At 48.0% G+C, this 57,671-nt stretch carries 46 protein-coding genes (2 of these 46 cut by a window edge); 11 read left to right on the plus strand and 35 right to left on the minus strand.

The features are described from left to right. The 11 genes from ligA to ACUN27_RS37195 all read right to left on the minus strand — a co-directional run. Nucleotides 1-1,592, minus strand: partial view of an NAD-dependent DNA ligase LigA gene (gene ligA, locus ACUN27_RS37145; protein WP_445560575.1) — the 5' portion only. Its footprint begins 430 nt before the window's first position; 1,592 of the gene's 2,022 nt are visible here — the first part of the coding sequence; the start codon lies at nucleotides 1,590-1,592; the stop codon falls past the left edge of the window. 56 nt (nucleotides 1,593-1,648) lie between these two features. Further along, on the minus strand, nucleotides 1,649-4,003 hold the full coding sequence (gene pcrA / locus ACUN27_RS37150; protein WP_445560576.1) for a DNA helicase PcrA: 2,355 nt from the start codon (nucleotides 4,001-4,003) through the stop codon (nucleotides 1,649-1,651). A gap of 4 nt (nucleotides 4,004-4,007) precedes the next feature. Continuing rightward, entirely contained in the window at nucleotides 4,008-4,709 is a 702-nt protein-coding gene (locus tag ACUN27_RS37155) for a heptaprenylglyceryl phosphate synthase (protein WP_315955624.1), read from the minus strand. 180 nt (nucleotides 4,710-4,889) lie between these two features. Next, nucleotides 4,890-5,354 carry a DUF6130 family protein gene (locus ACUN27_RS37160; RefSeq protein WP_315955623.1) on the minus strand — a complete coding sequence of 155 codons (465 nt, stop codon included), beginning with the start codon at nucleotides 5,352-5,354 and terminating at the stop codon, nucleotides 4,890-4,892. Between the two features lie 169 nt (nucleotides 5,355-5,523). Continuing rightward, on the minus strand, nucleotides 5,524-6,252 hold the full coding sequence (locus ACUN27_RS37165; RefSeq protein ID WP_315955622.1) for a spore coat protein: 729 nt from the start codon (nucleotides 6,250-6,252) through the stop codon (nucleotides 5,524-5,526). 27 nt (nucleotides 6,253-6,279) lie between these two features. Next, the gene (locus tag ACUN27_RS37170; protein WP_127453252.1) at nucleotides 6,280-6,504 is read right to left on the minus strand and encodes a hypothetical protein; all 225 of its coding nucleotides are present in this window, start codon (nucleotides 6,502-6,504) and stop codon (nucleotides 6,280-6,282) included. Nucleotides 6,505-6,879: 375 nt separating this feature from the next. Beyond that, nucleotides 6,880-7,812 carry a DUF4340 domain-containing protein gene (locus ACUN27_RS37175; protein ID WP_315955621.1) on the minus strand — a complete coding sequence of 311 codons (933 nt, stop codon included), beginning with the start codon at nucleotides 7,810-7,812 and terminating at the stop codon, nucleotides 6,880-6,882. Further along, complete coding sequence (locus tag ACUN27_RS37180) at nucleotides 7,809-9,197, minus strand: GldG family protein (RefSeq protein ID WP_445560577.1); 1,389 nt, start codon at nucleotides 9,195-9,197, stop codon at nucleotides 7,809-7,811. Before ACUN27_RS37180 ends, ACUN27_RS37175 begins: the two co-directional genes overlap by 4 nt. 5 nt (nucleotides 9,198-9,202) lie before the next feature. Then, a complete protein-coding gene (locus tag ACUN27_RS37185; RefSeq protein ID WP_315955619.1) occupies nucleotides 9,203-9,919 on the minus strand; it encodes an ABC transporter permease subunit in 717 nt (238 codons plus the stop codon). Further along, nucleotides 9,912-10,946 carry an ABC transporter ATP-binding protein gene (locus tag ACUN27_RS37190; RefSeq protein WP_445560706.1) on the minus strand — a complete coding sequence of 345 codons (1,035 nt, stop codon included), beginning with the start codon at nucleotides 10,944-10,946 and terminating at the stop codon, nucleotides 9,912-9,914. The genes ACUN27_RS37185 and ACUN27_RS37190 overlap by 8 nt, the downstream gene beginning before the upstream one ends. A gap of 530 nt (nucleotides 10,947-11,476) precedes the next feature. Next, a complete protein-coding gene (locus ACUN27_RS37195; protein ID WP_315955618.1) occupies nucleotides 11,477-14,020 on the minus strand; it encodes a DUF3656 domain-containing U32 family peptidase in 2,544 nt (847 codons plus the stop codon). Between the two features lie 307 nt (nucleotides 14,021-14,327). Here ACUN27_RS37195 and ACUN27_RS37200 point away from each other — a divergent pair, with 307 nt between their 5' ends. The 6 genes from ACUN27_RS37200 to ACUN27_RS37225 all read left to right on the plus strand — a co-directional run bounded on the left by ACUN27_RS37200 (nucleotide 14,328) and on the right by ACUN27_RS37225 (nucleotide 22,349). After that, nucleotides 14,328-17,498 carry an FG-GAP repeat domain-containing protein gene (locus ACUN27_RS37200; protein WP_445560578.1) on the plus strand — a complete coding sequence of 1,057 codons (3,171 nt, stop codon included), beginning with the start codon at nucleotides 14,328-14,330 and terminating at the stop codon, nucleotides 17,496-17,498. Nucleotides 17,499-17,568: 70 nt separating this feature from the next. Further along, entirely contained in the window at nucleotides 17,569-17,826 is a 258-nt protein-coding gene (locus tag ACUN27_RS37205; protein WP_315955616.1) for an acyl carrier protein, read from the plus strand. 7 nt (nucleotides 17,827-17,833) lie between these two features. Next, nucleotides 17,834-19,033 (plus strand): hypothetical protein, encoded by a 1,200-nt coding sequence (locus ACUN27_RS37210; protein ID WP_445560579.1) that lies wholly within the window; start codon nucleotides 17,834-17,836, stop codon nucleotides 19,031-19,033. Between the two features lie 136 nt (nucleotides 19,034-19,169). Beyond that, nucleotides 19,170-20,060 carry a hypothetical protein gene (locus ACUN27_RS37215; protein ID WP_445560580.1) on the plus strand — a complete coding sequence of 297 codons (891 nt, stop codon included), beginning with the start codon at nucleotides 19,170-19,172 and terminating at the stop codon, nucleotides 20,058-20,060. 117 nt (nucleotides 20,061-20,177) lie between these two features. After that, nucleotides 20,178-21,332 carry an MBOAT family O-acyltransferase gene (locus ACUN27_RS37220; protein WP_445560581.1) on the plus strand — a complete coding sequence of 385 codons (1,155 nt, stop codon included), beginning with the start codon at nucleotides 20,178-20,180 and terminating at the stop codon, nucleotides 21,330-21,332. Nucleotides 21,333-21,380: 48 nt separating this feature from the next. Then, entirely contained in the window at nucleotides 21,381-22,349 is a 969-nt protein-coding gene (locus ACUN27_RS37225) for a sugar phosphate isomerase/epimerase family protein (protein WP_315955612.1), read from the plus strand. A 112-nt stretch (nucleotides 22,350-22,461) separates the two neighbouring features. Here the strand turns inward: ACUN27_RS37225 and ACUN27_RS37230 are convergent, their stop codons facing one another. The 4 genes from ACUN27_RS37230 to uvrB form a co-directional block, all read right to left on the minus strand. Next, entirely contained in the window at nucleotides 22,462-22,665 is a 204-nt protein-coding gene (locus ACUN27_RS37230) for a DUF2759 family protein (RefSeq protein ID WP_315955611.1), read from the minus strand. Between the two features lie 298 nt (nucleotides 22,666-22,963). Then, complete coding sequence (locus tag ACUN27_RS37235; RefSeq protein ID WP_315955610.1) at nucleotides 22,964-23,125, minus strand: hypothetical protein; 162 nt, start codon at nucleotides 23,123-23,125, stop codon at nucleotides 22,964-22,966. Between the two features lie 313 nt (nucleotides 23,126-23,438). Next, nucleotides 23,439-26,321, minus strand: a complete 2,883-nt coding sequence (gene uvrA, locus ACUN27_RS37240) for an excinuclease ABC subunit UvrA (RefSeq protein WP_315955609.1) — start codon at nucleotides 26,319-26,321, stop codon at nucleotides 23,439-23,441. Between the two features lie 37 nt (nucleotides 26,322-26,358). Next, on the minus strand, nucleotides 26,359-28,356 hold the full coding sequence (gene uvrB, locus ACUN27_RS37245) for an excinuclease ABC subunit UvrB (protein ID WP_315955608.1): 1,998 nt from the start codon (nucleotides 28,354-28,356) through the stop codon (nucleotides 26,359-26,361). A 294-nt stretch (nucleotides 28,357-28,650) separates the two neighbouring features. Here uvrB and ACUN27_RS37250 point away from each other — a divergent pair, with 294 nt between their 5' ends. Both ACUN27_RS37250 and ACUN27_RS37255 read left to right on the plus strand, forming a co-directional pair. Continuing rightward, entirely contained in the window at nucleotides 28,651-29,451 is an 801-nt protein-coding gene (locus ACUN27_RS37250; protein WP_315955607.1) for a flagellar motor protein, read from the plus strand. Beyond that, nucleotides 29,435-30,256 carry an OmpA/MotB family protein gene (locus tag ACUN27_RS37255; RefSeq protein WP_157318501.1) on the plus strand — a complete coding sequence of 274 codons (822 nt, stop codon included), beginning with the start codon at nucleotides 29,435-29,437 and terminating at the stop codon, nucleotides 30,254-30,256. Before ACUN27_RS37250 ends, ACUN27_RS37255 begins: the two co-directional genes overlap by 17 nt. Nucleotides 30,257-30,304: 48 nt before the next feature. Here the strand turns inward: ACUN27_RS37255 and ACUN27_RS37260 are convergent, their stop codons facing one another. From ACUN27_RS37260 to ftsE, 5 genes are all read right to left on the minus strand, one after another. Then, entirely contained in the window at nucleotides 30,305-31,588 is a 1,284-nt protein-coding gene (locus tag ACUN27_RS37260) for a PDZ domain-containing protein (RefSeq protein ID WP_315955606.1), read from the minus strand. Between the two features lie 126 nt (nucleotides 31,589-31,714). After that, nucleotides 31,715-33,178: a S41 family peptidase gene (locus tag ACUN27_RS37265; RefSeq protein ID WP_315955632.1), complete on the minus strand. Its 1,464-nt coding sequence runs from the start codon at nucleotides 33,176-33,178 to the stop codon at nucleotides 31,715-31,717. Nucleotides 33,179-33,269: 91 nt separating this feature from the next. Continuing rightward, a complete protein-coding gene (locus tag ACUN27_RS37270; protein WP_315955605.1) occupies nucleotides 33,270-34,460 on the minus strand; it encodes a murein hydrolase activator EnvC family protein in 1,191 nt (396 codons plus the stop codon). 280 nt (nucleotides 34,461-34,740) lie between these two features. Continuing rightward, nucleotides 34,741-35,658, minus strand: coding sequence for a permease-like cell division protein FtsX (gene ftsX / locus ACUN27_RS37275; RefSeq protein ID WP_315955604.1), 918 nt, complete (start codon nucleotides 35,656-35,658; stop codon nucleotides 34,741-34,743). Next, nucleotides 35,648-36,334, minus strand: coding sequence for a cell division ATP-binding protein FtsE (gene ftsE, locus ACUN27_RS37280; protein WP_127453284.1), 687 nt, complete (start codon nucleotides 36,332-36,334; stop codon nucleotides 35,648-35,650). The genes ftsX and ftsE overlap by 11 nt, the downstream gene beginning before the upstream one ends. A gap of 253 nt (nucleotides 36,335-36,587) precedes the next feature. On the opposite strand from ftsE, the gene ACUN27_RS37285 reads away from it, so the two are divergent. From ACUN27_RS37285 to ACUN27_RS37295, 3 genes are all read left to right on the plus strand, one after another. Next, the gene (locus ACUN27_RS37285) at nucleotides 36,588-38,030 is read left to right on the plus strand and encodes a VanW family protein (protein WP_315955603.1); all 1,443 of its coding nucleotides are present in this window, start codon (nucleotides 36,588-36,590) and stop codon (nucleotides 38,028-38,030) included. A 128-nt stretch (nucleotides 38,031-38,158) separates the two neighbouring features. Then, entirely contained in the window at nucleotides 38,159-38,962 is an 804-nt protein-coding gene (locus ACUN27_RS37290; protein WP_445560582.1) for an HAAS signaling domain-containing protein, read from the plus strand. Between the two features lie 3 nt (nucleotides 38,963-38,965). Further along, the gene (locus ACUN27_RS37295) at nucleotides 38,966-39,853 is read left to right on the plus strand and encodes a DUF4097 family beta strand repeat-containing protein (protein ID WP_315955601.1); all 888 of its coding nucleotides are present in this window, start codon (nucleotides 38,966-38,968) and stop codon (nucleotides 39,851-39,853) included. Nucleotides 39,854-39,920: 67 nt separating this feature from the next. On the opposite strand, the gene argH is transcribed toward ACUN27_RS37295, so the two are convergent. The 15 genes from argH to pseI form a co-directional block, all read right to left on the minus strand. Further along, nucleotides 39,921-41,336 carry an argininosuccinate lyase gene (gene argH, locus ACUN27_RS37300; protein ID WP_315955600.1) on the minus strand — a complete coding sequence of 472 codons (1,416 nt, stop codon included), beginning with the start codon at nucleotides 41,334-41,336 and terminating at the stop codon, nucleotides 39,921-39,923. 75 nt (nucleotides 41,337-41,411) lie between these two features. After that, nucleotides 41,412-42,650: an argininosuccinate synthase gene (locus ACUN27_RS37305; protein ID WP_326061704.1), complete on the minus strand. Its 1,239-nt coding sequence runs from the start codon at nucleotides 42,648-42,650 to the stop codon at nucleotides 41,412-41,414. A 34-nt stretch (nucleotides 42,651-42,684) separates the two neighbouring features. Then, on the minus strand, nucleotides 42,685-43,644 hold the full coding sequence (gene argF / locus ACUN27_RS37310; RefSeq protein ID WP_127453295.1) for an ornithine carbamoyltransferase: 960 nt from the start codon (nucleotides 43,642-43,644) through the stop codon (nucleotides 42,685-42,687). Between the two features lie 28 nt (nucleotides 43,645-43,672). Continuing rightward, a complete protein-coding gene (locus tag ACUN27_RS37315; protein ID WP_315955598.1) occupies nucleotides 43,673-44,869 on the minus strand; it encodes an acetylornithine transaminase in 1,197 nt (398 codons plus the stop codon). 21 nt (nucleotides 44,870-44,890) lie between these two features. Further along, nucleotides 44,891-45,661 (minus strand): acetylglutamate kinase, encoded by a 771-nt coding sequence (gene argB, locus ACUN27_RS37320; RefSeq protein WP_315955631.1) that lies wholly within the window; start codon nucleotides 45,659-45,661, stop codon nucleotides 44,891-44,893. Between the two features lie 38 nt (nucleotides 45,662-45,699). Then, complete coding sequence (gene argJ, locus ACUN27_RS37325) at nucleotides 45,700-46,926, minus strand: bifunctional glutamate N-acetyltransferase/amino-acid acetyltransferase ArgJ (RefSeq protein WP_315955597.1); 1,227 nt, start codon at nucleotides 46,924-46,926, stop codon at nucleotides 45,700-45,702. A gap of 26 nt (nucleotides 46,927-46,952) precedes the next feature. Beyond that, nucleotides 46,953-48,002 carry an N-acetyl-gamma-glutamyl-phosphate reductase gene (gene argC, locus ACUN27_RS37330; protein ID WP_315955596.1) on the minus strand — a complete coding sequence of 350 codons (1,050 nt, stop codon included), beginning with the start codon at nucleotides 48,000-48,002 and terminating at the stop codon, nucleotides 46,953-46,955. A gap of 463 nt (nucleotides 48,003-48,465) precedes the next feature. After that, a complete protein-coding gene (locus tag ACUN27_RS37335; protein ID WP_379173544.1) occupies nucleotides 48,466-49,338 on the minus strand; it encodes a YitT family protein in 873 nt (290 codons plus the stop codon). 100 nt (nucleotides 49,339-49,438) lie between these two features. Beyond that, nucleotides 49,439-50,558, minus strand: a protein-coding gene (gene prfB, locus ACUN27_RS37340; RefSeq protein WP_157318510.1) for a peptide chain release factor 2 whose coding sequence is annotated in 2 segments (ribosomal slippage) — nucleotides 49,439-50,485 and nucleotides 50,487-50,558 — 1,119 coding nt in all. Because the reading frame shifts where the segments join, the coding sequence is not laid out codon by codon here. A 56-nt stretch (nucleotides 50,559-50,614) separates the two neighbouring features. Next, complete coding sequence (gene secA / locus ACUN27_RS37345) at nucleotides 50,615-53,134, minus strand: preprotein translocase subunit SecA (RefSeq protein WP_315955630.1); 2,520 nt, start codon at nucleotides 53,132-53,134, stop codon at nucleotides 50,615-50,617. A gap of 253 nt (nucleotides 53,135-53,387) precedes the next feature. After that, the gene (hpf, locus tag ACUN27_RS37350; RefSeq protein WP_315955593.1) at nucleotides 53,388-53,942 is read right to left on the minus strand and encodes a ribosome hibernation-promoting factor, HPF/YfiA family; all 555 of its coding nucleotides are present in this window, start codon (nucleotides 53,940-53,942) and stop codon (nucleotides 53,388-53,390) included. Nucleotides 53,943-54,202: 260 nt separating this feature from the next. After that, nucleotides 54,203-54,400 (minus strand): cold shock domain-containing protein, encoded by a 198-nt coding sequence (locus ACUN27_RS37355; RefSeq protein WP_028556842.1) that lies wholly within the window; start codon nucleotides 54,398-54,400, stop codon nucleotides 54,203-54,205. 274 nt (nucleotides 54,401-54,674) lie between these two features. Next, the gene (gene pseC / locus ACUN27_RS37360) at nucleotides 54,675-55,883 is read right to left on the minus strand and encodes a UDP-4-amino-4,6-dideoxy-N-acetyl-beta-L-altrosamine transaminase (RefSeq protein WP_315955592.1); all 1,209 of its coding nucleotides are present in this window, start codon (nucleotides 55,881-55,883) and stop codon (nucleotides 54,675-54,677) included. 64 nt (nucleotides 55,884-55,947) lie between these two features. Further along, nucleotides 55,948-56,886: a dTDP-glucose 4,6-dehydratase gene (locus ACUN27_RS37365; protein ID WP_315955591.1), complete on the minus strand. Its 939-nt coding sequence runs from the start codon at nucleotides 56,884-56,886 to the stop codon at nucleotides 55,948-55,950. Nucleotides 56,887-56,924: 38 nt separating this feature from the next. Continuing rightward, nucleotides 56,925-57,671, minus strand: partial view of a pseudaminic acid synthase gene (gene pseI, locus ACUN27_RS37370; RefSeq protein ID WP_315955590.1) — the 3' portion only. Its footprint extends 312 nt past the window's final position; only the last 747 of its 1,059 coding nucleotides appear in the window; the start codon falls outside the window, past its right edge — the gene reads right to left on this strand; its stop codon occupies nucleotides 56,925-56,927.

Genomic DNA, 57,671 nt, shown 5'->3' on the forward strand with positions numbered 1-57,671 from the left:
TAATGATCGGCCAGCACTTTTGTTGTCGTTTTGCCGGAGTTGGGAATGCCTAATGCATACAGGAACGACGCGAGGTCGCGGGATTTACTTTTCTCCAAAGCGCCCAGTAAATTGTTGACCTTCTTCTCCCCGAACCGGTCAAGCTTCACCAGATCGTCGAACTTCAGCGTATAGAGATCGGCAGGATCGTTGACGCCAAGCTCTTGGTGCAACTGCGAAGCCGTCATCTCGCTGAAGAACTCTATGTCCATCGCATCGCGCGAAGCAAAATGCGACATACGTCCAACGAGCTGCGGGCTGCAGCCAAGCCGATTTAAGCAGAATAGATGCGCACCACGCATCTCCAGCTCGCTGCCGCAAGAAGGACAATGCGTCGGAGCGACAATTTCCTCACCATCATTCTCCTCGGTCACCTTACCGAGAATTTCGGGAATGACGTCATTGGAGCGACGAATGTAGACCAGGCTGCCTAAGGCGTGCTTGAGGTTCTTGCGCTCGATGTCGCCGACGTTATTCAACGTACAGTTCTGTACGGTAACGCCAGCGAGATCTACAGCTTCTACGCGAGCTAACGGCGTAATTTTGCCGGTGCGGCCTACTTCCCAAGATACGCTTTGTAGGATCGTTGTTGCTTCTTCGGCTTCAAACTTGTACGCGATAGCCCAACGAGGGAACTTTTCCGTATATCCAAGCACTTCCCGCGTGCGCATGTCCGTAAGCTTAACGACGCTACCATCGATGAGGAAGTCAAAACCTAAACGTTCTTCGGCGATCCGCTCCAGCTCTGCGCTTACTTCTTCGATCGTATTGAAATACCGTGTACGATTGCTGATTTTGAAATGGTTGTCCCGTAGGAACTGAACCATATCCGCATGGTTAGCAAATTGAATATTGTCCGAATAACCTACGTTATAGAAGAAAGCGTTCAGTTTACGCTCTGCGGTTACTTTGGGATTCAGGTTACGCAGTGCTCCTGCGGCTGCATTTCGAGCGTTTTTGAGCGGCTCTGCGGCCGTCTGATTGTATGCTTCAAGGACAGACAGGAACATCATGCCTTCACCCTGCACCTCAATCGTCCCTTGATCATAAGGAATCTCGAGCGGGATAGATTTAATCGTCTTGATCTGTGCTAAAATCCCTTCGCCTACGGTACCATTCCCACGCGTGGAGGCCTGTTTAAGCTGACCCGCTTCATAGGTAAGATTGAGTGTAAGCCCATCAAACTTTAATTCCACAACATAGGTAGGGTCTGGCAGAGGGGTTTCCGGGTTCTTGCTGTTATAGTCAGCGATCAGTTTAAGCACACGTGTATGCCAGGTTTGCAGATCCTCCGCATTTTGCGCTTTGTCCAAGCTCCAAAGACGGGCTAGATGGCGATGTGGTTCGAAACCCTTCAGGATATCGGCACCCACACGCTGGGTTGGGGAAGAAGGCAGGATGGTTCCTGTCTCCTTCTCCAGCGCTGTTAATCTATCATATAAAGCGTCCCACTCGGCATCCGAAATCGTCGGTTGATCGAGCGTGTAATAATTATGATTGTGCTTGTTAATTTCTTGGATGAGGGTTTTCATTGCCGCGATGGCATCTGTCATTACGGGCTCTTCCTCTCTAATGGGAAATGGGTAATCCAAGGTTGAAATGTACCGCCCTACACTTTGGTAATCGGGGCGAATTTCGCCAGCAGGCGCTTAAGGCCGTTAGGCGCGGGAAAAGCAATTTGCAGCTCGGTGTCGTCACCCGAGCCTTTTACGGACACAACGGTGCCGACGCCCCACTTGCCATGCGACACCTTGTCGCCGGCTTTGTAGTCCGACACCGCACCGCCCGCGGCAGGCTGCGGAGCCCGGAACGCAGGCGGCCTCACAGCCGCCGCAGGGCTTGGCGCAGCCGCGCCCGCACTTGGCCGTCCGAAGGAGGACGGCGTGCCCCAGGCAGACGAGCTGCCGGAACCGCGGCTCGTAGAGGCGGCGGCGGCGCTGCCGCCTCCGCTGCTTCCCCACGAGCTGGTGCGGCCACCTCGTGAGAAGCCTCCGCCGATGGAACCTCCCATCGAGACTTTCTCCAGGAGTTCCGGCGGAATCTCCTGCAGGAATCGCGATGGCGCGTTAGCGGCGGTGCGGCCAAAGAGCGTGCGCATGCGCGCGCACGTGAGGAACAACTCTTCCTCGGCGCGCGTGATGCCGACATAGGCCAAGCGGCGCTCCTCTTCAAGTTCTTCGTTGTCGGCAAAAGCCCGGCTGTGTGGGAACACGCCTTCTTCCATCCCGATGATGAAAACAACCGGGAACTCCAGACCTTTGGCGCTGTGCATCGTCATTAATACGACAGCGTCTTGTTCTTCCTCAGGTTGGTCCTTATCTAAGGTATCAATATCGGCGATAAGCGCCAAATCGGTCAAGAACGAAATGAGGGACTTGTCCTCGTTGCGTTTCTCAAAGTCCATCGTCACGGACAAGAACTCTTCAATATTTTCTAGACGAGCTTTGGATTCAATCGTATTCTCTCGCTGCATCTCCACGCGGTACTGGGATAACTCCAGCACTTTCTCGGTAAGTTCCGTCACGGATAAGTATTCAACCATTCGGTTCAGATTATCGATCATTTCACGGAAATCAGCCAACGCATGCTTTGCTTTGGCATTAATCTCCAGAACATCGATTTCCTCCAGCATGGCAAATAACGAAATCCCGCGGCGTCCCGCCATCTCTGCGACTTTATCCATCGTGGTGCCGCCGATTCCCCGCTTCGGAACGTTGACGATCCGATTCAAGCTAATATCATCGTTGGGATTGGAAATGAGTCGCAAGTAAGCCAAAATATCCTTGATCTCTTTACGATCATAGAACTTCACGCCGCCAACAATCGTATACGGAATGTCGGATTTAATGAGAATCTCCTCTATTACCCGTGATTGCGCGTTCGTCCGGTAGAGAATGGCATGATCGGCGAACTTTTTACCTTTGGATTTGTTTTTGTTAATTTCACTTGTTATGAAATAGCCTTCTTCATGCTCCGTGTCGGCTTGATATAGCTTAATGCCTGCGCCGCCTTCTTTGTCGGTCCACAAGTTTTTGGGCTTACGGCCCGTATTGTTGGCGATGACTTTATTGGCCGCGTTCAAAATATTCGAGGTTGAGCGATAATTTTGCTCTAATAGAATGGACGTGGCATCCGGGTAATCATTTTCAAAATTAAGGATATTCGTAATGTCGGCTCCGCGCCAACGGTAAATGGACTGGTCGCTGTCCCCTACAACGCAAATGCGCTTATGTTTGGCAGCAATCATTTGACACAGCATATACTGCGCCCTATTCGTATCTTGATACTCATCGACATGAATATATTGAAATTTGTTTTGGTAGTAATCCAGAACTTCTGGTACTTCTTTAAACAAATGAATGGTAGCCATGATCAGGTCATCGAAATCCAGGGAGTTGTTGCTTCTCAGCTTTTTTTGGTAAAGCGTATAAATTTTCGAGGTCAGTCCGTCGAAGTAGTCACCGATTTTATCTTCAAATTGTTTAGGAGAAATAAGTTCGTTTTTGGCTGTAGAGATCGCCGCTTGAAACGTCTTGGGTTCGTACTTCTTCGTATCGATGTTGAGTTCCTTGCAGCAGGTTTTGATCACGGAGAGCTGGTCGCCTGAATCCAGAATCGTAAAATTCGAAGTGAAACCGATTCGCGAAATATCTCTGCGCAGCATACGCACACACATGGAGTGAAACGTGGAAACCCAGATATCGTTCCCGCTCCCGCCAACCAGTTTGCCTACACGGTCCTGCATCTCACGTGCTGCTTTATTCGTAAAGGTTAACGCTAGAATGCTCCATGGCGCCGCTTTGCGTGTGCCGATCAGATAAGCGATCCGATGCGTGAGCACCCGCGTCTTCCCGCTTCCTGCGCCAGCCATAATCAAAAGTGGACCGTCAACCGCTTCAACCGCTTTGCGCTGCTGGGGATTCAACCTTTTAATCGCATCTAAGATATTGACTGTCTCGTTCATTAAGTTACCTTCCTGTTCTATCAAAATTCACGTTCACTGTCTGAAGCGCCTGCTCCAAATCACTATAGATGATGTTGCCTACGACAATGGTATCTGCCACTTCCGCCGCTTGCTGCGCTTTGGCCAAGCTGTCGATGCCGCCACCATAAAACAAACGGGCATTCTCCAGAACCTGCCGCGTCCTACGCACCAGCTCCATATCGCCGAAGACACCACTGTATTCCAAATATACAATTGGCATGTTAAATAACTTGTCCGCCATTCGCGCGTACGCCGCAACATCTTTGGCATCCAAGTTCGCACGAGCTTTCGTCAGCTTCGCCGCCGCAGCCTCGCTATTGAGAATCACATAACCTTCCGTTACAATCTCGTCCCAATTGAGCAGGGAACCATACTCCTTCAACGCCTCATGATGCTGCCCGACGATCCAATTCGGATCTTCCGCATTGAGCACCACAGGAATAAAATAGAGATCGAATCCGGGGACAATAGCCTCTTGGCTAGAAATTTCAAGTACACACGGCAATTCGTACTGGCGAATCCGGGCCATGAGGTCTACGGTATTATCAAACGTAACGCCCGTTGAACCTCCAACCATTATCGCATCCGTTCCCGACTGACAAATGCGGTCAAGTGCCTCATCGGATATATCACGATCAGGGTCCAGCTTAAAAACATGATTCCACTTCCGTATATCGACAATCAATTGTTTCCCTCCGATTAGGCGGCAATCCTGCCATACTATCAACAGTCTATGCTACCCATTCGGGTGTGTCAAATGACAAAAGACGGGCTATTTGCCCGTCTTTTCAAAGAATATGCTTGCAGCGTGTTCCGATCTTCACCCGAGCTTGTTTTCCGCCCGAATACGCACAAATGTTCCCACTTATTTCACTTCAATATTAAGAATTTTCTCGACATTCAGGTCTTTGTGGTCATTTTGCTGAAGTTCAAGGCGAATCTCGTGTTTACCAGCAGCCAAATTGTTCAGCGTTAACGGACCTGTTTTGCCGATCATCGCCTTCTGCTTGCCATCCACGTACAGATGCAGATGTCCTTGTCCCTGTACATTCGCTTTATCCATACTATCGGCTGATAGTTGGAAATTCGTTGTTTGGTACGTAATCGTTACATTTCTGCCATCCACTTTGGAAACTTGCGCATCAATGGCTGGTTTGGCGCCTGAAGCCACCGTTTTCGCACTACTTCCTGCTTGGCTGCCTGCCACCGTTGTCGCTACCTTGGGGCCTGCTCCGGTTGAACTAATGACTTCCTCTTTAGAACCGCATGCAGTTGTCACTGCTCCAAGTAACATTAAAGTCGCTGCGCCGTAAATCCACGTTTTTTTCATCAGCTCTACTCCCTTTTCCCATAAGTTTGGACATCCTTGTTCCTTATATATGTGTGACAAGCCGCTTCCATACCTTGATATTGAGAAAAGTGGGACAAAATCAAAAAAATAGTTGTGACACAGAAAAAACAAAGACGCCCTAAGCTTATCGCTGCGGACGTCTAATTGTTTAAAAGCTGTATTTGCTGCCCTCATGCTGTTTGTTCATGTAGGAGTTCTCGCCAGTTACATTGGAAGTTTGGCGGGAAGCGATGCTTGAATTCGCTGATTTGCCCGTCATGCCAGCATTCTCTGAGGCTCCATAAGCGGATGAGGCCCCGTAGCTTTGGGAGTAGCCATAGCTATTTTGACCGTAGCCTTGCCCTTGATTATTATGCACGGCGTTCGGATACTGGGACGTATTTATGATTGGTTGGATTGGCGCTTGATGTTGATGCAGGCTCGTGATTGGATTGTGCTGTTGGCTTTGCGCCTGCTGGTGCTGATTTTGGGAGTACTGCTGCTGTTGTTGCAGCTGCTGCGATGTCCCCATCGACTCCTGCTGTTGATAGCTCATCGTCGGTGCTTGGCTCAAGTTCTGATGCACGAAAGACTGCAGCTGGGCTGCTGTCTGGCTTTGTTTCTGCAACTCCTGTTGTATTTCCTGCTGTTCAGCCGGTTGAGCCTCGTAGTAACCGAGTTTTTGAATTTCTTGAAATAAAGTCGCATGACATTGAAGTGTCTTGGACAATAAAGTTTGAAAGGTCTGTTTAATTTGGGGATTAACGGCCTCTGTTACCGCTGTTGTGTACTCCCCAGCACTGCGTTTTAACTCGGATAGAACTAAGTTAGCAAGGTCCTGCTCTTGCAAAAGCACCTGGTGTTGCTGCTGTTGTTGGTAGGGATTTTGTTGATACATGCTTCTTGCACCTCCTCTGTATACGTGTTAGTGGGTCAAGCCTGATTGCTGCTGCAGCGTGTTGATGAGGATGCTGACGCTTTGGAGCCGTTCCTGGGAAAGCTGGGACATGGTTTGCTTCAATGATGGACTTTGGCTGCCAACAGAAGCGTGAACGCAAAGCTTTGCTAACAAATCTTCATTCTTCAACGTATCCGATAGGTACGAGAGCTCTTTGCCGGTAATGGTTTGGTTCCCTTGATTGTTGTACATGTGACTGTTACCCTCCTTTCCATTCCTTCTTTGTAGGTTTCCCAAAATCTGCCGTTTTATGTCATTTGGTAAAAAAATCCTCTCTCATAGCATTTACTGATGAAAACCAATGGGCAGAGATCATTCACTCCTAAAATGGATACGGCATTGCATGAATTCCAATGAAAGCACCCTAAAAAGGCAATAATTCTACTTTTCGTTGGATGAATTCCAATGAACCAGAGTAAGCTTAATGCTTTAATACCTAGATCAATCTATCGCGTTGGAATTCATCCAATGAAGGCAAACTTTTAACGGCCAAAACAGCCTTTTCGCTGGATTTCGTCCAATGAAAAAAAGCCCCCGCACAGCACGCAGCTGTCAGGGGCTTTCTTTCTATGAAGCAGGCTGTGCCGGCTTACCGGCATAAGCATCCGCTAATTTCTGTATGTCTGCAGCCGCAATCTGGAAGGACCATGTCCCGCCCTGCTTAGCCAGCCAGACTTGGTCTTGGCTTATTTTACCTTCATAAACTTCGGTAACGTCTTTGCCGTCTACAGACAAACCGAGCTCGATTTTGAGCTCGCCGCCTGCTGTTGGCTTCTGAGCGAGCGGCTGTGGCAGCTCCGCGCTATGCAGAAAGACCAGCTCATCCAGCAAAGGACTCGCATCCGCGCCTTTCAGCTCCTTATCGCCAAGCTTCCAGTTCGCCTCAGCAGCCACTTTGTCCTTGTCGGTTTTGGCAAGTGTCCAAGTCTGACCCTTCCATGTGACCTTCACCGACTGAACCTTGTCATTCTCGATCTTGAACGGGCTTGTTTCGGCAAAATCAACCGGAGCCTTGTTCAGCGATGACAACGATTGATCACTGACTTGGTAAACAACCGGGGAACCTTCCACCTGAACGTAGGAGAAACCTTCGATTGGAAGAGCGGTTCCGACCAGAAGCCCCTTTTTAGAGCCATCTTTCATCGTGACTTCATAAGTGCCAACAGGCTTATCTAAGCCATAATTGGCTAAATTGCTCGCTTGCTCTTCCACAACTTTGGTAGAAGTCACTAAACCGATGGCATCCAGCCACGAATCGACCTGATTCGTATTCATTGGCGCCGCAGCCGGTGTTTTCATCTCCCAGCCGCTGTCCGTACGGTTCAGATCAATCTGCTGCTCTTCGGTTTTCACCGCAAGGGACTGCACGTCTTCTTGTTTTAGCGTGAGAAGGGTTTTCGGTTCTTCTTTTTTCTCTTGAAAGAAGTCTTTGCTCGATGCGTACCAGAAACCGCCGATACAAATAACCACTAACAGAATCGTAGGAATAAACCGTTTCATCCTCTTCTCCTCCTCCACCAGATCAAGCCGCCAATGACTAAGAACAAGAGCGGTAAGAACACGATCGTGACTAAGAAAATCGTATTTGCCTGGCTAGGCGTAATCATCGCTTGCTGGAAGGCATCTCCTTGACGCGGACGAATCGTAATTTGATCCTTTTGTTCCTGCAGCCAACCGATGCTGTTCATTGCAAAATCTTTATTTCCTTGGTTCTGAATATCTTGATCCAATACGAACGTTGAACCACCAAGAATAACTGCTTTAGGCTTATTATCTTTGTTCGAAATCGCATAACCCAAATTCAGCGGGCCTTTGACATCCGTCGCATCCTGTTTGGTTTTGGATTGTGCCAGCAGGTTAATATCGGTTTCACCGTAAGCTTTGTCAGTCGTCTTCAGAAGCAGTGATTGCGTGTAATCCGGCGCACTTCCATCTGCATTCAAGCTCACTGCCAGCGACAGCATCGTAACGAGATTATTGCTGGAGAGCTTGTTGGTAATGTCGTGAGAACCGTAGTCCGGAATGATCGTCAACGGATCGTACAGCGACGTTTGTTTTGGTTCAATCGCAATTGCGTGTTGATCCTGGATACCATACGTTTTCATGATGGCATCGATATTTTTCCACTTGGTCGCCATATCTTTATCAAAGCCCAGCGCCATGTAGATTTTACCTTTATCCTTCAAATAAGCCTTAATCAGGTCAGCTTCTTTGTCGTTCAAATCGTTTTGCGGACCTAGCAGCATAAGCATCTGCGCGTCGTCAGGTATTTTACCCTCAACGTACAGATTGAGATCCTTCACCGTGTAATTGGCAGCTTCCAGACTGTTTCTCAAAATCGTCATCGCTGTCAGCGGATACTCTTGATGGCCGGAAAGCATGTACACCGTGTGTTTCTCCGTAGATGTTAAGCTTGTAATGGCTTGCGTGAACTTCTCTTCCCCGGAAAACGTGTACGATCCGTCCTGCTGACCCACGAACAACTCGTAGAAATTCACGTTCTGTTTCTTGGTACCCATTTCAAAAACGAGCGTGCCGCCTTGATCGACGCCATATTGCTTAGCCATAGACGGCTGTTTCAGCATATCGTATTCGTCATACGTGATTTTGCTGCTTTGCTTCTTGTACTCCTGGATCATATCCGTAACCTGACGCGTTACGAATTCATTGTTGTCGCCGCTATTTGTAAAAGCAATGACATGAACATCTTGATTTAGATTTTTAAGCGTGTTGACTGTTTGCTCCGAAAGCGTGAAATTTTTGTTTTTCGTCAAATCGACCTGAAAGCCTTTCAGCGAGTGAAGGAAAATGGTCAGAATGATGAAAATACCGATCACCGCGATGGATAAAACTGTCGCATTCGTTCCCCGTATCCACTTGTTCATCCCGCTCACCTCCAACGCTTTCTTTCAAGGACTTGTATGCTAAGAACGAGAAATACCGCTGTTAATGTGACGTAAAAGAGGATGTCTCCGCCATGCAGAACGCCTTTTTGCAGGTTCGTCAAATGGCTCGTCAATGAGAATTGACCGACATAATCTTTCATTTTGCCTGTCATGCTGGAGCTCACCCAATCAAGCAGCCACAGCAGCAGCAAAATCACAAAACCGGTAATACCCGCAACCATCTGGTTGTTAGACAGGCTCGACGCGAACAAACCGATAGCCATCATCGCGCATCCTATCAGGAACATGCTTAGATAGGACAGCCATAGTACCGGCTTATCCATCTGGCCGAAAGCCGACATGATGAGCGGATAAATCAAGGAAATCGCTACCAGTCCCACCTGCACGATAAAAGCGGATAAATATTTGCCCATCACAATTTCACCGATGCCTGCAGGCGATGTAAGCAGCAGCTCATCCGTGCCTTGACGGAATTCATCCGCGATAAGACGCATCGTCAATAAGGGGATGATAAACAGATAGATAAACGAGGTATTGCCTACCACGGAGCGCGCATCAACAATCGGCGGCTGACCGCTTACAAAATTGATATAGAAAAAGAAACTGGACAGCAGCACATAGAAAGCGAAGGCTACATAAGCAACTGGCGAAAAGAAATACATTTGCAGCTCTTTCGAGCAGATCGCCCAGATTTTACGCATCGTTGTCTTCCTCCTCTTCCGATTTGCTGTCCGCTTCGGCAGGCTCGTCCGTCGTCAGCTTGAGGAAGATATCCTCCAGGCTGAGGCTTTCGCGCTTCATCTCGAGAATCGGGTATCCTGCGCCAGCCAGGCGGAAGAACAGATCCTCACGGATATCGGAGCGATCCGCCGAAGTGACGAGCAGCTTCACAGACTCCTTGGCGGCAGGAGTTTCTTCAGCCGCAGGCTCTGCGGATGCTTCCTCTACCGGAGTTGGAGCATCAAGCTCCTTGACGTCAGCGACTGTATTCAGGCTGCGCAGCTCGGTCAAAATCCGCTCGCGAGGTCCCTTGACCTCGAGCGACACTTCAAACGTCTCGCCCATGGTGCGGCCGAGATGCTCAGGACGCTCGTCGAGTACGACGCGGCCTTGGTTAATAATGAGAACGCGGTTACAAATCGCGTTGATTTCCGGCAAAATGTGCGTGCTCAGCAGCACCGTGTGGTTCTCGCCCAGCTCATGAATCAGCTGGCGGATTTCGATGATCTGCTTCGGATCGAGACCTGACGTAGGCTCGTCCAGAATAAGCAGATCCGGTTGGTGCAGAATCGCTTGTGCAAGGCCCAAACGCTGTTTGTAACCTTTGGACAGCGAGCGAATAATCTGTTTCTCGCGACCTTGCAGGCCGAGCTTGTCGATCGCTTCGCCGACGCGCAGCTTCTGCTCCCGTGCCGGCACATCGCGAAGATTCGCGATAAAGCGCAGATACGATTGTACCGTCATTTCCGGATAAAGCGGCGGTGTCTCGGGCAAATAACCGATTTTACGGCGCGCTTTTTTCGGATTGTCCGCCATAGAGTGGCCGTCCACCAGGATTTGGCCGTGCGTCGGATTCAAGTAACCCGTGATCATGCGCATTGTCGTTGTTTTGCCAGCACCATTAGGCCCTAAAAAGCCGACGATTTCGCCGCGCTGCATCGAGAAGTCGATGTTATGTACGCCGCGATCATTTTCGTACAGCTTGCTGACTTGTTTGACCTCAAGCATCCAAGATCCCCCATTCATTCTTTCGTTCATAGTAACCATCATCACTATACCCGTGGAACAATAAACCAACCTTAAGCAAATCTGAAAAATACATTAAAAAGTTGTGTCTGAATTGTGAACAAAATTCGTCATTTAGACCTTAATTTCAGTCTAAACCAGCAAAAGTTAAGTTAAACACGGAGAATGAAATACTTCTGCGTCGGGGTAAGTGCATTAAGGGCGGAACTACAGTCTGCTATTTTTGCAAAATGAGACACGTTACTAGTGATGTCGAAATAGCGGAACCTGAGGGCACTATTTGTGTCCTCAGGGTTAATCCAGAGCTTTTCGGGAACTACAGGGCCTTATTTCTATGGATTTGGCGGAAAATCAGCCAAAATCATAGAAATAAGGGACCCCAGTTCCCCTTCGGCGCATATAGGGGGCGATTTCACAGAAATAGCGCCCTGTAGTTCCCTCAACACAAAACAGGCGTATCAAATAAAAAATAGACCATAAACGGCAAGCGTCTATGATCTATTATTCACAATTTATTTCACCAATTGACCGCGGGTTACACCCAACTGGTTGGTAGCTTTCAGTGAACGCCACACTTGCGTCCCGCTGATTTCACCGTTAATCGCGCGGCGGTACAAGCTCAGAATCTCATGCACCTTGTCCGGCGTCTCTTCAAGGAACTCCACACGGAAAGAGCGAATGCCCAAATCCATGAAATGGTTCAGATATTCAGCACCAGATTGATCCACCGCATTGTAAACCGTGTTGCGGCAGCCTTCATCCACACGAACGGGATGCGACATCCCGACCCGGTCCTGCAAGGAGACATGATGATCCTCACATGGACGACCACAGTTCGTGAAGTCTGTGCCTTCGCTCAAGAACGTACAGTATACGCAGTGCTCCGTATGGAACATCGGCATATGCTGATGGATGACAACTTCCAGCTTGGAAGTTTCAGCCCGGCGAAGCAGATCGACCATTTGTTGAATGTTCAAATCGTAAGAAGGCGTAACCTTCGACAAACCGGCTTCCAAGAACAGGGATGCTGTTTTGTGGTTCGCTACATTCAAGGAGAAATCGCCGATAAGCTGCGGCTTAGGCCCATTCGGATGCTCCAGCTGATGCTTCAAGAAGAAATAAGCGGCACCTGTATTCCGAATTAGCACGGCATCCGGGTTCAACTTCAAGATATTGTTAAAATAGCCCGTTTCCCCAGGCATATGAATTCTCGGCGTTGCCAAGGCAATCTTGCGCCCGGCCGCATGCACAGCTTCAACAGCCGCAGGGAACTGCTTAATAAATTCAAAATCAGCGTAAATCATTTGAACGTCGTCTTTTTCAAGCACGGCCTTCACTTGATCCAGGTTACGGCAAAGTGCTGTAAGGTGCACCCCGCTGCGATCCGCCAACGACAACGCAGGCACTTGCCCAGCAGCTTGACGCTCTGCAGCCGGCTGAGGCACGTCGTCATAAACGCCGATCTCACGCTTCATGTACGCACGCGGCTTCTGACGCTCGTCTTCCATGAGCTCTACCGCGCTGCGGCGCATAGCATTAAGCTCGCGCATCGGCACGATGAGCTCGCCGTTCAACTGAACATCCAGATCGCTAAGCGCATAGATCGTACCGCCAAGACGGCCAAACTGATCAGCGAACAGCTGCTCATCCATCGGTCTTTTCTCTGCACGAACAAGCGGAAGTTCGGATTGTACGAAGACGGTATGGCCGCCTTGCACATCGGTCCACCAGCTCTTCAGTGGCTCGCCTACAGCGCCGGTAATTTTGATGCTAACCGGGAATGTCCGGTAAGGCTTATCAGTCTCAAACGTCTGACGCAGACGTTTGTCCAAATGCGGATCGTTCGTCTTCCAGATCCGATCCCCCACATGCAAGCGGCTCAGATCCACATCATTGCGTCCCGCAATGATTTCAATTATGCCGCCTTCGGCTTCGCCTTCGATTTTCTCGCCTTTACGGCGCAAATCGTAGATGCGGCCGCCTTCTTCCTTCTTCGTCGGATCTCCGGCGTCGAATACAATCCCGTCTCCGCGCTTAATCGGCGCTTCAAGCTCACAAACCACACCGTCTCGCAAAATCTGCTTCACGCGACCAACGAACACCCCGCGGCTCTTCGGAAACGTACCGTCGACGAGCTGTTTATTGTTGGTTCCGTTCAAGAAACCAACGGTAAAACCACGCGAAAAGCTTTGCTGCAGCTCGCGAACTTCCTCTTTCGAAGGTCGGGCATCCTTGCCTTCGAAGTAACGGTCAATCGCGCTGCGATACTTGCTCACGACGTTAGCCACGTATTCAGGGGTTTTCAAACGCCCTTCAATTTTGAAGGAGCACACGCCCGCTTCGATCAACTCAGGCACAATTTCAATGGCCGCCAAATCTTTTGGCGACAGCAAATACGCCACGTCGCCCATTGGCTTTTGCACACCATCAATCATCAAATCATAAGGCAAGCGGCATGCTTGTGCGCACTCTCCGCGGTTAGCCGAACGGCCGCCCCACATTTCAGAGGTCAGACACTGGCCTGAGTAGGACACGCAAAGCGCGCCATGCACGAACACTTCCATCGGAAGTTTCGCTTGGTCTCCGATTTGTTTAATTTGTTTCAAATTATTTTCGCGTCCCAGAACGACCCGTTCAATATCAAAAGGCTTCGTAAATTCAACAGCTTCAGGCGATGTAATCGTCATCTGCGTGGAACCGTGAATCGGGAAATCCGGGGAGATTTCACGAATCATTTTCACAAGACCAAGATCTTGCACAATAACCGCGTCCACGCCAGCATCGACACAAGCTTCAATCAACTGCTTTGCCTCGCTCAGCTCTTCCTCAAATACTAGAATGTTAAAAGTCAGAAAGCCCTTAACGCCGTATAGATGAAGGAACGACATAATATCCGGCAGCTCGGCCATCGTGAAATTGTGCGCGCGCGCTCTAGCATTAAATTTCTCCACACCAAAAAACACGGCATCCGCCCCATTGGCAACAGCCGCTCTCAAACAATCCCAATCCCCCGCAGGGGCCAATAATTCTATATCTTCTCTGCGTATCGTACGCATGGCAGCAAATCCTTTCAATAATAGATCCTCAAGCGACCCTCAAAGTCTTCTCTTTAGTGTAACAGAAACGATAGGTAGGAATCTAGGGCACAACCATTTCCAAACCCGGTCAATATCCGACAGCCTCCGCAAATTCCCAAACCTTACCTGCATGCCGGGTAACCCTTTAAAAGTTAACAAACTTACCCATGAATGCTATAATGTCAAGGATAGTGACCTTTTTAGTAATTGAGGGATCCTTTTGGTTTTGTCGAAAATACGCATTTTAAAAATTGTTATCGGACTAGCCCTCGGTTTCCTATTGGTAGTGGACCTACTTCTATTTTTGCCAAAAATAGAGGAAACCAAGCTTCTCTACGCAACTAGTGGAGATTCGTATGATACGGCGGCTTATGGCAATTTTTCGCAGAGCTTGCAGGCTGGCATTTCCGTAAATAAGCAGAAGCTGGCAGCCCTATCCGTTAGAAAGCTGAAAACATACGATGCTATCTATCTCGACCCGGCGCTAGCCGAAGATCCCGCATGGACGGAGCAGACAGCAAAGCTCGTAAGTTATGTAAAGCAAGGCGGACATTTGCTAGTCGAAAATGGATTTGCCCCCCGCTTGCCACTTGATTTCATTGGAGCTTCAGAGCTTGTTAATTTGCAGAAAGTTTCGCTTACAGGTTTAGGAACGCCGCAATTGGCTGCAAATACGCCAAGCCTTAGCTATCCTAAGGTTTCTATGAATCTACAAGGCGTGCAGACAACCTTTCAATTGTTTACCGAAAGCTACCTCAAACATCATACGATAGAGGATCTTCCGGGTTTTCATATGGGGTATGGGTTCATTCCGTCTTCAGGACAGACCCTTGTCGCGATGAATGTGTCCGGCAAAGCTGTTTCACTGGCTATGGAGAATCGTGTAGGAAAAGGCACTGTGCTGATCTCTAGCAACTTCTTGCCTAACCGCTACTTTCCAACCGGTTACGACATGCAAAGCGGTGCTGACCTGAACCTGGGCTTCGCTCAACTGGCAGCCAAATATCAAGCCACTGGCAAATCAACGCCGGGGACGACTTACTTCAATAAAAGAGCTTTACCGATTGATCCATATTTCAACTTTGATTTCGCAGCGGCCAACATGCAGTATCGCAGTGAGCTGCTGTCGTATGTAGCCAAAGAGACGTTAGGTTACAGTGTTCGCAAAGTGCTCGGCCCTTATGGCAGACCCGCCATGGCCTTTCAGAATCACTTTGAGGCGATGCCGGCCATCCAGCACAAAGACGGCATCGCTTGGTCCGAGGAGCTCAAAAAGTATAACGAGATTCCCTCGTTCACCCTCGTGCGCAATGCCTTCTATTGGGGGCAGTGGCGCGAGAGCGTGACGGTGCAGCTCAATACCGGAACGAATGCGCAGCCGACGTTCATCGGGGAGCTGCCCGGCTCGGGCTACGCAAGCGGCCTGCACGTGATGTCAGCCGGCAAGCCGCTGCGGCAGGCGCTGTTCCCGCAATATCGCGATCTGTCGAGCGCGATTGAACTTCCCTACCGCGCGTACCCAGCCGCCGCGGATCTGAACGGCGACGGCCGCACCGACGTGCTAGCCGGCAGCTCGGATGGATTCGTGTACGTCTACACGAATCAAGGAGCCGATCCGGCGGCGTACGCGAGTGAGCCGCCGCCGGATGGCCTGGCGCTGCCGGACACGTTCGGCGCGCCGTCGAAGCTGATGCTGGAGTCCGGCGTGCCGCTCCAGCTCAGCCCTTACAGTGCCGTTCACGCCGCAGACGTGAACGGGGACGGCCGCCCGGACCTCGTCGTCTCTGACGAGTCCGGGGCCGTGTATGTGCTGCCGCAGCTCGCTAGCGGCAGGTTCGCGAAGCCCGCGGCCGTGCGCGCGGGCGGGAAAGCGCTGCAGCTGCCCGGAGGGGCTGCAGCGCCGTACGTCGCCGATATCGACGGCGACGGCAAGCTCGACCTCGTCCTAGGCGGAGCCGATGGACGAGTATGGCTCTACAAGGGCCGCAGCGCAGCGGCCCTTGATCTAGCGGCCGGCAGCGAGATTCTCACGCTGCCTAACAACGCCGCGTACGCTGCGCCTGCCGCACGCGACATGAACGGCGATGGCCGACTCGATCTCGTGGTCGGCAGCAGCGACGGGGACCTGCAAGTCTTTCTGCAAAGCGCCGCTGGCGCTTGGACGAATACGGGTCCCCTGGAAGGCACAACCTTAAACCAGGTCGGCAATCGCGCATTGGTTGCCGGACATAACTCGGTTCCGCTATGGCTGGATCTCAATCACGACGGCAAAGACGATCTCATCGTCGGAGGCATCGAATTCGGATCCCCAGTGGCAATTGATGATCCGCAGTTCCCGTATCAAGCCGAACTGAAGGAATTCATCCAATATGCTCGTGATAACCATCTAGACTTAGATCCGCACATCTTTGTGCACAATTTCAAAAGCGCCGAACAGGAGCAAGCGGAGCTTGCCCTTCATAAGCAAGCCTTCGCCAAGCTAGGCATTCCTTGGCTGCATCCCGGCACGAATCAGCACACATGGCGTATTAATAACGAAGATCATCAGCAAACACTGCGAAGCGAAGAACAGGACGGAATGTGGTATAATTTCGGCTTCCTGCCTTCCGAATCGCCCGTTATTTCCCGTCCTGAATCGATATGGTCGCTGCCTTTCCTGCTGCAAGACAAACAAGGCAGCACGGACCGTACCATGCTGATACATACACCGACGCCGGTACTGCGAACAGGCGACTATGCAACAACCGATGTGTTCGAATCAATGGTCAAGCTGGACATGCCGATTGATTATTTCGAGCACATCGAGTACCATTTTCCCGAACCAGCCAAAATCGCCGATTTGACGCAGTTCGCTGACTATTTTGACAAGCTTCGCACGAAGCATGATTATAACTTCATGACCGAGAAACAAATGGCCAAATCCTTCTTAACCGCTATGAAAAGCGAAGTTCGGATTAGCCAATCATGGGCCTTCTATTTATGGGACAGGCTCAAAGATCGTTTAGCGGGTGGCAGCCCACACTTCCATGCGACTCTGACACCGAATGCGAAGGCAGTGCCTAGCTTGGCTGAAGAGTACGCGGGAACGCTTGGAGTAGTCATAGAAAAAGGCGAGAAACTAGCCTTGTATTCCCTGCAAAGTGATTCAGATACCTATACGACGATTGACAACCGTTTCTATGTAGGATTGGCTGGGCCATCCGTCATCGGCATTGCGCCGACCAAAGAACGGCTGCATATTGTGCGTGCTAACGTACCTTTTTCCCTGACAGAGCAAGGAAATACCCGCAATTTAGAACTCAAGGCTGCGGGATTGCAGCAGGTGAAATTATTCAGTCCTACAGAGCTTGAATTCACTGGCGATGCCAAAATCGAGTATGACGCAGCAAACTATCTCTACACCATTACCCGATATGGGGATGTAACGACCCTTTCGTTCACAAGCAAAACAAAGTGACAATGCATTGCACTACAATCTACTTTTAAAAACAACCTTAAATTTCAATTAAACCAGGAGGCTTTCCATCATGTCTAATGAAGACTTACTAACGCAGCTTGAGCAGCATATTCGCGAGCGTTATGAAATTGCCGAGGACGATGACGATTTTGGCGTTGATGTTCATTTGTTCGATTATGGGTTTATCGATTCCATCGGGGCTACGGCACTGATCGCCCACATTGAGAAGACTTATAACATCCAAGTAACGAATCAAGATCTCATGCTGTACTCCATGAACACGGTAAGCGAAATTGCCGATTTTATTTCCAAGAAGACTGCGAGGTAACCCACTCATGTTGACATGTAAAATTTCTCTAGAAGGCTTAGCCGAAAGCCAGCACGGACAAGTCAAGTATGCTTCCGCCTTTGCCGATGAGCATATTCAGGATATCGCGCTTGTTGACGGCCACATCATCATCACGCACAACTCACCGAATGGCAATGAGGGAATTACAGAGAGAGTCGGACGTTTGATCGAACGTTTCTCCCATGGCGATTTCGGATTCAAAGAAAATATTTTATTCGAAAATAAAGTAGACACTCCTTATGAAGGCGATATTATCGCTGAATTAGTCGAGCGCAAAGCTATTAAGATTCTAGAGCCAGGTCTGTTCATTTTCCGTGAGCCTTTCTCCAGCTTGATGCGCTTCCTGGATTACTCATTCGTGACGAAAATTGCTAAACGATTTGAAGGCATGCAGGAGGAGCAATATCCTGCGGTTATTCATAGTCACACTTTGAACAAAACAAACCATTTCACGTCATTCCCGGAGCATATTCACTTCGTTACGCATTTACGCGAAGATTTGGATGTGATTGAATCGTTCTCCCAATCCATTCGTGATGCTGGCGGTTGGAAGCAAGATGAGCCGTTAGAGCTTGATCCTAACATGGTGAAGCCTAACTTCATGATGAATCCATCCACTTGCTACCATTGCTATGAGGGGTTAGAGAATGAGACGCTTGAGGGTGAAGGCATCGTGGTAACGGCAATTGCCAAGTGCCACCGCTTCGAGTCCAAAAACCACAGCGATTTCGGACGTTTGCTCGACTTCTCCATGCGCGAAATCATTTTCGTCGGCAAACCGGACTTCGTCAAAGAAAATCGCTTGAAATCGATTGAATATCTTAAAGAATTAGCCGTGGAATGGCATGTAGATTCCATGTTGGAAATTGCCAATGACCCTTTCTTCACGAATGATTTCCAAGTGAAGGCTTCCTTCCAACGCAATCAAGAAATGAAATACGAGCTGCGTCTGACGATTCCGCATGTGAAGAAGTCGATTGCCTGCTCTTCTGTCAATTTCCATAGCAATACCTTCGGTAATGCGTTTAATATTAAAATGGGCAAACGCAACGCGGTTACAGGCTGTGTAGGCTTCGGTATTGAGCGCTGGGCTTTCGCATTCTTGGCGCAATACGGATTAGATGAGCAGCAATGGCCGGCCGCTTTCCGCGAGCAGTACCACGCTTGGCAGGAAAAGGCTCTGTAAGGAACCGTTAGTCCCTTTTTATCACTTAATCGTCCTATTCTTCTATTCAAATTCTTACTTGGGCCCACACGCCGACCTTTGATCATTTGAAGTCAGCTGTGGGCCCCATCCTAATCCAAGATAATGAGTGATTCCGTTGAAAGCAGCCACATTTCTTAAAAAGAATAGTTTCATACTCGGCCTGCTGCTAGCGATCGTCGTTTCGGACCTTCTCATCTCCTGGTGGAACCCGATGGTTAGCTCGCGCCGTTTCTACAAAAACGACTTTACCAAAACACTCTACCACCACAGCTGGTCCCAATCGGGTCCGGTTTTCTTCGGTAATTCAGCTGTGACAGGGGCTTACATCGAAGAGAAATCCGATGCCCATTTGGTAGAGATGGGGCTCTCCTATGGGAAGATCACCGATCTTAAAGGGATCCTCGAGGATCATTTGTACCAGGTTCGTGATGAACTGGTGATCGGCATTGATGTTCATACGATGCTAGATCCCCTCGAAACCGATCCGACCTACCAATGGTTCAAACCATGGTATCAGCCCTATGTGTATACGTACCGTGACTATTTCCGTGATTCCGGCGAAGAATTCGTCCGTAATTTAAGAAAAGGAAGCTTAGCCTACGAGCCGCGTTGGATAGATAAAGAGCTGTATCCTGGCCGTAAGGACGATGCCTTCCTTCAGTCGAAGTGGACCGAGTATGACAAACGTTTTGGCGCTATGACCTTGAAAGACTTCCAAGACAATCTAGACGCCCTGCAGTGGGTCATACGCTATGCTAAGGAACAGCAGCTTCCTTTGCGAGTGATTTGGATGCCTTGGAACAAAGGATATGCCGATCCGCCTTACGTGGCTTCCTTGAAAGAAGCGGTAAACGGCCAATTGAAAAACGCCGGTGTACCTGTGTTGGATTTGATGCATACGTACGATCCCAAGTATTTTCATGATCTCGTACACTTAAACCGCGAAGAAGGCGCTCCGATATTTACGAAGGAGGTGGACACATGGTTAAAGTCCTTAGGAAAATAGCCGAAGTCCTCATCTATCTCGTGATGCTGTATCTGGTTTTCATTTATTTTACCGGTAAGGGCCTATTTATCTACGAGAAATTCTAATCAGCCTTTCCAAGCGAGGAGTTCTAAAGCTATGTTTTATATGCAAATGAACGCAATTATCGCTATGATAGGCATGGTTGCCGTTCTGATGCTCACCCGCAAGTGGGCCGACAACAAACGTATTCTAATGATCATTTTCAGTCTCTGCTTTTTACTGCTGTACAGTCAAAAGCTGCTTATTTTCTATGCTGCTTTTACTGTAATCAACTACGCTGGATTTGTGTATTTATGCCGCACGACCGTTTGGCGTAAAGCTACTTTTATCTTTGCGCTTGCCGCTAATATTATCGGCGTTTTTCTAGGTGTCCGGCTTTTCATCATGGGCATTTTTCACAACCCGCTGTTCGACGCCGTCATCTACCTGGGACTCATTTATAATGTCTTGAAAGTGATAGATGCTTATTATTTTGCTTATTTCTTTGGAAAAGACGGCCAAGTGCCTGCCATTGATTATGCGAATTATCTGCTGTTTGTCCCAACTTTTACTTCAGGGCCGATTTTGAAATTCAGAGATTTTATGGCCGATAGCAAAAAGCCGTACACGGTAGACGCCGCCCTCTTTGAAGACAGTGTTAAACGCATTATTCTGGGTTTGTTCAAAAAGATCGTGATCGTCACTTGGATGACCAGCGTCTTCGATCAAGTGCTGAAGCAGGACTTGCACACGCATCAGTCATTATTTCTGCTCGTATGGTTCTATGCACTCATTTACTTTGATTTCTCCGGCTATTCGGATATGGCCATCGGATTTGGGCGATTGATGGGCTATACGATGCCTGAAAACTTCAAACGGCCGCTGCTCTCGCCTTCCATGACCCAATTCTGGCGCAACTGGCACGCGACGCTGGGCGATTTTTTCCGTGATCATATCTTCATGTTCTTCTCGCGTACTGTGCCTTCCCGCTGGGTTGCCTCCAGCTTGTCCATTTTAATTATGGTCTTAATGGGCCTATGGCATGGCTTTACATGGCTTTACTTCTTCTATGGTCTCTATCACGGGATCATTCTTGCGATCGAGAATATTTTCAAAATTACAACGGTAAATAAAAAGAAAGTTTCTAAAACCTATTTTTATTTCCGCTGTTTCGTGACACAAGTCTTAGTGACGTTCTCCGTTATTATTTATAGCTCGAATTATGAGACGGTTCTGCGGATCTATAAAGGCTTGCTTCATTTTACGGGATGATAGTGTTATAATTTGTGTGGTTGTTTACCATTTATGGAGGTGTACCTAATGAAGTTAGGCGTTTTTATGGTTCTGTTTGGTGGAAAACCTTTAGAGGAAGCTCTTGATTATGTTGCTTCTAAGGGCTTAGAAGCTGTCGAAATTGGAACTGGGGGCTACCCTGGTAATGCGCACTGCAACCCAATTGAGCTGCTTGCTGATGCTGGGAAGTTAAAAGCTTTTAAACATGCGGTAGAATCCCGCGGTTTGACGATTAGTGCTTTGAGCGTTCACGGAAACCCGCTTCACCCGCAAAAACAAATTGCAAAAGAATTCCATGATGCTATTATACAAACGATTGATCTTGCTGAGCGCCTTGAAGTCCCTGTGGTTAACACGTTCTCAGGCTGCCCTGGTGACCACGAGGATGCCAAATATCCGAACTGGCCGGTAGCTCCATGGCCGAACGATTTCCAAGAAATTCTTGACTGGCAGTGGGGAAATAAAGTCATTCCTTACTGGACGGAAACAGGGAAATATGCTTCTGACCGCAATATCAAAATCGGTTTGGAACTGCACGGCGGCTTCTCCGTACATACACCGGCTACCCTTCTACGTCTGCGTGAAGCAGCAGGTGACGTGATTGGTGCCAACCTAGACCCGAGTCACATGTGGTGGCAAGGAATTGACCCTGTACAAGCCGTACAAATTCTTGGCCGCGCAGGAGCGATTCACCATTTCCACGCGAAAGACACATCCATGGATGTTAACAATGTCAACCGTTACGGCGTTACGGACATGCAGTCTTATGCAAACATGCTTGATCGTGCATGGCAGTTCCGCTCCGTTGGCTACGGTCATGACATGAAAGTATGGGCTGACATCATCAGCGCATTGCGTCTTGTCGGTTACGACTACGTCGTGAGCATTGAGCACGAAGACGGATTGATGTCCGTTGAAGAAGGCTTCTCCAAAGCTGTTCAAAACCTTCAGCAAGTTCTGATCAAAGAACCGCTTGGAGAAATGTGGTGGGTATAAGCGGCTAACCGCTTACTCTCTTCCTGACCATCAAAAAAGCCCGCAGGCACCGATGATCTTACGATCTTGGTCCTGTGGGCTTTTATCTTGTAAAGCATAGGTTAGCTCTGAATTACCAGCCTGTAATCATGACATAATCCATGAGGCCGAATACGAGCAAGGCAACTGCCGCGAATCCTAGGGCAAAGAAATTTTTCTTAGGGGAGATCAATTGTCTGATGAACGCAATGGCAATAATCACTGTGAAAATCAAAACGTAAATATCAAAGCTTGTATACGTACTTGTTGTTGCTGCTGCTGCTTCCGCGAATAACATGGTGAAACCCTCCTTCTAATAACTCGGTGCAAGGCACACGTCCTGCTATTTTAATTCTATGTTAGCTTGATTGGACACTAGATGCAAGTGATTAGGCGCATGTGTAACAAGTTTGTCACCTTTTGGTTAGATTAACCACCTGCTGCGGAAAATATTACACCTTTAAGGTTACAATGCCCTTCTTTTTCCCCCTTTATTACAGCTCGTGTTTACCCAGTATGGATTCAAAATCAAAGAACCCGAACGTCTCTGGAAGACACTCGGGCTTAGCTGACTATTTTATGTATAGAACTACTTCCTAGGCCATTAATCCATAGGCTGAGAGCGTTTCTTTATGTTCCTCGATTGGTGTTGTTGGCTGATCCTTCAGCCCTATTTCTTTTTCCTGCCAGTCTAAAAAGCGAAATGGATCTATTCCTAATGCAGAAACAATCTCCTGTATTTCTAACGTCGGTTTCATAGCAATCCTCCATGAAGTAATAGATTTGTATAGCTTATATCTCTCGATCCTGAATAGTCAGCTAGGAATATCGTGTTGCAACTACTATCTTAATTATAGGACTATTCACTTATTTTTTGATAGAGGGTTAAATTGTCGAATCCAATTAAGTCTTAACAAAAGCCATGTTAAATAAGTCGGAATTATGAATATTCTGACGAATAAGATCGGATCAGCCCCGTATGTAAAAGATTAACAAAATTGTGTTCGCGTTCTTCCCATGCAAAAAGGCCCCACGGCATTCATCCGTGAGGCCTCGCTGCGATTCGGCCCTTTAACCGACCGATTCTTCCAAAACTTCCAACCGCTTCGCATAGTTCTCCGAGCGTTCCCGATCCCTCTCGAGGATCGGTTTCAAGTACTGGCCGGTATAGGAACCGGCCACCTTCACAACATCTTCCGGCGTACCGGAAGCCACGATCTGACCACCTCGGCTGCCGCCTTCAGGGCCTAGATCGATGAGGTGGTCCGCCGTCTTGATCACATCGAGGTTATGCTCGATGACAAGTACGGTTTCACCGCTCTCTACGAGGCGGTGAAGCACCTTCAGCAGACGATCGATATCGTGGATGTGGAGCCCCGTTGTGGGCTCATCCAAGATATAGATCGTCTTGCCTGTGCTGCGGCGGTACAGCTCCGCCGCGAGCTTCACGCGCTGGGCTTCGCCCCCGGACAGCGTCGTTGCCGGCTGGCCAAGCGTCATGTAGCCCAGCCCCACATCTAGAAGTGTAGTCAGCTTACGATGAATCCGCGGCAAGTTCTTGAAGAACTCGCAGCCGTCCTCTATCGTCATCTCAAGCACTTCTGAAATGCTTTTGCCTTTATATTTCACTTCCATTGTCTCACGGTTGTATCGTTTGCCTTTGCACACTTCACAAGGCACGTAGACGTCTGGCAAGAAATGCATCTCAATCTTAATAATGCCATCTCCGCGGCAAGCCTCACAACGGCCGCCCTTCACGTTAAAGCTGAAGCGTCCTTTTTTGTAGCCACGCACCTTAGCTTCATTCGTATTCGCGTACACATCACGGATGTCATCAAATACACCCGTATAAGTCGCTGGATTCGAACGAGGTGTACGGCCAATCGGCGATTGGTCAATATCAATAACCTTGTCCACGTGCTCAAGTCCGATAATTTCTTTGTGTTCACCAGGACGAACTTTCGCTCCATTCAAATCACGCGCCAGCGTTTTGAATAGGATTTCGTTAATTAACGTACTTTTGCCGGAGCCGGATACGCCTGTTACGCAAGTGAACACGCCTAATGGTACTTTAGCCGAAACGTTGCGCAAGTTGTTCTCTTTGGCCCCTTTAACTTCGATCCACTTGCCATTCGGTTTGCGGCGCGCTGCCGGAATCGGAATGAACTTCTTGCCGCTAAGGTATTGACCAGTGAGCGAGTTCTCATCCGCCATGAGCTCTGTTGGCGTACCTTGGGCAATTACTTGCCCCCCGTGAATACCGGCACCAGGTCCGATGTCGATAATGTAGTCCGCTGCCATCATTGTATCTTCATCATGCTCAACGACGATCAGCGTGTTACCCAGGTTCCGCATATGCTCAAGCGTCTGAATCAGACGCGTGTTATCCCGCTGATGCAACCCAATGCTAGGCTCATCCAAAATATAAAGAACGCCCATTAAGCTGGAACCAATCTGCGTCGCGAGTCGAATCCGCTGCGCTTCTCCGCCTGATAACGTACCCGCTGCACGATGCATCGTTAAGTAATCAAGACCAACATTCACCAGGAATCCAAGACGCGCTCTGATTTCTTTGAGAATCAGGTTCGCGATAGTGAGCTCTTTCTCGTTCAGATCCAGCGTTTTGAACCATTCCTCTGCATCTCCAATGGAAAGGGAGGTCGCGTGAGCAATGTTCTTGCCGTTGATCGTCACGGCAAGTGTCTCGGGCTTCAGACGCTGCCCCTTGCACTTCGGACATGGCTTCGTGCTCATGTACGTCTGAATGTGCTCTCTGATGCCCTCAGAGAAAGTATCTTTGAATCTGCGTTCCAAGTTGCGGATAATCCCCTCAAATGGAACCAACGCCTCCTTGGTCGCTCCCATATCATTCTCGTAGCGGAAGCGGATCTTCTCCCCGCCTGTCCCATAAAGAATGACCTTCATTTGATCACTCGACAACTCGGATACAGGGACATTGCGAGGGATCGAATAGTGATCGCAAACTGCCGCAAGAAACTGCGGATAATAGTTGGACGTGCTGCCGGCCCAAGCTTCAAAAGCACCTTCTTCAATCGTCAGCTTCATATCAGGCACTAACAAATCAGGATCGACAATCATCTGGCTGCCGAGTCCGTCACATTCCGGGCAAGCACCGAAAGGCGAGTTAAAGGAGAACATCCTTGGCGCCAGTTCCTCCACGCTAAAACCGCACTCCGGACATGCCAGATTCTGACTAAACATCAGCTCTTCTTTGTCGATAATATCAACAATAACTCGACCATTCGCGAGCTTAAGCGCTGTTTCCAAAGAGTCAGCAAGACGTGTTTGCACATCCTCTTTGATCACAATGCGGTCAACTACAACATCAATTGTGTGCTTTTTGTTCTTGTCGAGTTCGATCTTCTCGGAGAGATCGATCGTCTCTCCGTTCACGCGTACCCTTACAAAACCTTGTTTCTGTACGTCGGTAAAAAGTTTCGTATGTTCGCCTTTGCGTCCTGAAACAAGGGGAGCCAGAATCTGAAGTTTGGTGCGCTCCGGATACTCCATGATTCGGTCTACCATTTGCTCCACGGTTTGCGATGTAATTTCAATGCCATGTGTTGGACAATGCGGACGTCCGATACGCGCAAACAGTAACCGCAAGTAGTCATAAATCTCCGTTACGGTCCCCACTGTGGAGCGCGGATTTCGGCTTGTCGTCTTCTGATCAATAGAAATAGCCGGTGATAGTCCATCAATGGAATCTACGTCCGGCTTATCCATATTGCCTAGAAATTGTCTGGCATAGGCAGACAATGACTCAACATATCTGCGCTGACCCTCGGCATAAATCGTATCAAAGGCTAACGACGATTTGCCCGAGCCGCTTAAGCCTGTTAGAACTACGAACTTATCACGTGGAATCGTGACATCGATATTTTTTAGATTATGAGCTCTGGCTCCTTTAATGACGATTTGATCTCTAGACACGGGTAACCTTCCTCTCCTATGTGAAACTGAAGCCCATTTAGGCTTCAGCTTTCATTTCCATAATAGCGTCACGCAGCTGTGCCGCCCGTTCGAACTGTAAATTCTTCGCAGCTTCTTTCATTTCGCCTTCCAAACGTTCGATCAAAGAAGCGCGGTCTTTCTTCGACATCTTCGCACCCTTCACATCGGTCAAGTAATCCGCTTTCTGTTCAGCTACCTTCGTAGCTTCAATAACATCACGAATTTTCTTGGCTATCGTTTGTGGTGTGATTCCCATCTTCTCATTATGAGCTTCCTGAATGCTGCGGCGGCGACTCGTCTCACGAATGGCTTTCTCCATGGAGTCCGTAATCTTATCTCCATACATGATAACCCGGCCATCGGCATTACGCGCTGCGCGTCCAATGGTTTGAATCATCGAGCGTTCCGACCGCAGGAATCCCTCTTTGTCCGCATCCAGAATGGCGACAAGAGATACCTCTGGCAAATCAAGTCCTTCCCTGAGCAAGTTAATCCCAATTAACACATGGAAGGTACCTAAACGCAAGTCACGTAAAATTTGCATCCGCTCAAACGTCTTGATATCCGAGTGCAAATAGCGAACTTTAATGCCGATTTCTTTAAAGTAATCCGTCAAATCCTCCGACATCTTCTTCGTCAGGGTCGTAACGAGCACCCGCTCGTCTTTCCGAATCCGATCTTGAATTTCCGCAATCAAATCATCGATTTGGCCCTTGGTCGGTCTCACTTCAATAATAGGATCCAATAAACCCGTAGGACGAATAATTTGCTGTGTCATATAAGGGCAATGCTCTAACTCGTAGGGTCCTGGTGTTGCTGATATATATAAAATCTGGTTAACTTTCTCCTCAAACTCCTCAAATCGCAATGGACGGTTATCTAGTGCAGAGGGCAAGCGGAAGCCGTGATCAACCAGCACTTCTTTTCTAGCTCTGTCCCCGTTATACATAGCGCGAATTTGCGGCAACGTCACATGAGACTCATCGACCATGAATAACATGTCATCCGGGAAGTAATCAATCAGCGTATATGGCGTTGCACCGCGCTCACGGAATGTCAGCGGCCCTGAGTAATTCTCAATTCCGGAGCAGAAGCCCATCTCCTGCATCATTTCCATATCATAGCGCGTTCGCTGTTCCAATCGCTGTGCTTCAAGCAGTTTCCCCTGCTCTTTCAGCTCCGCAAGACGTTCTTCCAACTCTCGCTCTATATTCACAAGCGCGCGTTTCATCGTATCTTCGTGCGTCACAAAGTGAGACGCCGGGAAAATCGCAATATGATCACGCTCACCGACAATCTCGCCTGTCAGTACATTAATTTCCGTGATCCGCTCAATTTCGTCACCGAACAATTCAACCCTAACCGCTTGTTCACCATGCGATGCCGGGAAAATCTCAACAACATCCCCGCGTACACGAAACGTCCCGCGCACAAAGTTCAAATCGTTGCGCTGATATTGAATGTCCACAAGCCTGTGTAAAATCTCATTGCGTGATTTCTCCATCCCTACGCGTAAAGAAAGCAGCAAATTACCATATTCCATCGGCGAACCCAAACCATAAATACACGACACACTCGCAACGATAATAACGTCACGACGCTCAAATAAGGAGCTGGTCGCGGAATGGCGAAGCTTGTCGATCTCTTCATTGATGCTGGAATCTTTCTCGATGTAGGTGTCGGAGGAGGCAATGTAGGCTTCAGGCTGGTAGTAATCATAGTAACTAACGAAATAGGAGACGGCGTTGTGGGGAAAAAACTCTTTAAATTCGCTGCACAGCTGTGCGGCCAATGTTTTATTATGCGCAATAATCAAGGTAGGGCGGTTCAACTTCGCAATAACTTGCGCAGCAGTGAACGTTTTCCCTGTTCCTGTAGCTCCTAAGAGCGTCTGATGTCTGTTGCCGGCTTGAATGCTTCGAACAATCTCTTCAATGGCTTGTGGCTGATCGCCTTGTGGAGCAAAATCAGAAACAAGCTCAAATTTCTTAGAGCTCTTAACTAGTTCACTCATCCATAATCACCTACACTTATTGGTAATAAATCGAACTTTTATCCTATTCATTTTCGTTTTGTAATTTCCGATAAAGAAGTTTATGGAACCTGTCGTACATATATGATGGTAACATTTTACACTCATCATAAGAATGTTTGTTCTGGTTTTTCCATTATACTCTTTTTAAATCTTTGATGCAAACGGCAATATCTGTTACGGCCTGAATCCATCATCACGAGTCACCAACACACTATCATCAGGCCACTTGTAGGGCCCCCAATTCTTTTTATGCTAAATAGGAGTGGTACAGTCATGGATTTGACAACGGTTTTAGGATTAGTCTTAGGTCTTGTAGGTTTAATTGGCGGTTATATGTGGGATGGCGGCCACATTAGTTCATTGATTATCCCGAGCGCGATGTTAATTGTTTTCGGCGGAACATTTGGAGCGGTAGCAGTCAGTTTCCCTCTTTCTATTCTCGCCAAAATCCCCAAGGCTCTGGGCATTGCTTTCAGAGAAGTAAAAAGAGATCCATCTGCTACGATTGAAGAGCTAGTGGAAATGGCTTCGATTGCACGAAGAGAAGGTGTACTGGCTCTCGAGCAGCGCGCTCAGGAGCATACCAATCCTTTCCTGAAAGACGGTTTGCTTATGGTCGTAGATGGAACAGATCCCGAATTGACCAGACAAATTCTCGAGCTCGAAATGGATGCCATTGAGCACCAGGTTGATAATATGGCCAAAATATTCGAAGCTGGAGGCGGCTATGCCCCAACGATGGGGATTATCGGAACCGTTATGGGACTTATTCACGTTCTAGGCAATCTCGAAGATCCTTCGAGTCTCGGCCCAGCCATCGCTGTTGCCTTCACAGCTACACTATATGGGGTTATGAGCGCCAACTTAATTTATCTGCCGCTTGCGACCAAAATTAAAGTGCGCGGTAAGGAAATGGTTGCCGAAATGGAACTGATGCTTGAAGGCATTCTTGCTCTGCAAGCCGGCGAAAACCCGCAATTGATTAAGAAAAAACTGACCTCCTTCCTCCACGAGAAATCGTCCAAAAAAGCACCAACGGTAGAGGAGGAAGCCGATTATGGCGAGGAGAAGTAAGAAGCAAGAAGAGCACGTCAATCATGAAAGATGGCTCATTACCTATGCTGACTTAATCACCCTTCTGCTCGTTTTCTTCATCATTATGTATGCGATGAGTAAGGTCGATGTTCAAAAGTATGCCGTTCTGGCGCAAGTATTAAACCTGCAGTTCCAGAAAGCCGACTCTGTTTTGGACAAAGGAAGCGGCATTAGCGGCCAAATGACTCCGAAGCAAGGCGATTCCGACAGCAAGGACAAAGATTATACGAAGCAAAATATAAACGATCAGAAGGAAGAAAAAGATAAAGCAAAACCTGATGAGAACGAGAAAGAAAAGCGCGAAAAAGAACTCCAAGATCTTTTGAAACAAGTACAAGCTTACATTAAAGATCAAAATCTGGAGGCGCAAGTGTCCGCAAGTGATACAGAGCGCGGTGTAGCGATTACACTGAATGATTTGTTCTTATTTGATTTAGGAAAAGCGGATCTCAAAGGTGGCTCAGCCCCTATTCTGCAAAAGCTCGCCTCTCTCTTCCCGACGCTGAACAGTAAGGTAAGCATTGAAGGCCATACCGATGACTTGCCGCTCGCAACAGGCTCTCCCTACAAAGATAACTGGGGACTCTCGTTCGCTCGCTCCCTATCGGTGCTGCGCTATTTCAGTGATACGGCCAAGCTGGATGATAACAAATTCATCGCGACAGCCTACGCGGATACAATGCCCAAAGTTCCAAATGACAGCGATGAAAACCGCAGCAAAAACCGCCGCGTTGAAATCATTGTCCTACGTGATGGGCTAGCTCCTACCAGCGTTCCCAAGTAAGCGAAAAAGACCCTTCCTCTCGAATAAAGAGATAGGGTCTTCTTTTTTTTACATCGATTTCGTTGAATCATTCTTCAGCAAACCAGTTAATTTCCCTCGCATATAGGAAAAAAGATGCACAGGTCTATGCTCTGTGAAGTACAAAGCCTCCTGATCAGGAGCTAAAATAATGCCTAATTGATGATGATCGCCGTTAAAGATTGCCCGCTGCAGAAAGCGGACCTCGCCTTCCTCATTCAATACTTCCAGCTTACAGAAAGCCGAATTCAGCCCCATAGCTAAATGCAAATCAGCTTTCGTCTTAATTTTGTGGCCATTTACTTTATGAATGATTTCACCCGTTTGAATCCCTATTTCCTGCGCGGGACTGTTTGGAACAACGGAGAGCACCATGAGTCCACGTGTTGAATGGACATAGAAGGGAACTTGTTTCTCTTCCATCCATTGATTATAGCGGATCAATCCCTCATGCAACACAATGCTTAGCAAAGCCCCTAACAACACAATCACCGACCAAAAATGAGCAGCAACCGCGGCAGCCAGCAAAATTATGCCGTATAGGTAAAGCAGATTCGCACTTGCACGCGCTTGCTTGCGCGGGAGCTTCGAAATCGTTAATTCCGTGAATCCGATCATCGCCGGGAAAGCAAGTAAAGTCCATCCTGAGGCGAGATTGGCCCCGAACAAAGTTGTCCAAGGTAAACTTATGTCGCTACCACCCGTCAAAGGCACCAGTAAAAATAAGGGTACAGGCCAGAAGCCTTGCAGCTGCTGCCCTCCGATGATTTGCCCGCGTTTACCCTCGAGAAACAACGGTGTCGCCATGCGCGCTCCTTGGAAATGAGTAAGCATCCCCTCGAGCAGATGGAGAACAGCTACAATGGCCAACAAGGAAGGAATATCCGCATGTCTGACGATCTCCAGCATCGGCAATGTCTCTTTCAGACTAGCCGTATCCGGAATCCAAGACAAGATCACTTGGGCAACTCCCAGGATGCCAACTGCGTAGGCCAAACAAAGGAATCTCACTCTAAGCAAGACTAGGATGACCGTGATGACCCACAGTAGAATAACCACATCAAATTGGAGGTTTACTCCCACGAACAGTAAAAGTACAGAGGCACACACACCCCCAATCCATCCCCAAAAGACCGTACGCCACGTCTCATTGAGTAGCGAATGCAGGCGTGTATGAAATAACTTACGTTCCATTTGAATTTGCTTTCGATAATGCAGCACGATAAATAAAACGCCTATATAGTAGAAAGGATTCGCAAAGAGCTGCCCTACCGCATGAAGCAGCCTCTCCAAGAGTTGAATCAGAACATCCATAACGATTCCGGTCTCCTCGATATAAAGAAAATAGGAAGGCTGCCGAAGCACCCTTCCTACTGTATTTCGACTGCGAGGGCTCATTTTCCTGCCTTGCGCTGCGAATTTCCAACATCTAACTACTAATTATTTCCCAAGTTGCTTTTGAATTTGCGCAATTGCGGCCTTCAACTGCAAATCGTTCTTAGGCTCGCGAATTTGCTCCAATAACAGCTTCTCGATTTTGTTCGCGGTTTCCGTATCGACTTCACCGGTCATCGGCAAGCTGTTCGTCCGTTGGAAAGCTTTCACGGCTGTCGTTGTTTTCTCATTGAAGTAACCGTCCGAGCGCTCAGGGTTAAAACCAAGACCCGCCAGCATTAGCTGCAAGTTTTTCACATCATCGCTCGTCATATCTTGTTTAAGCACAGCTTTCTTGGAAAGCGGCGCTGCTTTGAAGTAGGCCGGTTGTTCCACTGCGATATCCGGTTGAATACCTGTTTTGTGAATCCAATTGCCGTTCGGCGTCAACCATTTGTAAACGGTCATCTTGATGTTGCTGCCGTCGCCCATTTCCTTCTCAAAAGTGACTTGAACCGTCCCTTTACCGTAAGAAGTTTCACCGACAATTTTACTTCCGACCGCTTCTTGGAAAGCCCCCGCCAAAATCTCCGAAGCACTAGCGCTGCCCTTATTGATCAATACCGTAACCGGATAATTCTTGCCTGTCCCTGTCGAAGGCGTTGGCTCCCGCTTGCCGTCCCGATTCTCTACTTGAACGATCGGTTTGCCGCTTTTCACAAAAGGATTCACGATGTCGACAACGACGTTCAAAAGACCGCCCGGATCATTACGAACATCGATAACGAGTCCCTTCATCCCTTTGGCTTCAAGGTTTTTCAGTTCTTCAGCAAAGCGTACGGCTGTATTCGAGGAGAATTGGCGAATCTCAATTTTCCCTATTTGATCCTGCATCATTTCTCCGTAGACGGTTTCCACATCAATATTATCGCGGACTACAATCACTTGAACCGGATCGCCTGCACCTTGACGAAGAAGATCAAGCTTCGCTTGCGTTCCTTTCGGACCACGAATCTTCATGACCGCTTGGTTAAGCGTCAGACCATCTAGCTTTTCTCCGTTCACCGAGAGGATGACATCTTTGGCTTGAATGCCCGCCTTCTCCGCAGGGGAGCCCTTAATTGGGGAAACGATGACGAACTTGCCTTCCTCAATCGAAACTTCAGCCCCTATGCCTTGAAAAGAGGACGTAATACTTTCATCGAACTGCTTAGCTTCCTTCTGATCCATATATACCGTGAACGGATCTTCCAGGGATTCCAGCATGCCGTTGATCGCGCCGTTAACGAGCTTATCATGATCCGGCTGTTTCAAATATTTACTTTCGATCAGTTGAAAGGTTGTAGAGATTTTACTCAAGTCCTTGCTCGACAGGCCTGCCGAAGATCCTGTAGAGTCGGCTGCACTGCCCGCTGGCTGCTCACTCCGCCCCCATGTGAAGGATGGATCGACTACCGTCAATGTCACAATACTACTTGCAAACATAGCTAACAATACAAAAACAATGACCGTGCGTCCTTTGAATTGCAAAGCGTGATTCACCACCTTTTTCCTAAAACCCATTTGGGTTCGCTTGTTTGTAGTATATGACAAGCTCTTCCCGTTTTATAACCAAGTTGTCCTATCGTAAGAACGGTTTAGGATCGGTCGGAGTTTCGTTCAGCCTAACCTCGAAATGCAGATGGTTCCCTGTCGATTGTCCTGTCGAACCAACTCCGGCAATCTTCTGCCCCCGTTTGACGGCATCGCCGACTTTGACATAGATGCCATCATTCATAATATGGCCGTACAACGTCCATAAGCCATTTCCGTGATCGACGATAACGCAGTTCCCGTAACCGTTCATCCAAGAAGCATAAATGACGGAGCCGTTCTCCGCAGCAAGAATGCTTGTCCCTTTCGGAGCTCCTAGATCAATGCCCTTATGATTCTCTGCTTTGCCTGTAACGGGATTAATCCGGTTAACAAAATCCGACGTAAGCGGCGCTTGCGCTGCCAGAGGGTAACCTAGCTTGCCTCCGGAATAAGTGAAGGGAGACTTCGCTTTGGTCGCAGCACGTTTCTTCGCCTGAAGATCCGCCTCTTGCTTCGCCAATTGCGTAATTAACTTGTCGCTCTCTTCCGAAATATCTTCAAGCGTCTTCTCCTGCTTCGTAAGTGAAGCGATTTTGACTTCTTTCGCTTTTTCCTTCGCCTGAAGATCGTCTCTTAATGCATCCGCATCTGCGTAAAGTTTTTTAACCTTTTCGAGCTGCTGCTCAGTCTCTTCCTTCTTCTTAGCGACAATCTCTTTATCTTTCTTATTTGCTTCTAGCACGACTTTATCTTGATTTACAATAGATTTCAAAGCCTCAATTCGGTTCAAGAAATCAGAAAAGCTGGTAGCACTCAGAACAACATCCATGTAAGAAACAAAACCGTTCATATACATCAAACGCACGCGGGATTTCAGCATTTGATCGCGACTTTCTACCCGTGCTATCGCCTCATCTAGCTGTTTCCCGTTTTCCTCTAACGTATCGGTAACTTGATCGATTTGCTCATTCAACAGCGTAAGCTTTTTACTAGCTTCATTGACTTGTTGGACAAGCGTATTCATATCCTTGGTGGCCTGGTCCTTCTCTGAATGCACTTTATCTATCTGATTCTCGGCGTCTTTCGCCTTCTGCTGCGCTTCTGCCTTCTGTTTCTTAAGTTGAGTCAACTGCTGATCGATCTTATCCGTTGTGGATGCGGCATAACCTGCATATGGCACCGCTAGCGAAGCGGCAATCCCAAATGACATCACCAAGGGTAGAATCTTCTTCTTCAAGCACGTAGCCTCCTCATCATCAAAAACATGATGCTTATTTGGACTTCCTCTCAAATCTCTTATTCTCTAATCTTTTAATCTTTGAATCTATGAAAACAAAAATAAAAGCTTTAAAAGCCGGCTTTCAGAACCGAGAAGGTTGGACGAAAATGGGTGTAGGAGGAACGGAGTGTAGCGAGCTACATGAGTACCGGACTACCCCATTTTCGTTCAAGATTCGACGTCGAGTAAGCTACAGAGAATAACTTCGTTATCAAAGTCGGCTTTTAAAGCCTCCTTATTAGACGCGGAGGAATTTGCGGACGGAGATTAGGGATCCCCAGACGCCTATGACGATGCCAATACCTAACAGCAAGGCAATCATTGTAGGAGCAATCTTCCCGAAAGGCGTCAGCTCAATCATCAATAAATTTAGGTTCAAAGAACTTAAGTTCAGCAACTTCCAGTATCCGCCCAAAATAATTAAAGCAGGAATTAAAGAACCCACGAATCCGAGTAAAGCTCCTTCTATAAAAAACGGCCAACGAATAAATGAATTCGTCGCTCCAACCATTTTCATAATTGAAATTTCTTTGCGACGGGCTAAAATCGTAATTTTGATCGTATTGGCAATCAAGAAAACCGCCGTAAAGGAGAGCAGAATCACAATTCCAAAGCCGACCCAACGAACAATTTGCGTTACTTTAAATAAAGCTTCAACAGTCCCTTTGCCGTAATTCACTTTATAAATAGGCTTTGGATCCTTGCCTGCATTCAGTGCGCTGATCTGATCCGCAACCACGGCTACATTTCTGGGATCATCCACTTCAACTGTGAATGCATCATTCAGCGGATTGTTTTCTCCTTCAAAACCATCAAGCAAAGCTTTGCCGCTTTCGCCTAACTTTTGACGCAAATAGACAAGTCCTTCTTCTTTCGATACGAACTTGATCGTTTTGACTCCCTGTAAGCCTTGAATTTGGGTCTGGAGCTCTGTGATTTGATCCTGATGGGTGTTAACCTCCAGGTACACGTTAATCTCAACTTGATCCTCAATTTGACTGGCAATATCATTGACATTCAATGTGATCAGCACGAATATTCCTAGAATGAACAACGAGATTGCGATTGAACTGATCGACGCAAACGTCATCCATCCGTTCCTGACAACATTCCGCGTACCTTCCCGCAAGTGCCGGGAGAATGTACTAATCTTCATAGCCGTATTCCCCCCGTAACTGGTCACGAGCAATAAGGCCATTCTCGATTGCAATGACTCTTTTACGCATCGTATTTACGATTTCCTTGTTATGCGTAGCCATGACGATTGTCGTACCACGGAAGTTAATTTCCTCCATAAGTTTCATAATTCCCCACGATGTCTCAGGGTCGAGATTTCCTGTCGGTTCATCGGCGATAATGACGGATGGATTGTTGATTATTGCCCGGGCAATGGCGACACGCTGCTGCTCACCGCCGGATAGTTGTGAGGGCAGTGAATTTGCTTTGTCCTTCAGCCTCACCAGTTCGAGCACTTCCATCGTGCGTTTCTTGATCTGTTTCTTCGGTGCTTCAATCACTTCCATAGCAAAGGCTACATTGTCGAAAATAGACAGCTTCGGCAGCAATCGATAATCTTGGAAAATAACCCCGATATTTCGACGCAAAAAAGGTATTTTACGCTGTTTCAACTTTTCTAAATTGAATCCGTTCACGAAAATTTGGCCCTTGGTCGGTCTTTCTTCTCTATACATCAATTTCATAAATGTCGATTTACCAGCCCCGGAAGGTCCGACAACATAGACAAACTCGTTGCGGTCTACTTTTACATTAATCCCTCTCAATGCATGAGTACCGTTGGAGTACGTTTTCCATACGTCCTGCATTTCGATCACAATATCACATCCTAATATAGGGGTCCTTAAGCGAAGCCCAAAGTCTCTCTGCTGTACAGACAGCTTTAAGGAGTTCGACACGAAGTCGGAAATTCCTTCTAAAATCGTTCAAAATTCCTGTTGTTTAGTGTCATTATATCATGATTTGTACACATTTAAGGGCCGCAAGGTTTTAGTAATAAATTGAGCGGATAGAAGATACATATGGTAGTACAGGCCTTTCACTCATTCGTATGTAAAGGAGACGCTGTACATGCCACCCCTCATTAGAAAAGCCACCTTCTATGCGACGATCTCCATAGGACTGCTAAGCTCAATAAGCATCGCTCTTTACCTGTATGGTTCTCAGGGCACACTGCCTCCGAAATTCACGGTTGCCGGCTGGCGCGTCGGCGGCATGCCTTATGATACGTTCCAACAGCAATACGAGGAGAGGCTTGAGCTGCTAAAAGCTTTTCCTGTCCAATTGCAAACCTCCTATCCGGACATCGCCAATCGGCAATTGACCCTTGGACAACTAGGCGTCGAATATCATGATGATGCGCTCACGCAATCTATCGCCCAATTGTTCGAAGCTTCACCCTTGCAACGGATAAAAGCCCGCTGGGAGCTTCGACATGCCGATATTCCGATTGAGGTTACCGTGAACGAAGATCAGCTAAACGCGGTTTTGAAAGAGGCCTGGAAAGACCTCTACAGCCAGCAGCCTGCGCCGGCGAAGCGGATCGTGACTGCTCAGGACTCGCTAAATTATGAACCGGAACGCAGAGTACTACGCATTGACACTGTACATTTGGGGGAACACCTACAAGAAGTCGCTCCCTCCATTTCGTATATTCACAACGCCGCACCCGTTCGATTGACACTGCCTTTGTACGAGCAGAGTCCCGCCGTAACCGTAGAAACTTTGAAGCAGCAGGGCATCGACCGCAAAATATCAGAGTTCACAACCACGTTTCCCGCTTCCGGCGAAGGACGGATTCACAATATTCGCTCCACTGCCGCGTCCATTCAAGATTTGCTCATGGCACCAGGAGAAACGTTCGACTATAGCAAAATCATTGCACAGACAGAAACTACGTTCGGCTATAAGGAAGCGCCGGTTATCCTTAACGGTAAGCTGGTTCCCGGTATCGGCGGCGGCATATGCCAAGTATCGACAACACTGTACAATGCTGTTTTGCGCAGTGGACTCGCTATTGTTGAGCGCCGCAATCACTCCCTGCCTGTCAGCTACGTCACGCTCGGACAAGATGCGACTTACGCCAATGGCTATATCAATTTCAAGTTTCGCAACAATACCGACGCCTATTTATTGATTCGCACCGTCACAACGGATCGGGACATCACCGTTAAGCTATTCGGTCACATGTCTCCCTCGATCACTTATGACATAGAATCCAACGTCATAGAAACGATTCAACCTCCAATTAAATATTTGCATAATACAACGCTAGCTCCAGGAGCCACTCGGCCCATCAGCACAGGTAAAGCAGGTTACAAAGTTGAAACCTATCGGATTAAAAGAGAAAACGGCGTTTTCGTCAGCAAAGAACTCATCTCGAAGGATCAGTACTCTCCAGTGCCGACCTTGGTCGCCTCCAACCGGGGTGATGTCAAACCTGAATTGGGGGGCACGCCTGACTCGACACAACCCATTTTAGAAGACGGCGTCAAAGGACCTTCGTTCCGGTAATCTTTGTGACTATTTTGAGGCATAAAACGGGTAAAACATCTAAAGGTCATGTGACTGTAGTTACTAGGTCACTATGACTTTTTTTTATTATGATAAGAGTACGCAATATGAGTTAAGGAGGATGAACGATGAGCAAGATTGATTATTTCAAAGAACTCAACTATCGACTGCGCGGACTTCCAGAGAAGGAGCGCCAAAATATATTGTCTGTCTACGAGGAATTGTTCCAAAAAGCGATTGAGAACGGCAAGCACGAGGATGAGGTGGCACAATCGCTAGGTTATCCGCGTGTTCCTAACTGGGATGCACAGAAAGATGCCTCAGCGGTCAGCCCTCCGGAGGCTGCAAAAAGTGCAAAACAGGAGTCAATTCCTCAAGCTCCTATAGCACCACAAACGCCTCCAACGCCTAAAGCACATCAAGCATATCAAACTCCTCAAGCACCAAAAGCTCCACCGCTTGAGAAAATATATACGAAACCCGAGCCAGCGGCACCTAAGCAGGCACCGGAAACCGGTAGCTTTACACCTCCGCCCTATACGCCGCCGCCTTATGAGAATCCTTATTACGCGCAGCAACCTCCTTACCCCTATCCGGCTAAGCAGGAAACAGGGTTGAAGGCGATTATCGTCAGCATTGCACTAGGCTTTTTCAATCTCCTGTTCGTTGTTGGCCCATGGTTCGGTATCTTGGCAGCGTTAATTGCATTGTTCGCTTCTGGCTTTGCACTAATCGTCGCTCCGATCGCTGGTATGCTTGGCAGCTTTATGGAGCACGTCGGCAGCGATCTGCAGTTTATTGGGTTTACCATGTTGGCATGCTTCGGGTTAGGCATCATTCTCACAACACTCAGCACCTGGCTGCTCCAACTATTTTTCAAAATCACCCGGGCGTACATCCAGTTCAATGCCAAATTAATTAAGGGGGCTTAAGCCGTGAAAAGCAGATATAAATTTTTCTTAATAACGGGCTTTACCTGCCTGGCAGTTGGACTCATCGGTGCGGCTGTTTCGTTCAAAACCTTGGATCTGAATGCAGGCGTCTCCAATATTAATATCGAGAAGAAGATTGCAGCAGCAAATATCGACACCCTCATCCTTCAAAACGATGATTCGAACATCACTTTCGTCCCAACAAATGGCGATGAAATTAAAGTACGCCTAGTCGGTACGATGCGGGAAGCTAACGCGAATGAATGCACGATTGACGCAGCCACAGAAGGAAGCAATGTATGGCGAGTTGATGTTTGCACGAAAGAAAAAGATCGCATCCATTTTGGTTTTGATATCACCGAACTTAAAAATTTGATTGCCGGCCGCGGCTTTGGGCTCAAAACCGAAGTCTCCCTGCCGGATAAAATGTACAAAGCCATTACCGTGACTTCCGACACAGGCAATCTCAACTTCAATGATCTCAAATCAGAAAAACTGACTGCCAGCACGGATACAGGCAACATTTCACTAGACCGCTATGAAGGCAAGCAATTAAATCTCCAAGCAGATACAGGGAATATTCACATCCAAGAAGGACAAGGCGAGGTAAAGATCAAGACAGATACAGGTGGTATCACGGCAAAATTAAGCGATATAGGCGATTCGGTTTCCCTTGAATCCGACACAGGCAGTGTCCGCCTTACACTTGAGCCAACGCCTAAAAATGTGAGCTTCGACCTAAGCGCCGATACGGGCAGCGCCAATCTGGAAGTACCTGGTCTTACTGTAGATCATGAAGACCATCACTCTGCCAAAGGCACCCTCGGGGATGGCAGCAAAAAAGTGAAAGTTAGAGTCGACACCGGGTATATCTCGGTCACCGGCAGATAAAAAGATAAAAAGCCTTCAATGCCATCCACCTGGATGACGTTGAAGGCTTTTTGATATAGCTAAATAATTATTTGCTCTTCTCCAAATAGGTTTGCAACCACTCATTGGACTGCGCCAACACTTGCTCGGCACGGGCAATAGCTTCTGACACTTGATTGCTTGCCGTTCCGCCGTAGACATTACGTGCATTCACAACTTGCTCCGGCTGCAGCACGGCATAAATATCGGACTCAAACAGCGTTGAGAACGTTTTGAACTCCTCGATGCTCATATCGAGTAAATATTTTTTGTTCTGGATGCAATACAGCACCGTTTTGCCAATCACTTCGTGAGCTTGACGGAACGGCAGTCCCTTGTTAACAAGGTAATCTGCGATGTCCGTAGCGTTCGAGAAGTCCTGGTTCACGGCTTGTCTCATGCGATCCGTGTTCACTTTCATGGTAGCGACCATTGGAGCGAACAGTTGAAGCGCGCCTTGCAGCGTACGAACCGTATCAAACATGCCTTCCTTATCTTCCTGCATGTCCTTGTTGTACGCCAGCGGCAGCGACTTCAGCACGGTCATCAGACCGAACAAGTTGCCATAGACGCGGCCTGTTTTGCCGCGGACGAGCTCCGCCACGTCCGGGTTTTTCTTCTGCGGCATGATCGAGCTGCCGGTGCAGAAAGCATCGTCGAGTTCAACGAACGCGAACTCGGTGGAGGACCAAAGCACCATTTCCTCGCTGAAGCGAGAAAGGTGCATCATGATCATGGACGCGTTAGAGAGGAACTCCAGGATGAAATCGCGGTCGCTGACCGCATCCAGGGAGTTCTCGTATACGCGTCCGAACCCGAGCTGCTCCGCCACGAAATGGCGGTCTATCGGGAACGTCGTGCCAGCTAGCGCGCCAGCGCCTAGCGGCAGGATGTCCACGCGCTTGTAGCTGTCCTGCAAGCGCTCAAGATCGCGCTGAAACATGCTGACATAAGCCATCATGTGATGCGCGAACAGAATCGGCTGCGCACGTTGAAGATGCGTATATCCCGGGATAATCGTATCGATGTTTTTCTTCGCTTGATCAAGAAGAGCTTCCTGCAGCTTGATAAGGTGTCCAACGAACTCGACTACCCGTTTGCGCAGGTACAAATGCATGTCCGTCGCCACTTGATCGTTACGGCTGCGGCCCGTATGCAGCTTGCCGCCAACAGGACCGATCAAATCGATCAGCGTTTTTTCGATATTCATGTGAATATCTTCATTCTGAATCGTGTACTCCAACTCGCCGCGGCGAATCATGCCTTGGACCGCGTAGAGGCCGTCCTTGATCTTTTCGACATCTTCCGCAGGAAGAATGCCACATTTGCCAAGCATCGTCACGTGCGCCAAGCTGCCTTGAATGTCTTCCTCGGCCAGCTCCTTATCAAACATAATTGATGCTGTATATTCTTCAACCAATTGGTCGGTTTGCTTCGTAAATCGTCCACCCCATAGTTTTGACACGTGCATCCACTCCTCTCTATTTTACAGCCCAAAGGCTTTCCACGAGGGAAAGCCCGGTTTCATAGCCTATGTTGATTACTTCTTAGCGTTTTGCTCAACACCCGAAGATACTTTCAGACGAAGGGCGTTCAAGTGAATGAAGCCAGTAGCATCGCCTTGGTCGTAAGCTTTCGTCGGATCAGCTTCCATCGTCGCAATATCCGGATTGTACAAGGATACCGGACTCTTCACGCCAGCTCCGATGACGTTGCCTTTGTACAATTTCAAGCGAACTGTACCGGATACGTTCTTTTGGCTTTCTGTAACAAGCGCTTGAATCGCCAAACGCTCAGGAGCGAACCAGAAGCCGTTGTAAACAAGGCTGGCATATTTGGAGATCAGGGAGTCACGAAGGTGCATAACATCGCGGTCCATGGTCAAGGATTCCATTTTGCGGTGAGCGGTGAACAGAATTGTTCCGCCTGGAGTTTCGTACACGCCGCGGCTCTTCATGCCGACGAAGCGGTTTTCTACCATATCTACACGGCCGATACCATGCTTGCCGCCAATTTCATTCAATGTTTCCATCACTTGAAGCGGCGTCAGTTTCGCGCCGTTAACTGCTACGCAGTCGCCTTTTTCAAACTCAAGCTCAATGTATTCCGCTTGATCCGGAGCATCTTCCGGAGCTACGCTCAGGACGTACATATCTTTGTTGCTGTCAGCCGCTGCATCGAACCAAGGGTCTTCCAACATGCCGCTTTCGAAGGAAATGTGCAGCAAGTTGCGATCTGTCGAATACGGCTTCGCAGCGGATGCCGTTACTGGAATGCCATGTTTCTCGGCATACGCGATCATTTCAGCGCGGCCCGGGAACTGCTCGCGGAATTCTTCCAAACGCCAAGGCGCGATCACCGAAATCTCAGGAGCAAGCGCCGCAGCTGTTAGTTCGAAACGCACTTGGTCGTTTCCTTTGCCGGTTGCACCGTGTGCAATCGCTGTTGCGCCTTCTGCGCGCGCGATTTCAACCATGCGCTTCGCGATCAAAGGACGCGCAATGCTCGTGCCGAGCAGGTATTGCCCCTCATACAAAGCCGCTGCTTGGAACATCGGATTGATGAAGTCCTTCGCGAATTCATCGCGCAGGTCGTCGATGTAGATTTTGGAGGCGCCGGTTTTGAGCGCTTTTTCCTCTAGACCGTCCAACTCATCTTTTTGTCCGATATCTGCCGTGAACGCGATGATTTCAGCGTCATACGTCTCTTTAAGCCATTTCAAAATTACCGAAGTATCCAACCCGCCGGAATAAGCGAGCACGATTTTTTCCTTAGCCATGTCTACTAATCTCTCCGTTTCCTAAATCTATTTATTATATCATGGTCGCGGCCATAATAGCCTTTTGCGCATGAAGACGATTCTCTGCTTGGTCAAAAATAATGGAATGTGCGCCGTCAATGACGCCCTCGCTCACTTCTTCCCCGCGGTGTGCAGGCAGGCAGTGCATGAACAAGTAATCCGATTTGGCGTACTTCACCAGATCTTCGTTGATTTGGTAGTTTTTAAAAGCAATCTCCCGCTCTTGCTGCTCAGCCTCGAAGCCCATGCTCGCCCATACATCCGTGTAGACGATGTCCGCATTCTCAATCGCTTCGCGAGGATCGCGTGTCAGAAGTACGCTGCCGCCGTAATGCGCAGCATTTTCCTTGGAATTTTGAATCACTTCCTGATCAGGATCATAGCCCTCAGGAGAAGCAATCGCGAAGTCCATCCCTAATTTGCTTGCACCTACCATTAAGGAATGCACCATGTTGTTGCCGTCCCCGATGTAAGCCACTTTAATGCCTTTGAGACGGCCCTTTTTCTCAAGAACAGTCTGATAATCCGCCATCACTTGGCAGGGATGCGCATAATCCGTCAGGCCGTTAATAACGGGAACCGTCGCTCCGCGTGCAAGATCGATCACCTTACGGTGTTCATACGTACGAATCATAATGCCATCGAGGTAACGGGACAGCGTTTGTGCCGTATCCCAAACCGTTTCACCGCGTCCAAGCTGCAGGTCGTTTTTGCTCAAAAATAAAGCCTGACCTCCCAGTTGGTACATCCCCACTTCAAAGGAAACACGCGTACGCGTCGAAGATTTCTCGAAAATCATCCCGAGTGTCTTGCCGGCAAGCACAGCATGAGGCTCTCTAGCCTTTTGCTTACGCTTAAGCTCGATCCCGTAGTGAATTAAGTATTCGATTTCTTCCGGTGTATAGTCAGCCAAAGCAAGGAAATCTTTGCCCTTCAATTGGGCAGCCATTTCTTCTTGTAAGGTAATATTCATTTCATTCAACCTCTCTCCTGTTACTTCCCTAGATGCTGCTGATCGTAGATGCCTTCTCTGCAAGGACCGCGCACAGCACATCCAGCCCTTGATCCAAATCTTCTTGCGGTATATTTAAGGCCGGCACTAAACGAATAACGTTAGGCCCAGCTGGAATAACTAGCACGCCTCTTTTATGAATTTCACTAATGATTTCACCTGCAGGTTGCGTGCACTCAATCCCGATCAAAAGTCCGATACCGCGAATTTTCGCGATCAACGGATTGCCGGCAAGCTTGCTTTCCAGCTTCTTGATCGTGTACTCCCCTAACTCCGCTGCGCGTTCCGGCAGCTTCTGTGCAAGAATCGTATCCACAGCCGCAAAACCTGCAGCCGTCGCAATCGGTGTTCCGCCAAATGTCGAACCATGACTGCCAGCACTAAAGCCTTCAGCAAGGAAAGCTTTCCCCAGCATAGCACCAATCGGGAACCCGCCGCCCAGACCTTTGGCTAATGTGAAAATGTCAGGCTCAACACCATAGTGTTCATAGGCAAAAAGCTTGCCTGTACGCCCTACACCTGTTTGGATTTCATCCGCAATCAAAAGCAGGCCTTCCTGTTTGCACAGCGCTGCCAATTGTTTCACGAACTCCGGATCAGCCGGCAATACGCCGCCTTCCCCTTGCACCATTTCCAACATGATAGCGCATGTTTTGTCATTCACAAGACTGCGCACAGCCTCGATATCGTTATAAGGCGCATACACGAAGCCTTCAGGAAGCGGATGGAAGCCTTCCTTCACTTTGTCTTGACCTGTAGCGGTCAATGTCGCCAATGTCCGTCCGTGGAACGACATGTTGAACGTAATAATCTCGTACCGACCGTTGTTCAGCACCTTTTGGTTGTAGCGACGCGCCAACTTGATTGCGGCTTCATTCGCTTCTGCTCCTGTGGAACAGAAAAATACAGCATCCGCACAGCTGTTGTCCGTAAGTAAAGAAGCTAGTTTTTCCTGGTTCGGAATATGGAAAAGGTTGCTGACATGCCATAGCTGATCAAGCTGTTGAACAAGTTGCTCCTTCACTTCTTTTGGCGCATGCCCGAGGTTCGCTACCGCAATTCCGCTCATCAAATCGATGTACTCCTTGCCTGTATCGTCCCATAGTCGGCTGCCCTCCCCCTTCACCAGCGTAATTGGATATCTGGCGTACGTTGGAAAGAGCGAGCTTTTACCCGTTTCACTCATGTACATTCCCTCCTTATAGTGTTATCGTACAATTCTTGTACCGATTCCCGTGCCCTTCAGCACTTTGCTGAGTACGTTCGGCTCTGATCCATTCACAATCACGACTTCCTGTACCTTGCCCTGAATACAAGCGATTGCTGCGCGAACTTTCGGAATCATACCGCCGTAAATGTCTCCACTCGCAATCATCTCTTCAATCTCTGCAACACTCACAACCGGCAGCACCTGCTTCTCGCCATCTACGGTCTTCATGATGCCAGGGACGTCCGTCACGACAACCATTTGTTCCACACCAAGGTGGGACGCCACCGCGCCAGCTGCCGTATCCGCATTAATATTGTAACGCTGTCCGCCATCTTCACCAAGCCCAACCGGTGCAATAACCGGAATGTAGCCCATATTCACGATGCCTTGGATCAGCTCCGCGTTCACCTTCGTCACATCGCCGACTAAACCGACCTCGTGGCTGTTCGCCACCGGCTTAGCTTCAATTAGATGCCCATCCACACCGGACAAACCTAGCGCTGCTGCGCCTGTCAATTGAATGCGGCGTACGATCTCTTTGTTGATCTGACCGGAAAGAACCATCTCTACAACGTCCAGCACCGCTTCGTTGGTCACGCGTAAACCGTTCACGAAACCGGACTCGATGCCCAGCTTCCCGAGCGTTTCCGAAATGGCAGGACCGCCTCCATGAACGATAACCGTTACGATACCTTCCTCCTGGAGCTGACGCATATCTTCAAAAAAGCTGGCAGGCAGCGCCGCAAGCGTGCTGCCTCCGCATTTCATCACAAAGCAATTGTTCTTCACTGCGTTCGGTCCCCTTCTTATGTGCGGTAAGCCGCGTTAATGCGCACGTAATCATATGTCAAATCGCAGCCCCAGCCCGTTGCCTTGCCAGTGCCCATATGTAAATTCACATGAATTTGAATGGTATCTGTTTTCAAATAAGCCAGTGCCGCTTCCTCATCGAACTTCACCGGACGCGATTGCTCGAGCACTGCGATATCGCCTAAGCGAATATCGACTGTGTTCACATTCACCGGTTGTCCCGAGTATCCAACAGCCGCAATGATTCGACCCCAGTTCGCGTCAGCGCCGTACACAGCGGACTTCACGAGGCTCGATCCAATGATCGACTTCACGATCTTGCGGGCTGCTTCGTCGCTCTCCGCGCCGATAACCGTCGTCTCAATCAGCTTCGTTGCGCCTTCGCCGTCACGTGCAATCGCTTTGGCCAGGTACTCACCAACGTATTGAAAACCTGCTGCGAATGCTTCCCAATCCGGATGCTCCGGTGTTAGCGTCTCGCCGCCAGCCAAACCGCTAGCCATCACCACGACCATGTCGTTGGTGGATGTATCGCCGTCAACGGTAATCATGTTGAAGGTGTTATCTGTGATCCTGCTAAGCAGCTGCTGCAGGTATTCGCTTTCGATCGGTGCGTCGGTTGTCATGAAACCGAGCATCGTTGCCATGTTCGGGTGAATCATCCCCGAACCTTTGGCTGCACCGGCAATGTGAACCTCTTTGCCGCCCACAACAAGACGGACACACGTCATCTTCTGCACAAGATCCGTTGTCAGGATCGCCTGGCAGAAGTCTTCGCCTCCGTCTAGCTTAATGCGCTGTGGCAGCTGCTCGATGCCTGTCAGCACTTTGCCCATCGGCAGAAGCTCGCCGATTACGCCTGTGCTCGTCACGCCGACGTGGTGCTCTGCTACGCCTAGCGCCTTCGCGCTGGCTGCACGCATCGCATACGCGTCGTCTTCGCCTTGCTGCCCGGTACACGCGTTGGCGTTGCCGCTGTTCACGATCATGGCCTGCAGCTTGCCGCCTTGGGCAATGCTTTCTTGCGTCACGCGCAGCGGTGCCGCTTGAAACGCGTTCAGCGTGTACACGCCTGCCGCTGCCGCCGGTACCTCACATACGATCGCGCCTAAGTCAAAGCGCTCCGTCTTCTTTAATCCACAGTGCAGGCCGCCTGCACGAAAGCCTTTCGGTGTCGTTACTGTGCCCTCAGGCACCACCGTGAAACTAACTGTATCCAACATCCTCGTCTCCTCACATGTCCCGCTTCTTATGGATATACCGGTGCGAAAAGCAATCCGGTCGTTTCTTCCCAACCGTACATCAAGTTCAAGTTTTGAATGGCCTGCCCTGCAGCGCCTTTCACGACATTATCAATAACGGAAACAATCGTTACACGACCCGTCCGCTCATCCACGGAAAAACCAATATCACAGTAATTAGAACCATATACTTCCTTAGTGGAAGGGAACTTGCCTTCTTGACGAATCCGTACAAACTTCCGGCCCTCATAGAATTGACGGTAGAGTTCAATAAAATCTGCTGCCGTATGCTCACCATTTACGGTAGCGTACATCGTGGACATAATTCCACGCGTCATTGGCACAAGATGTGTCGTGAATGTCGTCACAACCGGCTTACCCGCTACACGGCTGAGCGCTTGCTCAATTTCCGGAATATGTTGATGTTTATTCACTTTATACACATTCAAATTCTCATTGACTTCCGCGTAATGCACGCCCAGATTAACACCGCGCCCCGCGCCGGATACGCCTGATTTGGCATCAATGATGATCGTGGAGGGATCAATCCAACCTGCTTTCACAGCTGGGATTAGCCCTAGAAGCGTTGCTGTCGGGTAACAGCCAGGATTCGCGATCAGATCGCTGCCTTTGACCTCGTCCCCGAATACTTCGGACAAAGCATAGATCGACTTCGCCAACATGTCCTCGGAAGCCGGCTTCTTTTTGTACCATTTTTCATAATCGCTGCTTGATTTCAATCTCAAATCCCCGGAAATATCAATAACCTTCAGGCCGGCAGCCAAAAGTTTCGGTGAAAGCTCTGCACTTACGCCCGCTGGTGTTGCCAGGAACACGACATCGGATTTACTAGCAATAAGATCAACATCGAGTTGATCCAAAATATCAACAACCACTTCCTGCAAATGTGGAAAATGATCAGCAAGCGGAGCTCCCGCATTCGAGGTCGAGATGACCGAAGTGATTTTCACAAGAGGATGCGCCTGCAATAGACGAATAACTTCCGCGCCACCGTACCCTGTAGCCCCAATAATAGCCGCTCTAACGATTTGACTCATATGAATTCCCCCGTTACTCCGAAAATATATGTATGATTATACAGTCATATACATAATAATTCAATGAATTTTTTTCACCAGTTTTCTCCGTTTTCATCCTTTTGGATCCGATATGAATCAAGGGTTTCCCCGCTTTTTCAACAAAATTCTGGCGATGATATTCACGCAATCGTTTGAATGAAAAAAATTCATAATATGCATAGACGTTTTGTTCAAGAATGAACAGTTATATTATCCCAAATTAATCGATGGACAAGCAACATTTTTTTATGGTAATCTCAGTGCTTTTAACCGAAATGACTGCACTTTATACAAGATAGGACCGGGCTTTATCCAGAAGTCGTTGCCATGTTGCACAAAATACAATCATGTTTCCTTGTCGATATCCCTGCGCCGTAGTCCATTCATACAAAAAAAGACGTGCCTAAGCACGTCTTCATCCCATTTGGCAGCCGCCAAGCTTCTAAGCATGCCGCTTAAAGCCCTCACCCAGCACCTCATTCGTTTCGCTCAAAATGACAAACGCCTGCGGGTCCACCGACTGGACCAGCGTTTTCAATCGGCTTACCTCGTTCTGCTTCACGACGACCATCATCACATTCCGAGTTTCCCCGGTAAAACCCCCGGATCCATTGAGCTCGGTCAGCCCGCGATCCAAATCAAACAAAATGGCTTTGCGAATCGCATCCGAATGGTCCGATATGATGAAAGCTACTTTTGCGTAATTGAAGCCGACCTGCACGATATCAATCGTTTTGGTAGTCACGAACAAGCCGATCATCCCGTACAGCGCATTCTCCGGCGTAAACACTAGCGCTGATGAGATGATTACCAGGCCGTCAAACACCGCAACAGAGAAGCCTAAACTTAATCCAGTGTACTTATGTAAAATTTGCGCAGCCAACCCAAGGCCACCTGTTGATCCACGTCCGCGAAAAACAATCCCTAATCCAAGCCCGACACCAATTCCACCATAAACGGCAGCGAGCAAAGGATTGTGCGTCGGCACGCCTATATGGCTGGTCACCAGGACGCATAGCGGAAATATGACAGAACCAACTGCAGCCTTCACACCGAAGTGCCCTCCCAGCAACCATAAGGCTAAAAGGAAAATCGGAATGTTCAGCGCCCATTGGGTGATAGCGGGATTCAACCCTGAAAGGTGTTGAATGATGGTCGAGATGCCCGAAACCCCGCCGGTTGCAATTTGGTTCGGGTTCAAAAAGCAGTTAAAACTAGCTGCCATGACCAATGAGCCTATAACTAGCAAGGAATATTCAAATACGGTATGTGCAGGACTTCCTATCCGTATCAGTGGTTCTCTTCTGGCCACGATAGGCCTCCTCTCACAAAAAATCCTACACCTGTTAGGTGTAGGATGATCGTCAATTGCTTCTGTTATGCGTTTCACTCTGCCGCCAAGGACAAAACATCAACTACTCGGCATTGTCCGGCTTGCGAATCTGATGACGCAGGTACGCGTCAATGAACATATCCAGATCCCCGTCCATGACAGCACCGACGTTGCCGGTCTCTGCCGATGTCCTGTGATCTTTCACCATGCTGTACGGATGAAAAACATAAGAACGAATTTGGCTTCCCCAGCCAATTTCGGACTGTTCGCCGCGAATTTCAGCCAAATGCTTCATTTGCGCTTCGATTTTCTTCTCATACAGCTTGGAACGCAGCATTTTCATCGCTTTCTCGCGGTTCTTGATCTGCGAACGCTCCTGCTGACAGCTCACCACGACCCCAGTCGGAATGTGCGTAATCCGCACGGCCGAGTCCGTGGTGTTGATGTGCTGACCGCCGGCGCCGCTCGCCCGATACGTATCGATTTTGAGATCCTCCGTGCGGATCTCAACCTCCGTATCGTCCTCGATCTCCGGCATGATGTCGCACGACACGAAGGACGTGTGGCGTCTGCCTGAGGCATCAAACGGCGAAATCCGCACGAGCCGGTGCACGCCCTTCTCCGCCTTCAAGTAGCCGTAGGCGTTGAAGCCCGTGATCTGCAGCGTGACACTCTTCACGCCGGCTTCGTCGCCGGGCAAATAGTCGAGCACCTCGACTTTGTAGCCCTGCTTCTCCGCCCAGCGGCGGTACATGCGCAGCAGCATCTCCGCCCAGTCCTGCGACTCCGTGCCGCCGGCCCCCGGATGCAGCTCTAGAATCGCATTCAGCCGATCATACGGCTGATTCAGTAACAGGCCAAGCTCGAAACTTTCGAGCTTGGTCTTTAAGGCCGCGATGCCTTTCTCAATGTCAGCCACCAGGCCGGCATCACTTTCCTCTTCCTCGAGCTCGACCATGACCTGCAGGTCGTCAAACTCGTTCGTGAAGCCCTGAAACTGATCTACAACGCTCTTGATCGCGTTGAGCTCGGAGATGGTCTTCTGGGCGCGTTCGTTATCGTCCCAGAAGTCCGGCGCCCCCATTTTTTCCTCAAAATCGCCGATCGCTTCCAGCTTATGATCTAAGTCAAAGAGACCCCCGTAATTCGGTTAGTCGCTTTGCTGTTTCTCTTAAATCCTGTTTTACTTCTGGTTCCAGCATGTCTTACACCTCTTTATTCTCTTGTGCCTTCGCTAACCGGATCGCGTCAGCTTCGTTTAGCTGCCTTGTCCGTGGCACTGTTTGAACTTCTTGCCGCTGCCGCATGGGCATGGGTCGTTACGTCCGATACGTTGCTCCTCATCGCGTACGACCGGCTTCTTGCCGCCAGCTTCGTTCTTCGTATCCACCGCTTGCCCTTCGGCTACGGCTTGACGCTCCAGGTTGCTTTGAACATGAGCTTTCATGATATACATCGCAACTTCTTCACGAATGTTATCAATCATCTCTTGGAACATCTCGAAACCTTCGAACTGATACTCACGAAGCGGATCCGTACCGCCGTATGCGCGTAAGTGGATACCTTGACGGAGCTGATCCATCGCATCAATATGATCCATCCATTTGCTGTCTACCGCGCGAAGCGCAACAACCTTCTCGAATTCACGCATGAATTCAGGTCCGATCTCTTCTTCACGCTCGTCATAACGCTTGCTGACAAGATCTTTGATAAGATCAATGATCTCTTCTTGCTCTTTGCCCCAAATATCTTGATCGCTAATATGCGCATCTTCCTGAAGGAAGTTGTTGTTCACGAAATTCGCGACCTCTGTAAGCTCCCACTCCTCCGGAATTTGCTCCTCCGGACAGTGTGCTTTCACGACGCGCTCGATCACTGCGTTAATCATACCCTCGATGACTTCGCGGATATTTTCGGATTCCAGCAGTTCGCGGCGCTGTTTATAAATAATTTCACGTTGTTGGTTCATCACATCGTCATACTGAAGGACGACTTTACGAACGTCGAAGTTGTTTCCTTCCACACGTTTTTGTGCGGATTCAACCGCACGCGAGATCAACTTGCTCTCAATCGGCTGATCTTCTTCCATTCCCAGACGGTCCATCATGGCCATAATATTTTCAGCCCCAAAACGTTTCATCAATTCATCCTCTAGAGAGAGGTAGAATTGCGACGAACCAGGGTCGCCTTGACGGCCTGCACGACCGCGCAGCTGATTATCAATTCGTCTGCTTTCATGACGTTCTGTACCTATAATATGCAATCCACCGATATCATGTACGCCTTCGCCAAGCATAATGTCCGTACCGCGGCCCGCCATATTCGTAGCAATCGTCACCGATCCCGGTTGACCTGCGCGTGATACGATTTCAGCTTCTTCCGCATGGTATTTGGCATTGAGGACCTTGTGCTGTACGCCTTTCTTTTTGAGCATGTCAGAAAGTCTTTCGGAGTTCTCAATCGAAACCGTACCAACAAGAACCGGTTGATTCAGCTTGTGTTTCTCCACAATTTGCTCTACAACCGCTCTGAACTTACCATTTTCCGACTTGTATACCACATCCGGCATATCTTTACGAATCATCGGACGGTTGGTTGGAACAATGATAACTTCAAGCCCATAAATTTTCTTGAGCTCTTCTTCTTCCGTCTTCGCCGTACCGGTCATACCCGCAAGCTTGCGGTACATCCGGAAATAGTTCTGGAACGTAATTGTCGCCAGCGTCATGCTCTCATTCTGAACTTGAAGCTGCTCTTTGGCCTCGATGGCTTGGTGCAACCCATCACTATAGCGACGGCCTGTCATAATACGGCCTGTAAATTCATCAACAATCATAACCTCGTCGTCTTGCACGACGTAGTCCACATCACGTCTCATGATGAAACGCGCTTTAAGGGCTTGAGTCACATGGTGGTTAATGTTCACATTCTGATGATCAAATAAGTTCTCAATGCCGAATGCGCGTTCTGCTTTCGCAACCCCTTCTTCCGTAAGAGCTACGGAACGCACTTTAATATCGATCGTGTAATCCTCTTCTATTTTCAAATTGGACACAAAACGGTCCGCTGAATAATACAAATCCGTTGATTTAGCAGCTTGTCCCGAAATAATAAGAGGCGTTCTAGCTTCATCGACCAGAATGGAGTCAACTTCATCGATAACCGCGTAATAAAGCGGACGCTGTACCATCTGCTCTTTGTAGAGCACCATGTTATCTCGCAGGTAGTCGAACCCGTATTCGTTGTTTGTTCCATACGTAATATCGCAGGCATAAGCTGCTTGCTTTTCCTCATGGGATAATTCATGCAGATTTACCCCGACCGTCAGACCAAGGAATTCATAAATCTGGCCCATTTCGGCACTATCACGTTGCGCCAAATAATCATTGACCGTTACCACGTGCACGCCTTTACCCAGCAAGGCATTCAAATAGACAGGAAGTGTTCCAACTAACGTTTTCCCTTCCCCTGTTCTCATCTCGGCGATACGGCCTTCGTGAAGCACCATACCCCCAATAAGTTGAACGTCGTAATGACGTTTACCCAATACACGTTTGGCTGCCTCTCTGACTACGGCAAAAGCTTCAGGAAGCAAGTCATCCAATTCCTCGCCCTTTTCCAAGCGATTACGGAACTCCACAGTCTTACCTCTTAACTCTTCATCAGATAACGGCTCAATGCCTGCTTCAAGCTCGTTGATATAATCAACGGCTTTTAACATCCGTTTAACTTCCCGTTCATTGGAATCACCAAAAATCTTTTTCACTAGTCCTAGCATCGGTGAACCCCTTTCTATTGCATTCGTATCCTCAAATTGTACCACCTTTGACCGCCCTGCCGCAACAAACCCTCCGCCTACATTCATATAAACTACCTATGGCCTTCAAAAGTTTCACGTTTTAGCTTATTTCTATAGTATTGAATCGTTATCGGAAATGCATGCATGCAAAATAAACGTATCTACATGGCTGTATCAATAGAAAAGAGCTCAATTCGACTGAATCGAATCAAGCTCTTTGTAAGTATTTATTTTATTTGTAAATAGCCGGCTCAATTAATCCGTACTTGCCGTCGTTACGTTTGTAAACTACGTTGACAGAATCTGTGTCCATATTGGAGAAAACAAAGAAACTGTGACCAACCAAATTCATTTGCAAAATCGCTTCCTCCACATCCATCGGCTTCAAATCGAAGCGTTTGTTGCGGACCAATTCAAAGTCTTCTTCCTCTTCCACGAAAGTGACAGGTGCTGTTTCCATTTTAAACAAATCACGCTTGCCGCCTTCTTCGCGAATTTTACGGTTGGTTCTAGTTTTATGCTTGCGAATTTGGCGCTCTAACTTGTCCACAACCAAATCAATCGAAGCATACATATCAGAGTTGCGTTCCTCTGCTCTGAGCAGCACGCCAGTTAAAGGAATGGCTACCTCGATGGTTTGTAAATCTTTGACTACACTTAGCTTTACTTGTACATCGGATGTAAGGGGAGCTTCAAAATACCTATCTAGTCTGTTTAATTTTTTCTCGACATAGTCCCTGAGGGCCTCAGTTACTTCAAGGTGTTCTCCGCGAATGCTAATCATCATAGTTAAACATCTCCCTTCCTACTTACAGTATACTACATTCCACCCCATCTTCATAATTCCTTTAAATTCCGAGCATAATATGTATGCCAAGAATAAACGACTTCGTCGTCCTTTTAGGACGCGCGCGTTTGTCAAGGTAGATTCGAAGCTAAAGTATAAAACTTATACTTTTTAATCTACGCAAAAAAACACCCCGGGATGACTCCCAAGGTGTGCATGTTCGTAGGTGTATACTAGCGGCACCGGATCGTGCCGGATGATTATAGTCTGCTAACGTTAGCTGCTTGAGGACCGCGTGCGCCTTCTACAATGTCAAACTCTACTGCTTGACCTTCGTCCAGCGTTTTAAATCCTTCGGATTGAATGGCTGAGAAATGCACGAATACATCTCCACCATCTTCACGCTCGATGAAACCATAGCCTTTCTCTGCGTTGAACCATTTCACTTTACCTTGCATAACGTACACATTCCCTTCGTTTTAAAAAATGTATTAATCATAAGCAAATGAATAATGTAAGCCCTTACTTTTTGACTATAACACCCGTCTGCTTGACCTGTCAATTTGAAACTTGCCAATCAAGTAAATTTTTTGAAAATTCGGGTATATACAAGTCGTGGATAACTGCGAAATTTGTAGAATATTGTCGTGGCGCGGATTTATCCACTTTATTCACAGAGTTATGCACAGGTTTGTGCACATTATCCACAGGCCTCATAAGACAAGAAACCATCTACTTCGCGTAAAATGTTAATACTTTATTTACAGCGTTTATAACATCTTGAATATCCTGATCTATCATGGCCGGGAACAGCGGAAGAGAAATAATGCCTTCGTAAAGATTTTCCGCTATTGGTGCAATCCCTTTCTCGTACCCTAATCTCTTGTAGTAAGGGTGGTAATGCACAGGAAGATAATGAACATTAACACCAATATTTTGTTTTCTCAATGCATCAAAAATATCCTTACGGCTTCCAGTTAACTTTGACAAATCGAGTTGAATAATATAGAGATGCCAGCTAGAATTGCGATCTGGTTTCTGATAGGGTGTAATAATTGCTGCTGTATGCGCAAAAGCTTCTGAATACTGCTTTGCTATTTCTCGTCTACGGGCAACAAACTCATCTATTTTTTTCAGTTGTGAGGAACCTAACGCCGCCTGAATGTCTGTCATACGGTAGTTAAACCCAAGTTCTTGCATCTCATAATACCAGTCACCTTCAGCCTGTGATTCAAGCAATTCTTTTTCCCGGGTAATACCGTGACTTCGGAAAAGAAGCAATTTCTGATATAACTCATCTGAATTAGTAGTAATTACGCCACCCTCTCCAGTAGTCACATGTTTGACCGGATGGAAACTAAACATCGTCATATCTGCGATTGAACCAACTTTTCGACCTTTGTAATCAGCGCCAAGCGAATGGGCAGCGTCTTCAATTACTATTAGATTCCGCTCCTTTGCAAGCTGCATAATTTCTTCTAAATCTACAGGCTGGCCTGTAAAATCTACGGGAATGATCGCTTTCGTTCTAGGAGAGATTAAAACTTTAATCTTCTCACTATCTATGTTATAAGTATCCGATTCAATATCTGCGAATACCACTTCACCACCACAATAACGTACACAATTTGCACTTGCAGCAAAGGTCATTGAAGTTGTAATTACCTCATCCCCTTCACCAATTTCTGCAGCAAAACAAGCTCCATGAAGCGCTGCTGTTCCATTTGAAAAAGCCACTGCATGTTTAGCACCTACATAACGTGCTACTGAATCCTCAAATTCCTTAATTCTTGGTCCTTGTGTTAAAAATGGAGATCGAAGCGTTGCAATAACAGCTTCAATGTCTGTCTCATCTAGAGACTGTCTACCATAAGGAAGCATTGTATCCCGAACTGGAACGTCCTCGATGAGCACTGGTTGCGAATTTTTTGTATTAACCATTTGGAATACCTCCGATATTTTAAAAATAGGCTGAAATGCGTCAATTCGCATATCAGCCCTTCTATTAGATAATGGTTTTAATCCACTCTTCAGTTAGCTTTAAACCTTCTTCAAGTGTTGTAAGGGGCTGCCATCCAAGGAGCTCTTTCGCCTTAGATGAATTACAAAGAAGTTTTTGAATCTCGCTCTGCGGATGAATATGTTCTACATGCTTGATCCTGTTCTCGTCCCCAACAATTAATTTGGCCAAATCATTTACTGCAATATCACGCCCTAGACCTGCATTTACAATATGTCCATCAACGCGGTCTGAGTATCCTGCCTCCACAACAAATCGAGCGCAATCATCAACATAGAGCAAATCCCTCGTCTGCGTTCCCTCTCCATAGATGTGTAAAGTTTCCCCGTTAAGCTTCTTCTTGATGAAAATAGCAACGACTCCACCCTCGCCACCAAACTTTTGGAACGGTCCATAAGTATTAAATGGGCGTACTACAACAGCCGGTAAACCATAAGCAAAAAAATAAGATAGAACCATATTTTCAGCAGCAATTTTTGCACCAGCATAGGGAGAGGCAGGCTTAATTGGATGCGTTTCAGATATTCCCGACTCGTCTAAACAACGATCATAGACCATACAAGTGCTCATAAATACGATCTTCACTTGATGTTTACGACATTGTTCTAACACATAGAATGTTCCTAACGTGTCATTATTAAAAGTCGTTCTAGGATCATCGATGCTATCTTGTACATTGATACTTGCACCAAGATGATAACAAACATCGAAACCATTTTCGAACAAATGACTTAACGTCTCTTCGTTCTTGATGTCACCGTGGAGAAATTGCTGGAATCTCGGATGAGACTTGAATTCCTCAATATTATTTTCTTCTCCGTTGGATAAATCATCTAAGACCCAGACATTCTGGCCATCTTCTAATAACCTTTTTACAACCCAACGACCAATGAAACCTGCTCCGCCCGTAACCAATACTTTCATCTGTATCTTCCCCTTCTTCTAGGTGAGGCTTAAATTAGTTATAGTATCATGTCTAATGTGACAGCAGTTCCTCTTGGAATATCCTTGCTTACTCTTTTACCAAGCAAGGTATCCAAGTATTTAGGCGGAAGACCAAGGCCCGGTCGAATAACGCGTAAATTTTCAGATGTGAAAATTTCTCCCGCTTTCAAATCTTTAACTACATATAACGAACGACGAAACTGCGTGGAGTTCTTTTCTTTCTCGCTAACGCCATACGAAATAGCACCTAACCCTTGCCATGCACGCTCTGTTTCTTCCACTAAGCTGCTCATCTCATGAGGTTCCAATGAAAAAGCACTGTCGACCCCACCATCAGCTCTACTTAAGGTAAAATGTTTTTCTATTACAGTTGCCCCTAAGGCAACACTTGCTACGGCTACACCAACGCCTAATGTATGATCAGATAAACCGACCTGGACATTAAAAAGTTGCTGCATATGCGGAATGGTTCGAATGTTGGAATTGTCCGGAGTAGCTGGGTAAGAACTCGTACATTTTAATAAAATAAGATCTTGGCATCCCGCAGCTCGAACGGTTTGAACGAGTTCATCCAGTTCAGCAATGCTTGCCATACCTGTTGATGCAATAATTGGCTTGCCTGTGGAAGCAACTTTACGAAGAAGTGGTATATCCGTATTCTCAAATGAAGCAATTTTATAGCAGGATACTCCTAAGGATTCCAAAAAATCTACCGCAGTCTCATCAAACGGTGTGCTAAAACCGATCATCCCGTGTGCTTTACA

Source organism: Paenibacillus sp. WC2504 (assembly GCF_052682475.1).

What these genes read in the sequence shown, in the direction of transcription:
- argF (WP_127453295.1), bottom strand. Translation starts at nt 43,644, where the DNA reads ATGAATATTACCTTACAAGAAGAAATGGCTGCCCAATTGAAGGGCAAA.
- uvrB (WP_315955608.1), bottom strand. Translation starts at nt 28,356, where the DNA reads ATGAGTGAACTAGTTAAGAGCTCTAAGAAATTTGAGCTTGTTTCTGAT.
- ACUN27_RS37305 (WP_326061704.1), bottom strand. Translation starts at nt 42,650, where the DNA reads ATGGCTAAGGAAAAAATCGTGCTCGCTTATTCCGGCGGGTTGGATACT.
- ACUN27_RS37220 (WP_445560581.1), top strand. Translation starts at nt 20,178, where the DNA reads ATGTTTTATATGCAAATGAACGCAATTATCGCTATGATAGGCATGGTT.
- ACUN27_RS37205 (WP_315955616.1), top strand. Translation starts at nt 17,569, where the DNA reads ATGTCTAATGAAGACTTACTAACGCAGCTTGAGCAGCATATTCGCGAG.
- ACUN27_RS37225 (WP_315955612.1), top strand. Translation starts at nt 21,381, where the DNA reads ATGAAGTTAGGCGTTTTTATGGTTCTGTTTGGTGGAAAACCTTTAGAG.
- ACUN27_RS37285 (WP_315955603.1), top strand. Translation starts at nt 36,588, where the DNA reads ATGCCACCCCTCATTAGAAAAGCCACCTTCTATGCGACGATCTCCATA.
- argJ (WP_315955597.1), bottom strand. Translation starts at nt 46,926, where the DNA reads ATGTTGGATACAGTTAGTTTCACGGTGGTGCCTGAGGGCACAGTAACG.
- argC (WP_315955596.1), bottom strand. Translation starts at nt 48,002, where the DNA reads ATGAGTCAAATCGTTAGAGCGGCTATTATTGGGGCTACAGGGTACGGT.
- argB (WP_315955631.1), bottom strand. Translation starts at nt 45,661, where the DNA reads ATGAAATGCGGAGGCAGCACGCTTGCGGCGCTGCCTGCCAGCTTTTTT.
- ACUN27_RS37165 (WP_315955622.1), bottom strand. Translation starts at nt 6,252, where the DNA reads ATGTATCAACAAAATCCCTACCAACAACAGCAGCAACACCAGGTGCTT.
- ACUN27_RS37190 (WP_445560706.1), bottom strand. Translation starts at nt 10,946, where the DNA reads ATGCTTGAGGTCAAACAAGTCAGCAAGCTGTACGAAAATGATCGCGGC.
- ACUN27_RS37365 (WP_315955591.1), bottom strand. Translation starts at nt 56,886, where the DNA reads ATGAAAGTATTGGTTACGGGCGGAGCAGGTTTCATTGGTCGTTGGGTT.
- ACUN27_RS37235 (WP_315955610.1), bottom strand. Translation starts at nt 23,125, where the DNA reads ATGAAACCGACGTTAGAAATACAGGAGATTGTTTCTGCATTAGGAATA.
- ACUN27_RS37160 (WP_315955623.1), bottom strand. Translation starts at nt 5,354, where the DNA reads ATGAAAAAAACGTGGATTTACGGCGCAGCGACTTTAATGTTACTTGGA.
- ACUN27_RS37230 (WP_315955611.1), bottom strand. Translation starts at nt 22,665, where the DNA reads ATGTTATTCGCGGAAGCAGCAGCAGCAACAACAAGTACGTATACAAGC.
- ACUN27_RS37355 (WP_028556842.1), bottom strand. Translation starts at nt 54,400, where the DNA reads ATGCAAGGTAAAGTGAAATGGTTCAACGCAGAGAAAGGCTATGGTTTC.
- ACUN27_RS37260 (WP_315955606.1), bottom strand. Translation starts at nt 31,588, where the DNA reads ATGGATGTTCTGATTCAACTCTTGGAGAGGCTGCTTCATGCGGTAGGG.
- ACUN27_RS37195 (WP_315955618.1), bottom strand. Translation starts at nt 14,020, where the DNA reads ATGCGTACGATACGCAGAGAAGATATAGAATTATTGGCCCCTGCGGGG.
- ACUN27_RS37175 (WP_315955621.1), bottom strand. Translation starts at nt 7,812, where the DNA reads ATGAAACGGTTTATTCCTACGATTCTGTTAGTGGTTATTTGTATCGGC.
- ACUN27_RS37210 (WP_445560579.1), top strand. Translation starts at nt 17,834, where the DNA reads ATGTTGACATGTAAAATTTCTCTAGAAGGCTTAGCCGAAAGCCAGCAC.
- secA (WP_315955630.1), bottom strand. Translation starts at nt 53,134, where the DNA reads ATGCTAGGACTAGTGAAAAAGATTTTTGGTGATTCCAATGAACGGGAA.
- ACUN27_RS37315 (WP_315955598.1), bottom strand. Translation starts at nt 44,869, where the DNA reads ATGAGTGAAACGGGTAAAAGCTCGCTCTTTCCAACGTACGCCAGATAT.
- ACUN27_RS37255 (WP_157318501.1), top strand. Translation starts at nt 29,435, where the DNA reads ATGGCGAGGAGAAGTAAGAAGCAAGAAGAGCACGTCAATCATGAAAGA.
- ACUN27_RS37170 (WP_127453252.1), bottom strand. Translation starts at nt 6,504, where the DNA reads ATGTACAACAATCAAGGGAACCAAACCATTACCGGCAAAGAGCTCTCG.
- ftsX (WP_315955604.1), bottom strand. Translation starts at nt 35,658, where the DNA reads ATGAAGATTAGTACATTCTCCCGGCACTTGCGGGAAGGTACGCGGAAT.
- hpf (WP_315955593.1), bottom strand. Translation starts at nt 53,942, where the DNA reads ATGATGATTAGCATTCGCGGAGAACACCTTGAAGTAACTGAGGCCCTC.
- pseC (WP_315955592.1), bottom strand. Translation starts at nt 55,883, where the DNA reads ATGGTTAATACAAAAAATTCGCAACCAGTGCTCATCGAGGACGTTCCA.
- ACUN27_RS37180 (WP_445560577.1), bottom strand. Translation starts at nt 9,197, where the DNA reads ATGAACAAGTGGATACGGGGAACGAATGCGACAGTTTTATCCATCGCG.
- ACUN27_RS37290 (WP_445560582.1), top strand. Translation starts at nt 38,159, where the DNA reads ATGAGCAAGATTGATTATTTCAAAGAACTCAACTATCGACTGCGCGGA.
- ACUN27_RS37185 (WP_315955619.1), bottom strand. Translation starts at nt 9,919, where the DNA reads ATGCGTAAAATCTGGGCGATCTGCTCGAAAGAGCTGCAAATGTATTTC.
- pcrA (WP_445560576.1), bottom strand. Translation starts at nt 4,003, where the DNA reads ATGAACGAGACAGTCAATATCTTAGATGCGATTAAAAGGTTGAATCCC.
- ACUN27_RS37250 (WP_315955607.1), top strand. Translation starts at nt 28,651, where the DNA reads ATGGATTTGACAACGGTTTTAGGATTAGTCTTAGGTCTTGTAGGTTTA.